Origin of the sequence: Allorhizocola rhizosphaerae (assembly GCF_003426775.1) — a bacterium.
GTDB classification, from domain to species: Bacteria; Actinomycetota; Actinomycetes; order Mycobacteriales; family Micromonosporaceae; genus Allorhizocola; species Allorhizocola rhizosphaerae.
In genome coordinates this window covers 1-40,450 of sequence record NZ_QJUG01000062.1, presented here as the reverse complement: position 1 = coordinate 40,450, position 40,450 = coordinate 1, and the positions used below count along the sequence as shown (strand labels likewise).

45 protein-coding genes are annotated in these 40,450 nt (G+C 68.4%); 27 read left to right on the top strand and 18 right to left on the bottom strand.

Features of this window, described 5'->3' with window-relative positions; genetic code table 11:
• Positions 1-169 precede the first annotated feature (169 nt).
• Positions 170-1,576, top strand: coding sequence for a hypothetical protein (locus DM816_RS45250; RefSeq protein ID WP_117210977.1), 1,407 nt, complete (start codon positions 170-172; stop codon positions 1,574-1,576).
• Here the strand turns inward: DM816_RS45250 and DM816_RS15710 are convergent.
• Entirely contained in the window at positions 1,565-2,032 is a 468-nt protein-coding gene (locus tag DM816_RS15710; protein WP_117210976.1) for a VOC family protein, read from the bottom strand. The two genes, DM816_RS45250 and DM816_RS15710, sit on opposite strands and share 12 nt — an antisense overlap.
• 23 nt (positions 2,033-2,055) lie before the next feature.
• Between DM816_RS15710 and DM816_RS15705 the strand changes: the two genes are divergently transcribed.
• Positions 2,056-2,787 (top strand): FadR/GntR family transcriptional regulator, encoded by a 732-nt coding sequence (locus DM816_RS15705; RefSeq protein WP_211588717.1) that lies wholly within the window; start codon positions 2,056-2,058, stop codon positions 2,785-2,787.
• Here DM816_RS15705 and DM816_RS15700 read toward each other — a convergent pair.
• Positions 2,771-3,955, bottom strand: coding sequence for a glycoside hydrolase family 183 protein (locus tag DM816_RS15700; RefSeq protein WP_117210975.1), 1,185 nt, complete (start codon positions 3,953-3,955; stop codon positions 2,771-2,773). The genes DM816_RS15705 and DM816_RS15700 overlap by 17 nt on opposite strands.
• A gap of 111 nt (positions 3,956-4,066) precedes the next feature.
• Between DM816_RS15700 and DM816_RS15695 the strand changes: the two genes are divergently transcribed.
• Both DM816_RS15695 and DM816_RS15690 read left to right on the top strand, forming a co-directional pair.
• Positions 4,067-4,978 (top strand): AraC family transcriptional regulator, encoded by a 912-nt coding sequence (locus DM816_RS15695; protein WP_117210974.1) that lies wholly within the window; start codon positions 4,067-4,069, stop codon positions 4,976-4,978.
• 9 nt (positions 4,979-4,987) lie between these two features.
• Positions 4,988-5,782: an alpha/beta hydrolase family protein gene (locus tag DM816_RS15690; RefSeq protein WP_117210973.1), complete on the top strand. Its 795-nt coding sequence runs from the start codon at positions 4,988-4,990 to the stop codon at positions 5,780-5,782.
• Here the strand turns inward: DM816_RS15690 and DM816_RS15685 are convergent.
• The 6 genes from DM816_RS15685 to DM816_RS15660 form a co-directional block, all read right to left on the bottom strand.
• The gene (locus DM816_RS15685) at positions 5,777-6,370 is read right to left on the bottom strand and encodes a hypothetical protein (RefSeq protein WP_117210972.1); all 594 of its coding nucleotides are present in this window, start codon (positions 6,368-6,370) and stop codon (positions 5,777-5,779) included. The two genes, DM816_RS15690 and DM816_RS15685, sit on opposite strands and share 6 nt — an antisense overlap.
• Positions 6,367-7,584 carry a cysteine peptidase family C39 domain-containing protein gene (locus DM816_RS15680; RefSeq protein WP_117210971.1) on the bottom strand — a complete coding sequence of 406 codons (1,218 nt, stop codon included), beginning with the start codon at positions 7,582-7,584 and terminating at the stop codon, positions 6,367-6,369. The genes DM816_RS15685 and DM816_RS15680 overlap by 4 nt, the downstream gene beginning before the upstream one ends.
• The gene (locus tag DM816_RS15675) at positions 7,577-7,918 is read right to left on the bottom strand and encodes a type VII secretion target (protein ID WP_117210970.1); all 342 of its coding nucleotides are present in this window, start codon (positions 7,916-7,918) and stop codon (positions 7,577-7,579) included. Before DM816_RS15675 ends, DM816_RS15680 begins: the two co-directional genes overlap by 8 nt.
• A complete protein-coding gene (locus DM816_RS15670) occupies positions 7,905-8,231 on the bottom strand; it encodes a YbaB/EbfC family nucleoid-associated protein (RefSeq protein ID WP_117210969.1) in 327 nt (108 codons plus the stop codon). Before DM816_RS15670 ends, DM816_RS15675 begins: the two co-directional genes overlap by 14 nt.
• Positions 8,232-8,334: 103 nt before the next feature.
• Complete coding sequence (locus tag DM816_RS15665; protein WP_117210968.1) at positions 8,335-9,063, bottom strand: phytanoyl-CoA dioxygenase family protein; 729 nt, start codon at positions 9,061-9,063, stop codon at positions 8,335-8,337.
• A 102-nt stretch (positions 9,064-9,165) separates the two neighbouring features.
• Positions 9,166-9,501: a TfoX/Sxy family protein gene (locus tag DM816_RS15660; RefSeq protein ID WP_117210967.1), complete on the bottom strand. Its 336-nt coding sequence runs from the start codon at positions 9,499-9,501 to the stop codon at positions 9,166-9,168.
• A 240-nt stretch (positions 9,502-9,741) separates the two neighbouring features.
• Between DM816_RS15660 and DM816_RS15655 the strand changes: the two genes are divergently transcribed.
• The 11 genes from DM816_RS15655 to DM816_RS15605 are packed head-to-tail and all read left to right on the top strand — an operon-like array spanning position 9,742 to position 21,922.
• On the top strand, positions 9,742-10,878 hold the full coding sequence (locus tag DM816_RS15655; protein WP_246001961.1) for a glycoside hydrolase family 183 protein: 1,137 nt from the start codon (positions 9,742-9,744) through the stop codon (positions 10,876-10,878).
• 2 nt (positions 10,879-10,880) lie between these two features.
• The gene (locus DM816_RS15650; protein WP_117210966.1) at positions 10,881-11,573 is read left to right on the top strand and encodes a FadR/GntR family transcriptional regulator; all 693 of its coding nucleotides are present in this window, start codon (positions 10,881-10,883) and stop codon (positions 11,571-11,573) included.
• 5 nt (positions 11,574-11,578) lie between these two features.
• Positions 11,579-12,826, top strand: a complete 1,248-nt coding sequence (locus DM816_RS15645) for an ABC transporter substrate-binding protein (RefSeq protein ID WP_246001959.1) — start codon at positions 11,579-11,581, stop codon at positions 12,824-12,826.
• Positions 12,823-13,668 carry a carbohydrate ABC transporter permease gene (locus DM816_RS15640; protein WP_117210964.1) on the top strand — a complete coding sequence of 282 codons (846 nt, stop codon included), beginning with the start codon at positions 12,823-12,825 and terminating at the stop codon, positions 13,666-13,668. The genes DM816_RS15645 and DM816_RS15640 overlap by 4 nt, the downstream gene beginning before the upstream one ends.
• The gene (locus tag DM816_RS15635; RefSeq protein WP_117210963.1) at positions 13,665-14,471 is read left to right on the top strand and encodes a carbohydrate ABC transporter permease; all 807 of its coding nucleotides are present in this window, start codon (positions 13,665-13,667) and stop codon (positions 14,469-14,471) included. Before DM816_RS15640 ends, DM816_RS15635 begins: the two co-directional genes overlap by 4 nt.
• A gap of 11 nt (positions 14,472-14,482) precedes the next feature.
• Positions 14,483-17,362, top strand: a complete 2,880-nt coding sequence (locus DM816_RS15630) for a glycoside hydrolase family 38 N-terminal domain-containing protein (RefSeq protein WP_117210962.1) — start codon at positions 14,483-14,485, stop codon at positions 17,360-17,362.
• The gene (locus DM816_RS15625) at positions 17,359-18,570 is read left to right on the top strand and encodes an enolase C-terminal domain-like protein (protein WP_117210961.1); all 1,212 of its coding nucleotides are present in this window, start codon (positions 17,359-17,361) and stop codon (positions 18,568-18,570) included. The genes DM816_RS15630 and DM816_RS15625 overlap by 4 nt, the downstream gene beginning before the upstream one ends.
• Positions 18,567-19,421 carry a DUF4432 family protein gene (locus DM816_RS15620; protein WP_211588716.1) on the top strand — a complete coding sequence of 285 codons (855 nt, stop codon included), beginning with the start codon at positions 18,567-18,569 and terminating at the stop codon, positions 19,419-19,421. The genes DM816_RS15625 and DM816_RS15620 overlap by 4 nt, the downstream gene beginning before the upstream one ends.
• Positions 19,421-20,179, top strand: coding sequence for an SDR family NAD(P)-dependent oxidoreductase (locus tag DM816_RS15615; protein ID WP_162907506.1), 759 nt, complete (start codon positions 19,421-19,423; stop codon positions 20,177-20,179). Before DM816_RS15620 ends, DM816_RS15615 begins: the two co-directional genes overlap by 1 nt.
• Positions 20,176-20,973: an SMP-30/gluconolactonase/LRE family protein gene (locus DM816_RS15610; protein WP_117210958.1), complete on the top strand. Its 798-nt coding sequence runs from the start codon at positions 20,176-20,178 to the stop codon at positions 20,971-20,973. The genes DM816_RS15615 and DM816_RS15610 overlap by 4 nt, the downstream gene beginning before the upstream one ends.
• A 7-nt stretch (positions 20,974-20,980) precedes the next feature.
• Positions 20,981-21,922 carry an acetylxylan esterase gene (locus tag DM816_RS15605; protein WP_342768710.1) on the top strand — a complete coding sequence of 314 codons (942 nt, stop codon included), beginning with the start codon at positions 20,981-20,983 and terminating at the stop codon, positions 21,920-21,922.
• On the opposite strand, the gene DM816_RS15600 is transcribed toward DM816_RS15605, so the two are convergent.
• Entirely contained in the window at positions 21,912-22,568 is a 657-nt protein-coding gene (locus DM816_RS15600) for an SRPBCC family protein (RefSeq protein ID WP_117210956.1), read from the bottom strand. The genes DM816_RS15605 and DM816_RS15600 overlap by 11 nt on opposite strands.
• A 4-nt stretch (positions 22,569-22,572) precedes the next feature.
• Positions 22,573-23,151, bottom strand: coding sequence for an ArsR/SmtB family transcription factor (locus DM816_RS15595; RefSeq protein WP_117210955.1), 579 nt, complete (start codon positions 23,149-23,151; stop codon positions 22,573-22,575).
• Positions 23,152-23,212: 61 nt separating this feature from the next.
• Between DM816_RS15595 and DM816_RS15590 the strand changes: the two genes are divergently transcribed.
• Genes DM816_RS15590 through DM816_RS15565 form a run of 6 tightly spaced genes read left to right on the top strand, consistent with a single transcriptional unit; the run spans position 23,213 to position 28,286 of the window.
• Positions 23,213-24,409 carry a mechanosensitive ion channel family protein gene (locus DM816_RS15590; protein WP_246001958.1) on the top strand — a complete coding sequence of 399 codons (1,197 nt, stop codon included), beginning with the start codon at positions 23,213-23,215 and terminating at the stop codon, positions 24,407-24,409.
• A 53-nt stretch (positions 24,410-24,462) separates the two neighbouring features.
• On the top strand, positions 24,463-24,678 hold the full coding sequence (locus DM816_RS15585; RefSeq protein ID WP_425455244.1) for an RNA polymerase sigma factor: 216 nt from the start codon (positions 24,463-24,465) through the stop codon (positions 24,676-24,678).
• Positions 24,668-26,056: an outer membrane protein assembly factor BamB family protein gene (locus DM816_RS15580; RefSeq protein ID WP_117210954.1), complete on the top strand. Its 1,389-nt coding sequence runs from the start codon at positions 24,668-24,670 to the stop codon at positions 26,054-26,056. Before DM816_RS15585 ends, DM816_RS15580 begins: the two co-directional genes overlap by 11 nt.
• Before the next feature lie 10 nt (positions 26,057-26,066).
• Positions 26,067-26,891: an NAD-dependent epimerase/dehydratase family protein gene (locus tag DM816_RS15575; protein WP_117210980.1), complete on the top strand. Its 825-nt coding sequence runs from the start codon at positions 26,067-26,069 to the stop codon at positions 26,889-26,891.
• A gap of 49 nt (positions 26,892-26,940) precedes the next feature.
• Complete coding sequence (locus tag DM816_RS15570; protein ID WP_117210953.1) at positions 26,941-27,834, top strand: LysR family transcriptional regulator; 894 nt, start codon at positions 26,941-26,943, stop codon at positions 27,832-27,834.
• A gap of 50 nt (positions 27,835-27,884) precedes the next feature.
• A complete protein-coding gene (locus DM816_RS15565; RefSeq protein WP_117210952.1) occupies positions 27,885-28,286 on the top strand; it encodes an LppU/SCO3897 family protein in 402 nt (133 codons plus the stop codon).
• A 48-nt stretch (positions 28,287-28,334) separates the two neighbouring features.
• Here the strand turns inward: DM816_RS15565 and DM816_RS15560 are convergent, their stop codons facing one another.
• The 6 genes from DM816_RS15560 to DM816_RS15535 form a co-directional block, all read right to left on the bottom strand.
• Positions 28,335-29,309, bottom strand: a complete 975-nt coding sequence (locus tag DM816_RS15560) for an S-adenosylmethionine:tRNA ribosyltransferase-isomerase (RefSeq protein WP_117210951.1) — start codon at positions 29,307-29,309, stop codon at positions 28,335-28,337.
• Positions 29,306-29,494, bottom strand: a complete 189-nt coding sequence (locus tag DM816_RS15555) for a VOC family protein (protein WP_162907505.1) — start codon at positions 29,492-29,494, stop codon at positions 29,306-29,308. The genes DM816_RS15560 and DM816_RS15555 overlap by 4 nt, the downstream gene beginning before the upstream one ends.
• Before the next feature lie 148 nt (positions 29,495-29,642).
• Positions 29,643-30,293 carry an SDR family NAD(P)-dependent oxidoreductase gene (locus tag DM816_RS15550; protein WP_117210949.1) on the bottom strand — a complete coding sequence of 217 codons (651 nt, stop codon included), beginning with the start codon at positions 30,291-30,293 and terminating at the stop codon, positions 29,643-29,645.
• 174 nt (positions 30,294-30,467) lie between these two features.
• A complete protein-coding gene (locus tag DM816_RS15545) occupies positions 30,468-31,076 on the bottom strand; it encodes a LuxR C-terminal-related transcriptional regulator (protein ID WP_117210948.1) in 609 nt (202 codons plus the stop codon).
• A complete protein-coding gene (locus DM816_RS15540) occupies positions 31,073-32,155 on the bottom strand; it encodes a GAF domain-containing sensor histidine kinase (protein ID WP_117210947.1) in 1,083 nt (360 codons plus the stop codon). The genes DM816_RS15545 and DM816_RS15540 overlap by 4 nt, the downstream gene beginning before the upstream one ends.
• A gap of 210 nt (positions 32,156-32,365) precedes the next feature.
• Entirely contained in the window at positions 32,366-32,704 is a 339-nt protein-coding gene (locus DM816_RS15535; protein WP_117210946.1) for an immunity 51 family protein, read from the bottom strand.
• A 185-nt stretch (positions 32,705-32,889) separates the two neighbouring features.
• Here DM816_RS15535 and DM816_RS15530 point away from each other — a divergent pair, with 185 nt between their 5' ends.
• From DM816_RS15530 to DM816_RS15505, 6 genes are read left to right on the top strand one after another with little or no spacing between them, the layout of a single operon-like run.
• Complete coding sequence (locus DM816_RS15530; protein ID WP_117210945.1) at positions 32,890-34,515, top strand: vWA domain-containing protein; 1,626 nt, start codon at positions 32,890-32,892, stop codon at positions 34,513-34,515.
• The gene (locus DM816_RS15525) at positions 34,512-35,114 is read left to right on the top strand and encodes a hypothetical protein (protein ID WP_117210944.1); all 603 of its coding nucleotides are present in this window, start codon (positions 34,512-34,514) and stop codon (positions 35,112-35,114) included. Before DM816_RS15530 ends, DM816_RS15525 begins: the two co-directional genes overlap by 4 nt.
• Positions 35,115-35,116: 2 nt before the next feature.
• A complete protein-coding gene (locus DM816_RS15520) occupies positions 35,117-36,247 on the top strand; it encodes a type 2 periplasmic-binding domain-containing protein (RefSeq protein ID WP_211588715.1) in 1,131 nt (376 codons plus the stop codon).
• An 8-nt stretch (positions 36,248-36,255) separates the two neighbouring features.
• On the top strand, positions 36,256-37,566 hold the full coding sequence (locus DM816_RS15515) for a toxic anion resistance protein (RefSeq protein ID WP_117210943.1): 1,311 nt from the start codon (positions 36,256-36,258) through the stop codon (positions 37,564-37,566).
• Between the two features lie 22 nt (positions 37,567-37,588).
• Complete coding sequence (locus tag DM816_RS15510; RefSeq protein ID WP_162907504.1) at positions 37,589-38,938, top strand: class I adenylate-forming enzyme family protein; 1,350 nt, start codon at positions 37,589-37,591, stop codon at positions 38,936-38,938.
• A 49-nt stretch (positions 38,939-38,987) separates the two neighbouring features.
• The gene (locus DM816_RS15505; protein WP_211588714.1) at positions 38,988-39,539 is read left to right on the top strand and encodes an RNA polymerase sigma factor; all 552 of its coding nucleotides are present in this window, start codon (positions 38,988-38,990) and stop codon (positions 39,537-39,539) included.
• Here the strand turns inward: DM816_RS15505 and DM816_RS15500 are convergent.
• Positions 39,506-40,168, bottom strand: coding sequence for a sulfotransferase family protein (locus DM816_RS15500; protein WP_117210941.1), 663 nt, complete (start codon positions 40,166-40,168; stop codon positions 39,506-39,508). The two genes, DM816_RS15505 and DM816_RS15500, sit on opposite strands and share 34 nt — an antisense overlap.
• On the bottom strand, positions 40,165-40,450 hold a 286-nt coding region (locus tag DM816_RS15495), incomplete at its 5' end, for an alpha-hydroxy-acid oxidizing protein (RefSeq protein WP_162907503.1). The genes DM816_RS15495 and DM816_RS15500, both read right to left, overlap by 4 nt.

Below are 40,450 nucleotides of genomic sequence, written 5' to 3'. Positions count from 1 at the left end.
GCGCACGAGATCGCCACGCGGCACGAGGCCGGCCGAGCCGATACCGAAGAGCTGCGCCAGGCAATTGTCCACTACCGCACACTCGTGGCCGACCTCCTAGGCGGAGACCCGGTCGCACCCCCGCCCATCCCCACCCCCAACCGCCCCAAGGAAGAACGGAGGAGCCGACATGGTTCATGACGCAGACCTTCGGCCAGGGCGCACCACTCCAGGCGTCGAGCCGGAGGACCGCCGGATCGAAGACCTGTCACCGTCCACTGAGGACGGCCAGCAGCACCAGCCTGCACTCGACGACCTCGCCGACACCACCCCCGACGAGTTCGTCACGCCCACCGAGTCCGCCGACACCACAGCGGATTCGCAAGCCCAGACCGAGGCCTCGGCCGACCCGCAAGCAGCACCCGACGATGCCACGGAAGCAGCCGATGACTCGCCGGTCGCCGACGCAACCGCCGACCCCGCGGACGACACGGCGTCTGAGACGGCCGCGACGCCCGAGGCTGCGACCACCGACACCGACCCCGGCAATGCGACGACGAGCGACAACACCACACTGACCGACACCACCACCATCACCGACTCGGATGCGCGCGCCGACGCCGACGCCGACGCGTTTGCCGCCAACGCCGAAGCCGAGCCGGAAGCCGACGTTGCCGCCGACCCGGACACAGCCGCCGCCGACGGCACGGCGGCCGATTCGGACAGCGTGACTGAGGCCGACATCCTCCCGGCGAGCGTCGAAAGCGAGCCCGCCTCAGCCGACCCGCAGCCCGATGCCGTCGCCGAACCGGGCACCGAGTCAGCCGACTCCGTGCCCGCCACGACTGATGCTGAACCCGACGCAAACTCGGCGCCAACCGACTCCGCGCCTGCCGCCGATGCTGAAGCCAATTCCGATCCCGACGCCGTTGCCGACGGCGAGGGCGCCCCAGGTGACACCGATGCCGAAGCCGAGGCGGTCGTGGATACAGAGTCTGGTGACACGGCTACCGAGGCGCTTGCCGACACCGAAGGCGCGGCCGCGCAAGCCGAGTCCGGTGAGACCAATGCCGACGCGGCGCAGTTGGATGAGGCGGTTGCCGAGGCTGACGCCGCGTCGGGCGATGTTGATCCGGATGCCGGTGGCGCCGAGGCCGAAGGTGTTGCGGGAGAAGCGGTTGCCGGTGAGGAGAGTGCTCCGGCGGCTGAGGCCGGCGACGAGTCGTTGGCCGATGCGGGCGCGGATGCCGGGCCGGGCGAGCCGGAAGCGGTAGCGGCGGGGGAGCCTGTGGTGGCTTCGGCGATGGTCGGCGGGGCGGCGACGACTGAGGCGGCTCCGCTGGCGCTGTGGGCTGCGGGCGCTGTGGACGAGTTGCGGCGGCGCTGGGACTCGGTGCAGCTGCGGTTCGTCGACGATCCGAGCGCGGTGGCGGCCGATGCCAAGGCACTGGTCGCCGAGACGATCGGGTCGTTGCAGGCCGCTCTCACGCAACGGCTGGGTGAGCTGGACGCGCTCGCGGCCGAGACAACGGACACCGAGGAACTCCGGCAGCGCGTTTCCCGGTACCGGAAAATGTTTGAATCTTTAATCTCCTGAAGGGTTGTGGCCGGCTTCGTCGGTGCCGAAGCCGGCCCGCTCCGATCGTTGCTCGACGCCTTCGAGCTCTTGGAACAGCGTGATGTGCAGGCCGGCCGGGGTGTCGAGGCGGGCGTTGAGGGAGCGCCACGGCGTCTCGGTCGGCGGGGCGACGAGAGTGGCGCCGGCGTCCACAAGCGACTGTGTGGCGGCTGACGTGTCCGAGACTTCGAAAGCGACCCGGAATTTCGGCGCTACCTGGCGGCCGACTTCGACCTGGTCGATCATTTGCTTTTGAGCGGGGTTGGCGATCTCCAGGGTGGCGCGGCCGGCGGCGAGGATGCAGACGCGGGCGTTGCCCTCGGATTCGAAGGCCAGTTCTTCGGTGAGGCCGAGGACGTCGCGGTAGAAGCGGACGGCTTCGTCGTAGTCCGAAGCTTCGACGACAAGGCGGAGCTGTACGACTTTGTTGGTCATGAGGCCAACGTTATTATGCGGCGGTGGTTCGCAGCAGCGGCAGCCCCTCGGTCATCGTCGACCCGGTGGCCCGACATAATCTCGCCGATGAGCTGACGGCTCGGATACTGCGGCATATTGAAGACGAGAAACTTGGGCCGGGGGATCGGTTGCCGTCGACGCGTGCGCTGTCGGCAAGGTTTGCCGTGGCGACACCGACGTTGCGCGAGGCCTTGCGCAGGCTGGAGGCGACCGGTGCGATCGAGATCCGGCACGGGTCGGGTTGCTATGTGCGGGGGGATCTTGCCCGGCTGATTCTGTCCAATCCCAACCAGGCGCCGCTCGCCGCGGCCACGCTCATCGATCTGCTCGCGGCGCGGGAGCTGATCGAGCCCCCGCTGGCCGAGGCCGCGACCCGCCAGGCGACCGAGGCCGAGATGGACGAGTTGGCGTTGTGTCTGGAGCGGGCCGATCGCGAGCTGGCCGAGGATGCCCGGCTGCACGTGGCCAACATGGACTTTCACCGGGCGATCGGGCGGTTCTCCGGCAACGCCATCCTCGCCCAGGTTATCGCTTCGCTTTTGGACATCTACGGGCGTGAGCAGCTGACGGTCATGCACCTGTACGACGACCGGGAGTCGGACTTGCGCGCCCACCAAGGGATTTTGGCAGCCATGCGGGCGCGCAAGCCCGTGCGGGCGAGCCAGCTGATGCGTGATCACCTGCGGGATGTGCGTGAGGTGATCAGCGCCGCGCTGGCTAGCTCACCCCGTTGAGGTCGACCGTGATGAAGCGTGGGCGATAGGACGTCACGTCGGAGTAGAGGTCGGCGAGTGTCCCGCTGTTGACGTTGTAGGAGATCGTGAGCCGGCCGGGACTGCCGGCCGTGATGAACTCGGGGTGCGAGTGGGAGTTGTAAGACCACAGCCCCGGGGAGGGTTCGGTCTCGGGCGTGTCGTAGAGGAACGTCTTCGCGACGAACGGGCCGGTCGGGCTGCACGAGAAGTACGCGACGATGTCGTCGCTGAGGTTGCCGCCGTTTTCGGAGGCAACCGTCGTGTCGTGGGTGATTAAAACCCACAGGTTTTGTGTACCGATGCGGTGCACGCTGAACTCGTTGCTGACCCCGTAGGTGGTCGTGCCGAGTGGGAGCCGGATCGCCGAACTCTCGCCGAGCACCCAGTCCAGGCCATTCCAGTAGCGCCAGGTGTTCGTCAGGCTCGTGCCGCTGACCCGTGCGACCTTCGCGTACTTGGCCAGACCCTGGTCCTCGGTGCCATAGATATAGGTGTAGCCGCCGTGCTGCTGAACCCAGGAGCCCCACTGCACGCCGCTGCCCGACGGCAGTGAGGTGACACTGGTGGCGTGGCTCAGGTTGGACACGGCGAACCGGGCCAGCTTGTTGGACACCCACGCGAAGTCGAACGGGTCGTTGGTGTCCCCGTCGCCGTTGGTGTCCTGGATGCGCCACTCGTGCAACGGCAGGTGCATTTCCGTGCCCGAGATGGTGCCCTGCCCGACCCAATACCAATGGCCGGGAGTCGGATGTGGGACGACGCCCGAGGTCGAGGCGTACGGGCCGTCGTAGTACGTGTTGGTGATCGCGAACCCGTACTCGCGCACGAACGAGTTGCGGATGAACGGCGCGGTGGTGGGCCTGCTCCCGTCCGCGTTCGTCGGCCCGAGGAACGTGTCGGAGAACAGCCACAGCCGCCCCGCATTGTTGGGCAAGGTCACCGAGTACGTGCTGTCGGCTCCCGTCCAGCCGGTCGTGGTCGAGTTGCCGTACGAGTTGAACAGGTTGTTCAGATAGCTGTTGGGCGTCACGCTGCCGAGCGTCGGGGCGTTGACACCCGCGCAGACCAGCGCGCCCTGCGCCGCCTGCGCCGGCACGATAACGGCGGCCGCGACGGTGACGGCCACGGTGAGCGTCTTCATCGACATGCGCCTCAGCGTCACCCGTATGGGGCCGTTTGTCATTGCCGGATCGCGCCAACCGGCTTGCCCAATCGGGACGGCTTTCGCTGTAGATGAACTAGTGATCTAATCAATTGCATGTCGTGGACTGCCCGGCTCAACGACGCCGTCCCCAAGCTGCTGCTCGGCGGCGTATCGGTCGACGTGTACGAGTGGGCCCAGTGGACCGACACGGTCGCCAACCCGCCGCACCGGCACACATATTTCGAGATCTGCCGGGTCGAGGGCGGGCGCGGCGAATTCGTCGTGTCCGGGCGCAGGCACGCCATCGGCGCCGGCGACTTGCTGTTCGCCCGGCCCGGGGTGCGCCACCAGATCCTCAGCCCCGACCCGCCGGGGATACAGCTTGTGTGGGTCGCCTTCGACATGACTCCCGCTGCGGCGGTTTCGCCCCTGCTGCAAGGGTTTCTGGCCGCGCAGACCCCGGTCGTGCGCGACGACGGCAGCACGGGTGCGATCTGGCGCGCGCTGCGGGCCGTCGCCGACCGGCCAACGCTACCGGGGCAGCACGCCCAGCTGGCCTCGCTCGCCCAGGCGCTGCTGCTCGGGCTCGCCCGCGCCGGGCTCGACTCGCCACCCGCAGCCGTGTCGGAGACCGACGACGACGGGCACGGGCGCGCCATCCGCAACGCGACGCGGTACATCCACGACAATCTCGACCGGCCGCTGCGCGTCGAGGAGCTGGCGCGGCATGTGCACGTGTCGCCGCGCCAGCTCACCAGGCTGTTCACTGACGGGCTGGGCACGTCCCCGGCGTCCTATGTGGAGCGGGTCCGGCTCGACCGGGCGGCGGCCCTGCTGGTGCGCACGCAGCAGCCGATCAAGCACATCGCGGCCGCGCTCGGGTACCCGGACGTCGCGTCGTTCACCCGGGCGTTCGGCCGGCGGCACGGCCAGCCGCCCGGACGCTTCCGCTCGGCCCGCGATCTGTCCAAAGTGCTCACCGCGCCCGAACTCAACCCGAACGATTCGATGACGGTCAACCCTTAGGTTGCCCGCATGATTACTGCGATAGCTTTGTCGCTCGCGCTCAGCGGTGGCGCGGTCGCTCCGGCCGCCACCGTCAACTGCGCGGGCTTCACGGTCACGGGCAACCCGCGCACGACGACCGGTGCCAACTGGACCTACCACTCGACCGATGACGGCGTTCGATACGCCCTCGAAGGCGTGCTGTTCGTGCCACCGAGCGGGACCGGGCCGTGGCCCGCGGTCGTGGTCAGCCACGGCAGGGGTGGGACGCCGCGGCACTACTCGGCCAACATCGGCCGCACCATGGTCGGCTGGGGAATGGTCGTGATCGGTACCATGTACACCCACGCGCCCGACGCCGAGGACCTGGGCAACGCGCCCGACGGGCCCGACGGGGCATCCACCGCCAACGTGCAGCGGGCGCACAAGACCCGCGAGCTGCTGGCGTGCGTGCCCGCGGCGGACACCCGCCGCGTCGCGGCGCACGGGCACAGCATGGGCGCGTTCGTCACCGGCCAGGTGCTCGGCACGCACCCGTCGGACTTTCGCGCCGCCTCGCACACGGCCGGCGGCGTCAGCGACGGGCCCTACGCCACGAAGCCCGCGGCCGCCGAGCAGATCGTCACTCCATACCAGCTGCACCACGGCGACGCCGACACGGTCGTGCGGCTCGCACTCGACCAGACGCTCGACGGCATCCTGACCGCCAACGGCACGCCACACCAGCTGCACGTGTACGCGGGATACGACCACCAGCGCATCACCACCGACCCGACGATGCTCGCGCGGGTCCGCGCCTGGTATCAGACCCACGGAGTCCTATAGCCCGGGTGGCTTGCGCTCCTTGTCATCACCGAGCGCCATCTCCCGCTGCCGGGCCTCGTAAAAGGCGTGCACAGCATCCAGCACAGCCTTGTACGAGGCCCGGTCAAAAAGCGTGTCCCGGTCCCACTCGTTGGTATCCCACATGAATCCGGGTTCGCCGCCCACCGTTATGGGTTGCTGGACGAACGGGTATTCGCGGGTCTGCCCGTCCGGATGGGACACGACCGCGACACAACACGAGTCGTCATCGGTGGCCCTGACCTCGATCAGCCGCCACACGCTTCCTGGCTGTGGCTGACGATTGTCGGAGTCGCCGAGGGCGATCTTGTGTTGACAGGCCTTATAAAAGGCCTTCACGGCATCCATGACCGCCTTGAACGAGCCCCGGTCATACAGTGTGTGCTCGTCCCAGTCGGTGGCATCCCATCCAAAGGCCGGTCGCCCACCGATCGTTGTGGCGTCCCGTCTGAATAGGTATTCGCGGCACTGTCCCTCCGGCGCGGACACAACCGCGGCAAAGCACGCCTCGTCTCCCGTGGACGCGATGCTGCCCAGGCGCCACCTTATGGGTCTGCTCTCCTCGGTCATTCCTGGTACACCGCATTCCCGTTCCAGTAGCGCCGGAAATCGTCAAGATCCATCTTATAGGTCGTGCCGCCATCCGCAGGATCACGAATCATGAGCCGGCCGCCCGCGTCGAAGCCGTCGACCAGCACCATGTGCCCTAGGCGGCCGTTGCCGTCGTATAGCTCGGCCCCCCAAGGGGCAGATTGGTTCAACATCTCGATCTCGTCGTCATCGCAATTGCGATAACGCCACGGAGGGCCGAGCGCGCGAGCGAGCGGAGGAGCCGATGAGGGACTACCCAGTTCTTCGATCAGCTCCCGTTGGGGACGGCCGGACAGCATCTCGCCGACGGCTGAGACGCACGACATGTCGTCGATCTGAGCAACCACGCCGCCTTGGCGCTCGTCGATGGTCGGCCACTTGCCACCTGCGCCCATTCTGCGCCGGCGCAGCAGGCGGTCGATGGTGGTGAGCGCCTCGTCGAGGGTGGTCAGGGCGGGGGTGAGGTTGCGCAGGCTCACGACCAACCCCCGCAGCAGGCGGGCGATCCGGGCGGCCCACTTGACCACCAGCGCACTGACCTGCGCCTCGACGTATGGTGTGGCGAGCCCGAACGATCCGACCGACTCCAGGGTCCACAGTGGAATCCGCGCGATGAGCACCGACACGAGCTCACCGATCGCATCCCGCACGAGCGTGCGCACCAGCGCCACGAGCGACCCGGTCATCGCGACTATCACGGCCACGCCGTCGGCGGCCCGGCCCAGCGCGGCCAGCATGTCGCCGGTCTCGCCCGCCTGAGCCCGATAGGCATCGTGGGCCGGACCCGCCCAGTCGGGCAGCTGTTGGCGTACCGCCCTGATATAGAGGTCACCGGTGTCGGCCAGCTCGACCGACACGTTGCGCCACGTCTGCGCGTTGGCGTCGACCTGATCCGGGTCGCCGGTGATCCAGTCCAGCGCGTCGGACAGCGGCCGCACGTGCTCGACCGCGAACCCGAACCCGGCCGCGACGAGCGCACCGAACGGGTCGATCACCCACACCGCAGCCTCTGCCGCCGTGCCCGCGCCGCCCAGCCCGATGTCGATCCACGAGCCGCTGCGCACGCCATCGACGGTCATGTCGATGGTTTCGGCGATGCCCACGCCCGAGTACCACGTGGTCGTGTCCACGCGTGTGGCCAGAAGCTGGTTGCCCGGCTGGCTTCCGGTCTGCAGTCCGCCCGGCTCAGTCACGCCGTGCCGCCGTTTCGATGCGCCCGGCCGCGGCGCCGTCCACCGCCACGTATGCCGCCGCGGTCGTGCGCAGGCTGGCCGCCGACTGGTCGAGCGCCTCCGACGCGATCCGGGTCACGGACACGACCCGCTCCTGCAACGGCGAGAGCAACGAAGGCAGGAACGCGCACATCTGGCCATATGCCGCCGCGTCCAGCGAGACGTGCGTGCCCGCGTGCGCGGCCTGCGTCACCCGCTCGGACAGCCGGTCAACGGTCCGGGCATGCTGCTCGATCTGTTCCGGGACCGCGGCGACCTCGCCCCGCACGCCCGGCAGGCGTTCACTGTCCGGCATGGTCGAACCCCGCCTCGGCCATCAGGTCGCGCACATGCGCGGTCATCGCGTCGCGGGCCGCGGCCGCCGCCACGAGAACGGCCTTGGCGATCCGCGCCGCAGGCCAGTCCCGCACCCGCTGGTGCAGCGTCAGGTCGACGAGATGGCCCGCGTGGTCGACGGTCGCGACGACCAGGCCGCCCGCGACCGAGCCCGTGAACCTCGTGGTCTGCAGCTGCTTCGCGACATCGGCCGCGCGGCGGGCGCGCGCCTCCAACGTGGACTGCCAGTCCACGATCCGCTGCTCGATCGCGTCGAGGTTGTCGCCGAACAATGACCCCCACCGCCCTCCACACCCGGCCGGTCGTGTGGAGTAGCATAATCGATGAAGTGGTCAAAGACAAACACATTTACATGAAAGAATTGGGTGGTACGGTTCAGTTCTCCACCGGATTGCCCGCCACATTCGTTCCGCGCGCGTGCCAGAGCAGATGGCCTTCATTGCGCGGATGCGACGGGTCGAACCGCAGCTCCTGCGAGAAGTAGCGGATGGTGTAGCCCGCCCGCCGCCGCGGACTGCGGTTGGCCGTCGCGCCGTGAATGATGCGCGCGTCGTGCAGCGAGTATTCGCCCTCGGCCAGCTCGAAATCCACCGCCTTCGACTCATCCACGCCGCCGGACACCACCCGGTCGAAGCTGAACTCGTCGGGATCGGCGAACTCGTACTCGCCCACCTCGGCCAGGTGACTCCCGGGTAGCACGCGCATGCAGCCGTTGTCGCGGTCCACCTTGTCCAGCGCGAGCCACACGGTCACGATCCGGTCCATGCGGTCGAACCGGCCGTCCCAGAAGTAGGAGTCCTCGTGCCACGGCGTGGCCCGGCCGGTGAACGGCTCCTTCGACAGGAACGCGCTCGCGAACAGCCCGATGTCCGGCCCGATCAGCGGCTCGACCGCGTCCAGCAGCTCGTCGGCCAGCAGGAACTCCAGCAGCCGCGGATCGCGCGTGTGCGGCATGTCCAGCTCACCCGAGTCGCCCCGCGCCCCACCGGCCTGCGCCTGCGCCAGATGCTCCTCGAAGATCCCCTTCAGCCGCCCGAACTTGGCGTCATCGAACGCCTTGCGGCCCGGAAGCAGATAACCGTCGGTCAAATACTTTTCCCTCATGCCGTCCAGCCTGCTGCCATGCCGCCTTCTCGTCTTTGGGCGTCCCGGTCACCGCTTTGTCATTTCCGGCCGGCACCCCACGGGAGGGAAGGCCGGCGCGGGCTATTTGGGCGGCAGGGTGCGGGCGAAGGACACGCCGCGGGTCACCCAGCGGCGCAGGTCGGCCTGTTTGGCGCAGGCGGACGGCTCGACCGTGATCCAGCCGCGCATTGCCTTGCCCCGCATCATCATCTCGTCGGTGCCCTTCTCCGCCAGGGCGGCCTCGCGCTGCGCCTCGCCGACCCGCACCAGCAGCCCGCCGCCCTTGCCGCGCACCGCAACGGCCATGTTGCCGTTGATGAGCATCGCCAGCCCGCCGAACATGCGCTGCTCGGTCAGGCCCTTCTCCTTGCCGGCAAGCTCGCGCACCCGGTTTGCCAGCTCCTCGTCGTAAGCCATGCACGCATATTCTCACCACCCACCGACATTCTTCGGCAACTGATCACGCCGCGGTAACACCTCGGAAACAACCCCTAGACAGGTATGTGACCAACTGATCTAATCAGTTGGTCACTTTCCGGCACGGCGTGGTGGGAGGAACGAGACTTGCGGGCATTCCAACGGGTCTTGGCAAAACGGGGTTTGGTTACTTCGGGCAAAGGCACTGCCAATACTGCGCGGAAGCTGTTGTCCGCCTTGGTGATTGTGGTGTGCGGCGGTGCGCTCGCGGGCGTGGCGCCGGCATCGGCCAACGAGAGCGATCGGCGCGCGATCGGGAAGTTCAAGCCGGCTGCCGCGGGAGCGGCCCCGCTGCAAACAACGAGCGGTGCGGCGGAGTGTGGGCCGACGCCCGTGCTCAAGTCGGCGACCGTCGAGCCGGGACTGACGGGAGCGTTCGCGAACTACGCCAACACCGGTGGCGCGTGGACGGGGGGCGACAGCACCTACTCGGTGAAGCTGCCGGGCGGCCGTGTGCTGTGGCTGTTTTCCGACACGTTCCTCGGCGAGGTCAACCCCGACGGGACGAGACCCACCGGCTCACCGATCGTCAACAACACGTTCGTCGAGCAGTGGGGAAGTCGCTTCAGGACGATTCACGGTGGCACGCCTGCCGACCCGGCGGCCGTCATGCCCCCGCCCGCCGAAAGCGCTTGGTACTGGCTGGGTGCGGGCCACTACGGCGCGGGCACGCTGCAGATCGTGTTCCAGCGCTACGACCGGTTCGGGCCGGGGCAGTGGGACTGGGGCTTCACCGGCTCGGTGCTCGCCCGTTTCAGCCCGTGGACCTATCGGCTCATCGACGTCACGCCGCTGCCTTCGGCGGCCAAGGTCGCGTGGGGCAGCTGGATCCGGGAGGCCGGGCCACACACCTATATCTATGGCGTCGAGGACCTGGGGCTGGCCAAGTACATGCACGTCGCCCGCGTCGCGGGCAAGGACCTCAAAGGCCCGTGGGAGTTCTACACCGGCACCGGCTGGTCCGCCGATCAGCACGCCTCCACCCGCGTCCAGGCGAACGTGGCCAATGAGTACAGCGTGACGCGGTACAAGAACAAATGGATGCTTGTCACCCAGGACACCAGCTTCCCGTTCTCCACCGAAGTGGTCGCCTATTTCTCTTGTACCCCAACGGGTCCGTGGACCGGCCGCACCACGCTGTTCCACACCCCCGAGACGGGCGGCAACATCTTCACCTACAACGCGCACGAGCACCCCGAGCTACGCCGCGACGGCGCGCTCATCGTCACCTACAACGTGAACAGCTTCGCCTGGGAGGACCACTTCTCCGACGCGAGTATCTATCGCCCGCGCTTCATGGAAGTCAGGTTCGAATAGCCATGCTGATCCGCCACAGCCTGTCCGACGCGCTCACCGAGCGGTTGCTGGCGCTCATCCGCACCGAGGGGCTCAAGCCCGGCGACCGGCTGCCGTCGTCGCGCACGCTCGCGGCCCGCTTCGCGGTGGCGACCCCGACCGTGCGGGAGGCGTTGCGCAGGCTGCAGGCGACCGGCGCGGTCGAGTTCAAGCACGGGTCGGGTGTCTACATCAGCCAGTCGCTCGACCGCGTCGTGATGGCCAACCCGCACATGCCCACCCTTGCCACGGAACAGCTTTCGCAACTGCTGGAGGCACGGCTTCTCGTCGAGCCATACCTGGCAGCGCACGCGGCCCGGCGCAACGACGTGAACGAGCGCAAGCGCCTGCGCAGCGCGCTACGCAAGGCGGAACGAAACATCGGCAACGACGACGAGACTCTGCACGAAGCCAACATGGAGTTTCACCGGGCGGTGGCCGCCGCGAGCGGCAACACCGTCCTGCACGAGGTCATCGACTCACTGCTGTCCGTGCATGCGGGCGAGCAGCGCGAGATCCAGCGGATCTTCGACGACCGGGTGCGCGATCACGAAGAGCACAGGGCCGTCCTCGCGGCGATCGAGGCGGGCGACCCGGACCGGGCGAGCGAGTTGATGCGCCGCCATCTGGAGGACGTCCGAGATGTCGTTACCACCAAACAGATTGACGAAAGGTGAATGCGGTGCGCGTCCTCACTGCAGTGTGCGCCGCTGTCGTGCTGGCCTTGGCCGGCTGCGGCAGCGGAGGCGAAACCGGTACCGAAAAGAAAACGCATTTAAAACTTTACAACGATAAGGGTGCCTGGGCCCAATACTTCAAGTCGGTCGGCGAGTTGTCGCAAAAGGAGATCGGCCTGTCGATGGAGCCGGTCGGCTACACCGACGAGCCGACCTACGAGGCGTTCATCAAGGCGTCGTTCCGCACCAACGTCAAGCCCGACCTGTTCACCTGGACGACCGGCCAGCGCATGGCCGAGATCGTCAAGGAGGGGCACATCGCCGATACGACGGACCTGTGGAACGAGGCCATCAAGAACGGCGACCTGACCGAGAACCTCAAGCCCTATTACACCATTGACGGCAAGCAATACTGCGTGCCACTGAATATCGCCTACTGGGTGATGTTCTACAACAAGAAGGTGTTCGACGCCAACGGGTTGAGGCCGCCCACGTCGTGGGCCGAGTTCATGGCTGCCGCGGACACACTGAAGTCCAAGGGAATCACCCCGTTCTACCACACCTCGGTGCTGTTCTCTTTCGTATGGTTCCAGCAGCTGCTGGTGGGCAGCGACCCGGACCTCTATCAGCGACTGTCCGAGGGCAAGGCCAAATACACCGACCCGGGCGTGGTGAAGGTCATGGAGCTGTGGAAGTCCATGATTGACAAGGGTTACTTCACCGATCCGGGTGACAAGACCGAGCCCGCGGCCGGGCTCAAGTCGGGCAAGGTGGCCATGGGCAACTGGGGCACGTGGTTCAACACCAGCCTCACCCAGGCCGGGATGAAGCCGGGCGAGGACTACGGTATGTTCTTCATCCCCAACGAGAACCCCAAGGGTGGCAAGACGAGCCTGCTGTTCGAGAGCGGTCCACTGTGCAGTTTGGACAAGGCACCGGACCGCGAGGCGAGCATGAAGTACCTCAAGTGGTGGGTCGGCCCGGTCGCGCAGGACAAGTGGGCCAACTCGCGCGGCGACGTGTCGGGCAACCCGAAGGTGGCCATCCCCGATCCGGGTCTGCAGGCGGTCACCAAACAGGCGGGCTCCAACGATTACGCGCTCTACAACCGCTACTTCGAGGCCACGCCGGCGCCGATCCTGACGGCCGCGCTCGATGCGTTCGGCGCGTTCGTCGTCAAGCCGGCTGACTATCGCAAGCAGCTGGAGACCATCCAGAAGGCCGCCGACGACTACTGGAGCAAGAAGAAATGACTGGCACACGAAGGTGGGCGGGCGTGTCGTTCCTGTCGCCGTCGCTACTCCTGGTGGCGGTGGTGCTCTACGCGCCGTTCCTGTGGACGGTGTACCTGAGTTTCACCGATTACGACGGTTTGCGCTCGCCCACCTTCGTGGGCTTCGACAACTACATACGGTTCCTGGAGGATCCGGCGCTGGCCACGTCGGTGCGCAACACTCTGATGTGGGCGGTGGGCATCACGGTGCTGCCGGTCGCGTTTGGACTGTTGATCGCGGTGCTGTCATACGGGCTCAAGGGAGGCACGTTCTACCGGCTGCCGTTCCTGCTGCCTTACGCGCTGTCGGGGGCGGGGCTCGCGGTGATCTGGGGCTTCATCCTCCAAAGTGGCGGCGCGGCCAACGACATCCTGGGCACCGACATCTCGCTGCTGCAGGAGGCCCCGTGGAACACCCTCTCACTGATCGTGGCGATGACCTGGCAGCAGGCGGGCGTCAACGCGCTGCTGTTCCTGGTCGGGCTGCAGTCCATCCCGAAGGAGGTGGCCGAGGCGGCAAAGCTTGACGGCGCGGGCAGCTGGGGCATGTTCCGGAAGATAACCTGGCCGCTGCTCGCTCCACTGACCACGGTCGTGGTCGGACTGTCGCTTGTGGCCAGCCTCAAGACGTTTGACATCGTGTGGATCAGCACGCAGGGCGGTCCGGGGCGATCGTCGGAAACCCTGGCGGTCACCATGTATCGCGACGCGTTCGTGGCGGCCGAGTTCGGCTACGGCGCGGCGGTCGCGTTCTCGCTCACCATCGTGACCGGCCTGGTCTCGTTCATCTACATGCGGAGGCAGGTGAGGGCGGTCTCATGATTCGTCGACTGGTACTCATTGTGCTCGGGCTGATCTGGCTGGCCCCCACCTATCTGTTGCTCGCCAACGCCGCGCGCGGGCTGGACGACTACGACCCCGAACGCATCTGGGACCTGCCGGGCTCGTTCGAGCTGTTGGCCAACATGGCCGACGCGTGGGCGCGGGTCGAGCTCGGGCCGAGCATCGGCGCCACCTTCCTCTACGCGGTGGTCGCCCCGGCGGCCGCGGTCGTGATCGGCGCGATGGCGGGGTTCGGCATCAGTGTGCTTCGCGTCAAGGGCGGGTTCGGCTGGTTCATGCTGATCTTCGGGGGTACCATCTTCCCCACGCAGATGCTGCTGATCCCGCTGTTCTTCGGGTTCAGCTCGACCCAGCTGTATGACACCCGCCTCGGGCTGCTCGTCATCTACACCGCGATCAGCGTCCCGTTCGCGGCGTTCGTGATGCGCAACTTCTTCACCGGCGTGGCGCACTCGCTGTTCGAGGCCGCGCGCATGGACGGGGCCAACCTGTGGCGCGTGTTCTGGCGCATCTACCTGCCGCTGGCCCTGCCCGCGCTCGGCGCGGTGTTCATCCTTGAGTTCACGTTCATCTGGAACGACCTGCTGTTCGGGCTGACGCTGTCGCAGAGCCCGGAGGTGCGGCCCATCATGACGGCCGTGTCGTCGCTCAACTCGGCCTACGCGGGCACGCGCATGCCCGTCATCCTGGCGGCCGGCATCCTCGTGTCGCTGCCGACGGTCGCGCTTTTCCTTTTCACGCAACGCATTTTCGCCCGCGGCCTGGCGCTCGGGCAGTTCTAGGAGTTTGTGACATGACCACCCGGTTGTTGCGGGCCAGCCTCGGTTCACCGACCTACGACGACATGCGGGCCACGCTGCGCCCGACGTTCCTGCCGCCGCTGCGCACCGACCGTGGCGTCGAGGTGCACGCCCAGGTGCTGCCGCTGTTTCGCGACGGCAAGCAGGCGGTGCGGGTCAACGGCATGGACCACTGGGTGCCCGAGGTTTCCGCGCCGACGCGGGTGACCCTCACGCTCGATGAGGGCAACCTCGAAATCGAGGTGACGCCGCAGCGGAAGTGGACCGTGTACGTGGTGCATCACTCGCATTTGGACATCGGCTACACGGATCGTCAGGGGGTCGTGCTCCGCAATCACCTGGAATACCTGGACTCCGCGCTGGAGCTGGCCACCGCGACCGACGACTGGCCCGATGACGCGCGCTTCCGGTGGAACGTGGAGTCGGCCCTGCCCGTGCGGACGTGGCTGGGGGCTCGCGCCTCATCGGTCGTCGACCGCTTCGTGCAGCTGGCCAAGCAGGGGCGGATCGAGGTCACGGCCATGCCGTACCAGCTGCACACCGAGGCGTGCTCGGTGGAGGAACTGCACCGGCTGCTGCGATTCACCGACGACCTGCGCACGGAGTATGGCATTCCCATCACGAGTGCCATGCACACCGACGTGCCGGGTGCGGTGGCCGGGTTCGTCGATGCGCTTGCCTCCGGCGGCGTGAAATATCTGTCCGCCGCGCACAACTGGGCCGGGCGGTCGGTGCCGTTCCTGCACGGCGGGCTGGAGCTGGGGCGCCCGTTCTGGTGGCGGTCGCCATCGGGCAACCGGGTGATGGTGTGGTTCACGGACACGCCGCACGGCATGGCCTACATGGAGGGCAACGTCGTCGGGCTCAACGAGAGTTTCGCGCTCACGCAGGAGCTCCTGCCCGGTTATCTCGACGCGCTCGCGAACCGGCCGGTGCCGTACCAGAAAGAAGCCTTTGGATGGTCGGGGCTGGACAGCGTGGACCGGCCCGGATATCCGCACGACATTTTGCACCTGCGTGTGCAGGGCGGGCACGCCGACAACGCGACCCCGTCGATCGTGCCGCCGAGCGTGGTGCGGGAGTGGAACGCGACCTACGACTGGCCCAAGCTGAAGATGGCGACGAACACGGCGTTCTTCGAGGATGCCGTGGCACGGATTGGAGACCGGATCCCGGAGCACGAGGGTGACTGGACCGACTGGTGGGCAGACGGGCTCGGGTCGGGTGCGCGGCCGCTGGGCTACGCGCGGCGGGCGCAGCACGCCATCCGGCACGCCGAGACCCTGCACACGCTGGCCGACAGCCACCTCGACGCCGACGCGGTGTATGACAAGCTCGGGTTGTTCGACGAGCACACGTGGGGCGCGGCCAACCCGTGGCATGACCACGAGGACGGGTTTGACTCGGGCGGGCTGCAGTGGGCGCGCAAGTCCGAGTTGGCCTATTCGGCGTTCGATGACGCGGAGGATCTGCGGCACGCGGGCGCTCGGCGGCTCGGTGCGCGCTTCGCCCCGGGCAACGGGGCGCTGGCTTCGTACCTCGTCTTCAATCCGGGTCTGTCCAGAAGCGACACTGTGTCGGCCTTTCTGCCGTCGAGCACCGTTGCGCTCGGCAGGGGACTGTCGCTCGTGGACTCTCGGACCGGCCGGGTGATCCCGCACCACGAGGAGATCGAGGACTGGGCGACCCGGCCGCACGGGCGCCGGATCACGTTCACGGTCGCCGACGTGCCCAGCGTAGGCGCGGTCCGCGTCGACGTGGTGCGTGGCGACGGGCCGACGGCGCCTGGCGAGCTCGCCACGGAGCTGGAAAACGAGTTCTACCGGGTCGAGTTCGATCTGAAGTCCGGCGTCATCGCGTCCATTTTCGACAAGCGCACCGGCCGCGAACTGGTCAATGTGGACGCGTACGCGGGCATGAACCAGTATGTCTACGACCGCTACTCCACGACCGGCCACGTGAACCATCTGTCCGGCCACATCGAGGCGAGCGGCACGCACCACCTGTCCCTCCTGTCTGGACGGTCGCTCGGCCGGCGCGCCTCCATTGTGCGCGCAACCCGGACGGCCGCCGGGCAGACGCTTGAGGTGCAGCTCGACGGCGACGGCGTGGACTGGCTGCGCACCACCATCTTCCTGCCCACCGACGTGCCGCGCGTCGACATCACCAACCGCATCCTCAAGCAGGGCGCGCCGGTCAAGGAGAGCGTGTTCTTCGCCTTCCCGTTCGCCGCGGGCGCGCCCACCGCGTGGGAGCTGACCGGTGGCGTCGGCGGCCCGAATGCCCCGATCGTGCCGGGCGCCGCGAGCCACATGACCCCGATCCGGCACTGGGTGTCCTTTGCGGACGGTGCCGGTTGGGCCACGCTGGAAGCGCCACTCGTCATGTTCGGCGAGCTCTACCTGCCCTACTCGCCGTTCCCGCCCACGGTCAAACCGTCGCCCGCCGAGCCCGGCACGGTCTACTCGTGGGCGCTGAACAACATCTGGGACACCAACTTCCCGGCGCAGCAGCAGGGCGAGACCACGTTCCGCTACGCGATCGCCGAGGACGGGCCGACGGCAGCGGCCGGTCTCACCGACCCGTTCCTGGCGATCCCGCTGACCGGGCGCGACCGCACACCCGAGGAGCTTTACTTTGCTCAAGTAAACGACCCCCGGGTGGAGATCTCGTCGATCGGGCGGTCCCGGCGCGGACACGACCTGGTCGTGTATCTGCGCTGTACCGAGCCGGTCACCACACAGGTCCGCCTGCCGTATCCGGTGCGCGCGGCGTATCTCGGCACGAGCCTCGAACGCGACCTGCAACCCGTGGACCTCGATGCCGTGCCGGTCCCCGGAACCGGCCTGACAGCACTGGTGGTCGACCTGTGAAGATCGTCGATATCCGGGCCACGACGGTGACCGTGCCGCTGGAGGCGCCGCTGCGCCACTCCAACGGCGCGCACTGGGGGAGGTTCGTGCGCACGATCGTCGAGGTCGAGACCGACAACGGGCTGATCGGCCTCGGCGAGCTCGGCGGGGGCGGTGAGAGCGCCGAGGCGGCCGTGCGCGGGCTGTTGCCCTATCTTCGCGGCCACGACCCGTTCCAGCTCGAAGCCATGCGCTTCGCCATCACCAACCCGACCGCGAGCCTGTACAACAACCGCACCCAGCTGCATGCCGCGCTCGAGTTCGCCTGCCTCGACATCATCGGCCAGCACCTCGGCGTGCCCGTCCATGACCTGCTCGGTGGCAGGCTGCGCGACGCGGTCCCGTTCGCTTCCTATCTTTTCTTCCGGTACCCCAACGAGTCCACCGGCCACGGCGAGGTCCGCACACCCGACCAACTCGCGGCGCACGCGCTCGAGCTCAAGGCACAGCACGGCTTCACCGTGCACAAGCTCAAGGGCGGGGTCTTCCCGCCCGCCTACGAGCTTGACTGTTATCGGGCTCTCGCCGAAGCCATGCCAGGCGATCGGCTGCGCTACGACCCGAATGCGGCGCTGTCGGTCGGCGAGGCCCGCCACTTCGCGCAAGCCATCACGAGCCTGCCCAACGACTACCTCGAAGACCCGACCTGGGGGCTCAACGGTCTGCGGCAGCTGCGTGACATCGGCATCCCGCTCGCGACCAACACCGTGGTCGTCAACTTCGAACAGTTGGCGACGAACGTGCGCGACCCGGCCGTGGACGTGGTCCTGCTGGACACGACCTTCTGGGGCGGCATCCGGCCGTGCGTGAAGGCGGCCGCGGTGTGCGAGACGTTCCAGGTGGGCGTGGCCGTGCACTCGTCGGGTGAGCTGGGCATCCAGCTGGCCACGATGCTGCACCTGGGCGCGGTGCTGCCCAACCTGTCCTACGCGGCGGACGCGCACTATCACCATCTCACCGATGACGTGATCGCCGGGGGCAAGCTGTCCTACGTGGACGGTGCGATCGCCGTGCCCGAAGGGCCGGGCCTCGGGGTCACACTCGACCGCGATCGGCTTGCCCGCTACTCGGAGCTGTACAAGGAACTCGGAAGCTACCCCTACGACCGCGATCCCGGCAGGCCCGGCTGGTACCCGCTGATCCCGAACGACAGATGGGCGCAGCCATGAGGACGCACGTGCTTGAAAACGAGCGCCTGCGCGTGGAACTCCTGCCCGACAAGGGGACCGACGTGGTCTCGTTCTACGACAAGCGGCGCGAGCTCGACCTGGCCTGGCGGGCCCCCGGCACACCCCGGCGCGACGGCACGTTTCTTGACACCTATCCGGGTGGCTGGCAGGAGGTCCTGCCCAACGGGGGCGTGCCGTCGGTCTATCGTGGCGCCGCGTTCGACCAGCACGGCTCGGTCGCGACCATCCCGTGGGAGTCGCTGGGTGACAGCACCTTCACCGTTGCCACACCGCGTTACCCGTTGCGTGTCACGAAGAAGCTGCGCCTCGACGGAGGTTCGCTGCACATCACGGAGACGCTGACCAACGACGCGCCCGTGCAGGTCGAGGCTATGTGGGGCCATCACCTCACGTTCGGCCGTCCGTTCCTGCGCGTCGGTTGCCGGGTGCGGCTCCCGGAAGGCGTGACCGTCATCCCGCACGCTGAAGCCATCGACCCGCGTGGGCGAAGGCGCACCACGGATCTGTCGGCCGTCCCGGCACCCGGCGATCCCAGCGACATCTGCTATGTCAAAGGCGCCAGTTGGTACGAGGTCGTCGACCAGACGGGCAGCGGCATGCGCGTCGAGTGGGACGCGCAGACGATGCCGTACCTGTGGGTGTGGCAGGAATGCGGCGCGACCATCGACTACCCGTGGTGGGGCATGGCCCACGTGCTCGGGCTGGAGCCGTTCTCGAGCTACCCGACCAACGGGCTGCCGGAGGCCGTGGCCAACGGGTCGGCCTTGCGCATCGGCCCGGGTGAGACGAAGACCTTCTGGCTGACCGCTTCGCTCGTTGAGGAGGGGTGATGGAGTTCGAAGGCAAGGTCGCGGTCGTCACGGGCGGCTCGCTCGGCATCGGCGCGGCCGTGGTGGAACACCTGGCGCGCAACGGCGCGGCGGTTGTCTACTGTGGACACGAGACCACGATGCAGGCGGACAACGTCCTAGGGGTCGTCGCCGACGTGCGCTCCGAGGCCGACATGCACGGGTTGGTCGAGCGCGCGGTGTCCGAGTTCGGCGGGGTCGACATCCTCGTCACCAGCGCGGGCATCCAGCGCTACGGCACGGTCGTGGACACGCCGCGCGAGCTGTGGGACGAGGTGCTCGCGGTCAACCTCACGGGCGTCTACACCGCTTGCCAGGCGGCGATTCCCGCTTTGAAAAAGCGCGGCGGCGGCTCGATCGTGGCCGTGTCGTCCGTGCAGGCTTTCGCCACGCAGCAGCGGGTCGCGGCCTACACGGCCAGCAAGGCGGGCATCAACGCGCTGGTGAAGTCCATCGCGGTCGACTTCGCGGGCGACGGCATCCGCGCCAACGCGGTCTGCCCCGGCTCGGTGGACACGCCCATGCTGCGGTGGGCCGCCGACCTGTTCAAAGGCGAGTCCACTGTGGACGAGACGGTGGCCAAGTGGGGGAGGACCCATCCACTGGGCCGGGTCGCCACGCCGGCCGAGGTGGCCGAGGTGGTCGCGTTTCTGGCCGGCGACCGGGCCTCGTTCGTGACCGGCGCTGAATATCGGGTCGACGGCGGCCTGCTCGCGGTGAATCCGGCGGCGCTGCCATGAGCGGAGCGCCATTGAAAGTCTTCTACGACGGGTTCCTGGGCAACCCGCGCCTGGACCACCCCGAGGGCGTGTCCGTGCATCCGCGCGACGGAAGTGTGTGGTGTGGCGGCGAGCAGGGTCAGCTCTATCGCATCGCGCCTGACGGCTCGTCCGCCGAGATCGTCGCTGACACGGACGGGTTCCTGCTCGGCGTGACCGTATCGCCGTCGGGCGACTGCGTCTACGCCGCCGACATCGCCCACCGCGCGGTCTTCCGCTACGACATCGCGGCGGGTGCGCTTTCCACCTTCGCCGAGGGTTTCCGCAACCCGAACTCGATCGCGTGCTCGGGCGAGTGGGTCTACATTTCGGACAGTTATCCGCCCGGTGTGCCGGGACCGTCGGTGTATCGCTTTGACACCAACGGCAACGGGGGCGTGTTCGTCGCGGAACCGAGCTCCTTCGCCAACGGGCTCGCGCTGCACGGCGAGTGGCTTTACATCGCCGAATCGTTCCTGCCCGGCGTGAGCCGGGTGCACCTGTCCACGTTGGAGCGTGAGCTCGTGGTGCGCCTGCCGGGCACGGTGCCCGACGGGCTCGCGTTCGGGCCCGACGGGCTGCTCTACATCGCCTGCTACGAACCGAGCCAGATCCTGCGGGTGGGTGCGGGCGGCGCGGTGGAGGTCGTCGCGCACGACCCGACCGCGCACGACCTGTGCCATCCCACCAACATCGCCTTCGCCGGAACCACGATCATCGCCGCGAACCTCGGGCGATGGCACCTCACATTGGTACCCACAAATGGCATTGTTTGATTTTCCCTTGACGGAACTTGAGGTGTACCGCCCGGAGCGCGACGAGCCGGACGACTTCGACGCGTTCTGGGCCGAAACGCTCAGCGGCACACCCGAAAAGCCCGTCTTCGAGCCCTACGACAGCGGCTTGTCCACTGTGGACGTCTGGGACGTGACGTTCCCGGGCTTCGGAGGCGATCCGATCCGGGGCTGGCTGATCCGTCCGCGCAATGTGGACGATCCACTGCCCGGCGTCGTGACCTACATCGGCTATGCGGGCGGTCGCGGCCTGCCGCACGACTGGCTGGTGCCGAGCGCCGCCGGATATGCCAACCTGGTGATGGACAATCGGGGCCAGGGAGCGATGTGGGTGCCGGGCGACACTCCCGACGCCTCGGCCGGTCCGCTCGACCCGCAATATCCCGGCTTCATGACGCGCGGAGTGCGCGACCCGTCGACCTACTACTACCGGCGCCTGATCACGGACGCGGTGAGGGCGGTGGATGCGTTGCGCGCGGCTCCGGGCGTGGACCCGTCGCGGATCGCCGTCTCGGGCGGGAGTCAGGGCGGCGGGCTCGCGCTGGCCGCCGCCGGGCTCAGCCCGCACGTCAAGGCCGCGCTGATCGATGTGCCGTTCCTGTGCCACTGGCGGCGGGCCATCGACATCGCGACCGACGGCCCGTACCCGGAGCTGGTGTCCTATTGTGCGATCCAGCGCCACGACACGGCGAAGGTGCTGCACACGCTGTCCTATGTGGACGGCGTGAACTTCGCGGCACGGGCGTCGGCGACCGCACTGTTTTCGGTTGGGCTCATGGACCCGGTCTGCCCACCGTCCACCGTGTACGCCGCGTACAACCACTACGCCGGGCCGAAGCGCATGAACGTGTGGCACTACAACGGGCACGAGGGCGGGCAGACCCACCAGATCGCCGATCAACTTCGCTTCCTGGCGTCGGCTATGGCGTGAACTCCGGGTCTTTCACCAGCGCGGCCCACCGGTCGCGCAGCTCGGCGTGCCCGTTGTCATCGCCGTCCGGCCCGTAGGCGGTGACCTGCAGGCTGATCGGGCCCTCGGCGTCATCGTCCAAAGGCGACTCGGCCATCAGCCCGACGAGCCGGCCATCGGGCGTGGCGAACATGAGCTGGTAACGGCTGCGATGCCAGACCTCGTGCCCGCCAATGGACCGGGCCAGATCGGTGGCCACGGAGGGCTTCGCCTTGCCGCCGAGGCGGAGGGTGTGGCGGCCGGAGCCGCTGTGCGCCACCATGAACCGCAGCTGCTCGAAGAACGTGCGCCAGCCCTCCTCGATGGCATCGAAGATGTCCTCCCAGTCCGCCTCGTCCAGCGAGCCGGGCAGCACGGCGCGCACCACCGTCCGGTGTGGACCGTCGGCCTCCAGCTGGAGCTCCTGGCCGAGGGCGAGGGTGATGCGGTCGGGCGGCAGGTGCTTGGCGTGGTCGACGAAGATGTACCGGATCTCGCCCTCCAGCCCCTCGTCATCCCAGCCGAACCACTCACGGATGACGCTCGGTGTGGTCAGCGCACGCCACACCACCTCACGCGGCGCGTCGATCGTGGTCTCCACACGGAACGGCTTCAGCTTCGCTTCCATCGCGTCACTCGCTTTCGCTTGGCATGGTCGGGTGCCCGCCGGCGACAATCCGGTAGCGGCGCCGCGCGGCAGGCGAGTCGAACTCGGCGGCCAGTTCGGCTAGCGCCTCACCCAGCCGGGTGGCGAACCGCTCGATGTCGGCGGGGCGCTCGAACCCCACGTCGGCCTCGAGCGTGAAGGTGATCAGCCGTTTGTTGGCGGCCCCGGCCCGCTCGCGCATCGCGGCCACGTCGCGCAGCATGCGCGCGGACACGGCGAGCAGGGCGTCGGCGGCGAACCGGTCCTGGGTCTCGGCCGCCAGGTCGCCGACCACGGCCGGGGCCACGACCACCGTGCGGGCGGTCGCGCGCATGAGCCGCTCGGTGCGGCCGCGGCGCTGGCGCAGCTCGACCACCTCGACCAGGCCCGCCTTCTCCAGCTCGCGCAGGTGGTAGTTGACCCGCTGGCGGGTCTCGCCGAGCTCGGCGGCCAGCGTGGTGGCCGAGCCGGGCTCGTGCAAACCGGCCAGGATGCGCCGGCGCAGTTGGCCGAGCGCGCCGCGCAGGCGGTCGTGCTCGCTGACGACATCGATCCCGGCTGGCATGTCAACAGCGTGCCACTTGAAAAATGAATTTGTCAAATGGCGTTTAATCAAGGTCGCGTAGGTGAAAACAAAGGCCGTGGATCCGGTACCCAAGACCCTGCTCGCCGTCGTGGGCGCGGCCCTGCTGGCAGTCGTCGCGGTGGAGCTCGTCCACCGCACGCTGGTGCGCCTCGGCCGCCGATACATGCTGCTGGCCGAGCTCACCTCGCACGCGCACCGCGCGTTTCAGGTGTTCTGCGTGCTGCTCGCGGCCCGTACCGCGCTGCAGGTCTCGCCCGCCAGATTCGACGTCCGCCACGGCGTGCTGCACGTGATGGGCATCGCGGTCATTGTGGCGGGCGCCTGGCTGCTGGCCACCGCGCTGCTCGCGCTCGAAGACGTGGCCGAGGCCCGGTTCCGCATCGACGTGCCCGACAACCGGGAGGCCAGGCGGATCCGCACGCAGATCGAGATGCTGCGCCGGGTCACCATCGCGGCGGTCGTGATCGTCGCACTTGGACTGATCCTGATGACCTTCCCCCAGGTCAGGGCCATCGGGACGAGCCTGCTCGCGTCGGCGGGCATCATCGGCATCGTCACCGCGCTGGCGGCGCAGAGCGTACTGGGCAACGTCATCGCCGGACTGCAGCTGGCCTTCAGCGACGCGATCCGCATCGACGATGTGGTGGTGGTGGAAAACGAGTGGGCGCGGATCGAGGAGATCACGCTCACCCACGTCGTGCTGCACATCTGGGACGACCGGCGCCTGATCCTGCCCACGTCGTACTTCACCTCGAGGCCGTACCAGAACTGGACCCGCACTCGATCCGAGCTCCTCGGCACGGTCGAGCTGGACGTCGACTGGGACACGCCCGTGCCGGAGCTGCGCGACGAGCTGCGGCGGTTCGTCGAGGCCAACGACCTGTGGGACGGGCGGGTGTGCGTGCTACAGGTGACCGACGCGATCCAGGGCCGCATCCGGCTGCGGGGGCTGGTCAGCGCGGGCGACGCGCCGTCACTGTGGGACCTGCGCTGCATCGTGCGTGAGCACATGGTCGCGTGGGTGCGTGAAAACCGTCCCAACGCGATGCCCCGCACGCGGCTCGAAATCGGCTCGCGGACCCGTTCGCGGCCCACCCAGATGCCCGAAGACAGCGAGGGCGCAAGGGTTTTCAGCGGCAGCGAGGACGGCGAGGCCCGAGGCGAGGCCTTCCACGGCCCCGAACGCCCGCTGCACGAGACGATCCTGTCCGAACAGGCCCGCCTTGACGAACCCTGACATCGCCACGAGCATCGCCCGCGGACCGGTGCAACTTTCCCGAGGGTCATCCCGTGTACCCGATTGTGACCGTCCCTGACTTCGAGTCCTTCTACGAGGGCACCTCACGCCGGCTGCTCAGATACGCGTACGGCCTGACCGGCGATCTGGCGGAGGCGCAGGACCTGACCCAGGAGGCCTATGCGCGCGCCTGGCGGGGGCGGGCCAATCTCGCCGCCGCTCTCGGCTACGCGGCGATGTCGGGAAGGGGTGGCGGCAATGTCGGCTGAACTGGACCGCCTCTACGAACGGCTCGCCGAGCGGGCCGACGCCGTGCCGCTTGCGGGCCTCGGCGACATCCGCGCCCGCGCCCGGCACCGTCGCAACAGGACGATCGTCACCGCGGCGATCGCGGTGGTGGCGGTGGTGGCCGCGATCATGCCGTGGCTTGCCCGGTCGACGCCCCCGCCGGTCATCCAGCCGGACGTGCCGCCGCCCATCACGTTCACGCCGTTCGACCCGGACGCCAAGCCGGTCGTGGCGTTCGACAAGCCCGCGGAGTTGGGCATTGCCTTGGCCAGCGACACCCACGCGTATGTGATGTGGCTCGACGAGGACAACTCCGAGCACGTCGCCGTGATCGACCTGGCCACCCGGCGGCCGGTGTTCGCACCGGTCAACGTCGGCAGGTTCGGCGACACCAACGGCATGCAGGTCGCCCGCGACGCCATCGTCCTGCTCGCCGAGCAGGGCTTCGGCGAGACGGGCGGGCCGGTCAGGCCGGACACCATCATCGCGCTCGACCCGGGCACGGGCCGGGAGCTGTGGCGGCTGCCGTACAGCTACAACGACACCGATCGCGTGCTCTTCCCGGATCTGCTCGTCCTCACGTGGATCTCCGACGGCCGGACCGAGGCGATCGACCTCAAGACCGGTGCCGTGCGCTGGACGTTCGACGAGCCGGCCGTGAAGGGCGGGACCACCGCGATCCGCGCGCCGCAGGAGTCCGAGGTGGTGTCCGCATCGGACGATCGCCGGGTGGTCGTGCACACCCGCTCCGGGCGGCTGAAGGTGCTCGACGTGGACTCCGGACGGGTACTGTCCGAACGCGACGGACCGGCGACCGGGCCGACCGGATACGGGTTCGTGCTCGACGGCAAGCTCTACGCCGCCAGCGAGAAGGAGGTGCGGGAGATAGACGTGTTCGGCACGGCGCCGCTACGGCTCATCCACACCACCGCGAAGGCCACCCGTGCCATCACCCCCTGTGCGACCCGCCTCATCTGTGTCGTGGCCGATGACCGCGTGGCGGCGGTCGATCCCGTGAGCGCGAAAGTGGTGTGGGAACACACCGTGTTCGAGTTCAGGTGGAGTCCCGTCCCCTACGGGCCCAACCTGCTCGTGCTGGGCTCCCAGGGCCCGGTGATCCTCGGCCCGGCGGGTCAGGCGCTGGCCGAGCCGAAACTGCAGGGCACGCTGGCGACGTGGATCGACGGCGGCAACCTCCTGCTGTGGAGCGCAGACAGCGGCGTCAGCGGGTTGTCCCTGGCCACGGGTGCGGTCACCAAACTTGGCGAGAACGCACTCGTCGCGGGTCTCCTGGCGGTTGCCGGCAACATGGTCATCATGCCCACACCCGAAGGGATCTTCGTGCATCGATTCGCTTAGTGTGGTGCCCGTGAGGATCCTGCTCGCGGGCGCCACCGGGGCGATCGGCCGCCCGCTCACCACGGCCCTGACCAACGCCGGCCACGAGGTGCTCACGCTGTCCCGCACAGCGGGCGACATCAGGGCGGACGCGCTCGACCGCGAGGCGCTGCTGCGCGCCCTGCGGGGCCGGACCGCCGATGCCGTCATCCACCAGCTCACCGCGCTGAAGCAGGCACGCCGCACGGTCGACGCCAACGACCCGAGCACCGTGCTGCGGATCAAGGGCACCGCCAACCTGATCGAGGCGGCGCAATTGCTTGGCGCGCAACGGTTCCTGGTCCAGTCGCTGGTGCTCGGCTACGGCTACCTGGATCACGGCGACCGCCCGCTCACCGAGACCGACCCGTTCGGCGTCAAGACGGGCGGCCCCGCCGACCCGGTGGTGGACGGGCTGGTGTCGGCCGAGCGGCAGGCCTTCGCCGTGGACGGGATCGCGTTGCGCTATGGCGTGTTCTTCGGCCCGGGCACGTGGTTTTCGCGCGGCCGGTTTCCCGTGCCGCTCAGGGGCGGCGTCGTGCCGTGGGTGCATGTGCGGGACGCGGCCGCCGCGACCGTCCTGGCCCTCGAACGCGGCGCGGCCCGCGAGGCGTACAACATCTGCATGGAAAATCCGGCGACCTGGCGGGAGATGGCCGGGAGGCATGGGCTGCCGCTTCCTGGTCGGCTGCTCCGCGCGGCAGTGCCCTACCTGGGCGCCGCTATGATCGACACGTCGATGCGGGTGTCGAATGCCAAGGCGCGTAACGAGTTGGGCTGGGAGCCGGTCGCCGGCGCGTCATCCCCACCGCGGTGAACTGTCAGAACGAGTCAAAGATTCTGCGGGCACCTTTAGGCTGGACTACATGCTCGACCTGCGCCGGCTGCAGATCCTGCGGGCCGTGGTGACCAGCGGGTCGGTGACCGCAGCCGCGACAAACCTCGGCTACACCCCGTCGGCGATCAGCCAGCAGATCGCCGCGCTCGAAAAGCAGGCGGGCGTGCCCCTGCTGGAGCGCGTCGGCAGGGGAGTGCGGCCGACCCCGGCCGGGCGGGTGCTCACCGATCACGCCGCGGTCATCGCGCGGCACGTCGCCGACGCCGAGACCGCCCTGGCCGACCTGCGGGCCGGGCGCACGGGCCGGCTCGTGGTGCGTTACTTCGCCACGGCCGGTGCGGCGCTGGTGCCGCCCGCGCTGGCCCGCTTCCACCACTCCCACCCGGGAGTGCAGGTTGACCTGCGGGTCAGCCATCCCGAGGACCCGCTGCCCGAGGTCGAGCAGGGCCGCGCCGACCTGGCCATTGTGGTGCGCCCGCGCACCGAGCCGCCCGCCGGCACCCGCCTGATCCACCTGCTCGACGACCCGTACCTGGCCGTGCTTGCCAAGCGGCACCGGCTGGCCAACACCGCCCGTGCGATCGACCTGGCCGACCTCGCCGACGAGCCGTGGGTGGACAACGAGTGGCCGGCCGGGCCGTCCCGGGCGATCATGCTGGAGGCGTGTGCGGCGGCCGGGTTCAGCCCGAGGTTCGTGGTGGAAAGCGAAGATTACGCCACCGCGCAGGGGTTTGTGGCCGCCGGGCTCGGGGTGAGCCTCATCCCGCGCACCGGGTTGGGCAGCCGGCACCCTGGGGTTGTGGCGCGCAGGGTGCGCCGACCGGAGCCGACCCGATCGATCTATGCGGCCGTGCGGGAGACATCTCTGGCCCAGTCCGCCTTGCGCGACCTGATCGACGCGCTCGCCCACGCCTCCGACTAGCGAGCGCGGGAGCCTGAAACCCGGCCGGCCTCCCGTGCGTGTTGTGTGTCGTGGGTGAGAAAAGGGGAGGCGCGGTCGTACTGCAGATCGCGCTGGTGTGCCTGGTGCTGGCGATGGTCGGCGGCATCGTGGCACTGGTGTGGCAGTTCGTCAGCGGCATACCGACGTCCGATGTGCGGGCGCAGGTCGGTGACTGCCTGGTCGGTGCGGACGACGGCCGGTTCCGGATCGTGGACTGCGCGGACGCGACGGCCGCGTTCACGGTGGTCGGGCGGGTCGACGGGCGGGCGCAGGCGGAGGCGGCCGAGGCGTGCAAGGCGCTGGCCTCGCCGCCGCCTTCACAGCCGCCTTCGCCATCGACTTCACGGGCGCCCGAGCGGGCCTATTGGGAGGGGCGGCCGGGGGAGCCCGGGGTCGTGCTTTGCCTGCGGACCAAGCACTTGCCACAGTAGGCGTGTGGTTTTGGTGGGAGGCAGGCGGCTGTTCGAGGCGCACATCCGCTATCGGGCCCGGCGCAGCAGCAGGTTGAGATCGCCGAACTCGTGAAAGAGGTAGCGCCCAGCTATGGCCTCGCGGTAGCACGCCTCCAGCAGGGCCGGGCCGGCGATTGCTTCCAGCATCAGCAGGTGTGAGGCCCGGGGCTCGTGGAAGCCGGTGAGCAGGCCGTCCACTGTGGACACGCCGCGTTCGGGCGTGACGATGAGGTCGGTCCAGCCTTCGCGCGGCACGACCGTGCCGTCCGGTGCGGTGGCCGATTCGAGCGCGCGGACCACGGTCGTGCCGACCGCGATGACCCGCCCTGCGGCGTGGTTCACCAGGTGGGCCGTTGCCGCCGGCACGGAAAACCGCTCAGGATAGGGCTTCTCGTGCGCCTCGGGCGAGGCAACCCCGGTGTGCAGGGTGATGGGCACGATGACGATGCCCCGGCTGACGAGCCGCGTCACGAGCTCGTGGGTGAACGGCCGCCCGGCGCTGGGCATCTCGGCCGACCCGTCCACGGTCGCGAACACCGTCTGATACGACTCGATCGGCCACTCACGCTCCACATAGGAGTATCTGATGGGCCGTCCGTGGTCGCGCAGGTATTGCGGAACCGACCCGGCACCGTCGAATGAGGCGATCCACAGCCGGTCCGTGTAGCGCGATTCGAGGGTGACCCGCGCGCCGCCCTTGAGCTCCAGCGCGCGCAGATCGGTGGCCGGGCGCGGCTCCACGAGCCAGCGGCCGTCGTCGAGTTCGGTGGACACGTGCAGCGCCAGTTCGTGCCCGATGACATCGACCGCTGCGGGTAGCGTGCCGGAGTTGTTGACCACCAGCACGTCGCCGGGTTCGAGCAGGTCGGGTAGGTCAGTGAACCGTTGGTGCGCCATGGATTGTGGCGGGTGTGCGACGAGCATCCGTACCTCGTCGCGGCGCAAACCGCGTGCCTCGGGCGGTTCGTGCGCCTCCAGCTCCGGGGGAAGGGTGAAATTCATGCCGCAGTCGCCTCACTCCACACCAGCAGGGGATGACCGTCGGGGTCGGTCGTGACAAAGCCGTAGTGCCCACGTGGGAAAACCGTTGGTATCGCCCGCAACTTTGCGGCCAGCCTGTCCACATCGGACCAGCTGGGCAGCTCGATGGCCGTCTGCGGCGGCGGCAAGGCCGTGCCCGGAGACACGATCTCGATGCGTCCGCTCTCACCGACGCCGAAGACGCCCCCCGTTCGCCGTCGCGCTCCCACCCGTCGATGCGCGGCAGGCCCAGTACACCCTCGTAAAACGCCGCGGCAGCCGCGAAGTCGGCCACCTCAAGCGGCGCCCACATTCTTAAACCCATTTGCTCAGGGGGTACCGTCCGGAAGCCGGCCGTTCGGCGAGCATGCGCAGCAACGCGGGCGCCACGGACTCGGGAAGCGGGCGGTCGGAGATATCCTCGCCCGGATAGGCGTCCTGGTGCATCGTGGTGCGCAGGTCGCCCGGGTCGAGCTGCCACACGCTGATGGAGCCCTCCTCCTCGACGCCGAGCACGGCGCCCAGGCGCTCCAATGCCGACTTCGACGCGCCGTAGCCGCCCCACCCGCGATACGGCTCCACCGCCGCATCGGAGGTCACGTTGATGACGATCCCGCCGGACGCGCGCAGCTTCGGCAGGGCCAGCTGCGTGAGGGCCAGCGGTGCGACGACATTGGTCTCGAACAGCCCGCGCAGCGCGTCCGCGTCGAGCGCCGAAACGAGCGGGAGAGGCGACGGCCCAAGCGCGCCCGCGTTGTTGACCAACAGATCGATCGAGTCCAGCGATCCGGTCAGCCGCTGCCGGTGCGCCGGATCCGTAACGTCCCCAACGACTTTGACCTGAGCGGGCGAGTCCGCCAGCGAGCCGCGCGCGTCGGTCGCGACGGTCCACCCCGCGTCGACCAGCACGCGGGTCAGGGCGAGCCCCAGCCCGCGAGACCCGCCGGTGATAATGGCATTTGGCATAGCTCAAAGCTATGCACCGCACCGCGTCCTGAAATCGGGCCGCAGACGCCCATGGTCTAGGTCTTTGGACCTAAGCCCAGCTTGCGCTCCGATCGGCTCGGTGCCCGCGGAACCATCACCCGGTTCAACACCGCGGACAGCGGCGCATCGTCTCAGGCCGACGCTCGGACCGCCCTACAGGTTGTGCCGCACCGCATAGAGCGCGGCCTGGGTGCGATCCTCGACATTGAGCTTCATCAGGATACTGGAAACATGGGTCTTGACCGTCTTTTCGGCCAGCCGCAAGGATTTCGCAATCTCCTTATTGGACCGCCCGTGGGCGATCTCGGCGAGCACGTCGCGTTCGCGCGGGGTGAGGTTGCCCAGGCGGTCCGGGCCGGCGTCGCCGGTCATCAACGCGCTGGCCAGGTCGGGTGGCAGCAACACGTGGCCGGCGTGGACCGAGCGGATGGCGTTGGCCAGGGCCGCCGGATCGATGTCTTTGTATACTAGCCCGGCCGCTCCGGCCCGGATCGCGGGCATCACCTCGGATCGCGCGCTGAAGCTGGTGACGATGAGCACCTTGAATCCGGCCAGCCCGCGCACGGTCGAGACGGCGTCGAGGCCGGGCATCTTCAGGTCGAGCAGCACCACGTCGGGCTTGGTCTCGGCCGCCGCCTGAAGGCATGCCGCGCCGTCGGCGACATCGGCCACGACCTCCATGTCATCGTGCAATTCCAGGAACGTGCGCAGCCCGCGCCTGACCATCTCGTGGTCGTCCGCGATGAGCACCCGGATTTTCATAGAACCATTCTTATCCTGGTACCGCCGCCAGGCCGCGATGACACGGTGAGACTCCCACCCGCCCGGCGGGCGCGTTCGCGCATGGACGCCAGGCCCAGCCCGCGCGCGCCGGCCGGGTCGAAGCCCACGCCGTCGTCGCGCACCTCAACCCCCTGCGCGGTGAGCGTGACCCAGATGTTGGCCGCATCGGCGTGCCGCAGAGCATTGTGCAGGGCCTCCTCGACCACACGCAGCGCCGCCTCCTCGGCCGAGGGTGACAGTCGTGGTTGGACGGTCACCGCGAAGTGCAGCTTGGTCGTGGTGTGGACGCGGCCCAGCAGGTTGACCCGCCGGCGCAGGGTCTCGACCAGCCCCGCGTCGGCCAGCTCGCGCGGGCGCAGCTCCGCGACCACCTCGCCCAGCTCCTCGGCCGCCTGCGCGGCGAGCGTGCCGACCTCTTCAAGCCGCGCGGCGGCCCGCTGCGGATCGGTCTGCACGAGCGCAGCGGCCGCTGAGGCGGTGAGCCGGAGGCTGAACAGCTTCTGCGCCACGGCGTCGTGCAGTTCGCGAGCCACCCGATGGCGTTCCTCCAGCAGCGTGAGCTCGCGGCTGCGCTCGTACAGCCGGGCGTTGGTCAGCGCGATGGCCGCGTGCGCGGCAAGCACTCCCAGCGTCCCCTCATCAGCCTCCGTAAATTTCCCGGAGCGCCGGTTCGCCAGATAGATCGCGCCCAGGATGTCGTCGCCATCCATAATCGGCATGCCGAGGAAGTCGGCCAACACGGGATGCGCCGCCGGCCACCAGCCGAACCGCGGATCCTCGCGCACGTCGTCGATGCGCTGCGGTTTGGCCTCGCGCAGCATGACACCCAGCAGGCCGTGCTGGCGCGGCAGCGGCCCGATCGCGTCCCACTGCTCGTCGGTGATGCCGTCGACCACGAACTCGGCGAACCCGCCCTGATCATCCGGAACGCCGAGCGCCGCATACTCCGCGTCGAGCAGGTCCCGCGCGACCGTGACGATGGTCTGCAGCACCTCCTTGACCGACAGCTGCCGGCTCACGGCAAGCACGGCCCTGCTCAGGCGCCCAAACGGATCCACACCCCCACGTTATCCCCGCCCCTCGCGTTGCCGGTTGATCATGAACTTGAGTCGATGTTTGACGATGTGTCGCGCCCTGAAGTTCATGGTCGACAACGACGGGATTGACCATGAAGTTGGCGTCAACACACCGCCGAGCATTGACTTAAGTTTATGATCAACGCGAGAAGGGGGTGCGTGGGGTGATCGCGGCGGGGTGGATGTCGCGAGCTAGTCGTCGAACTCGAAGCCGTTCGCCTCGGCGGTCTCGATCAGCTCACGCATGCGGTCCGGGCTTGCCGCCACCGCGCTCATCAACGTGCCCAGTCGCTGCAGTGCCTCGCGGTCGGTGCCGTAGGCGCAGAACATGCTGCCTTCGGGGTCGTAGCCGAACCGGCCTTGCAGCTCGGGCGCCTCGTTGCGGACGACAAGCTGCGCCACGCCCTCCCAGAAGTAGCCGTTGGCCTCGTGGCCGAGCTCCTCGATGAGCCCATCTACCTGTGTCGTCCCAGCGTTGAGCAGAAGCGAGTACTTACCCGGGCTGGTTTCGATCAGCTTGAGCGGATGCACCCGCGCAGTCTTCCAGCCACCCGGCCACCTCGGCAACCTGACTCAAGGATGAATCAGTCCGGGGTGGACGGTGCGGATGCCGGTCGGTACACCGGGCGCGAACGCGCCGGGGTGGTGCGCGTCGTGTGGTGGTCACGAATCGTTTACCGGAAGTTTGCTGGTAATGCTCTGATACCAAGGGGGACATGCGATTCAGTGGGCTGGTGGCGGCGGCCGTGGTGGTGGGGTTGCTTGCGGGCTGCACGGACGATCCGCCGAAGCCGGGCTATGACCCGGACCCCAAGGCGCTGAGCATCGTTGCGGGCTCGGAACAGCAGGCCGTGCTGGACCAGGTCGTCAAGCCGTGGTGCGAGGCGCGGAAGTACGCCTGCCACTTCACGCTCAAGGGCTCGGTGGACCAGGCCCGCCTGCTCGCCTCGGGCAGCAAGGACTTTGACGCCTATTGGTTTGCCAGCTCGGTGTTCTCCCAGATCGGGGACCGCAGCAGCGCGCTGCAGGACGTCAAGCCGATGTTCCTGACGCCGATCGTGTACGCGGGCTGGCGCTCGGAGATGCAGAAACTGGGCTTTGTCGGGCGGTCTGACGTGCAGATCGCCGACATTCTCGCCGCCGTCGAATCGGGGAAGACGACTGTGTGGGCGACCAATCCCACACAGTCCAACTCGGGCGCGACCGTCCTGTTTGGATTCATGAATCACTTCGCGGGCAACGGGCCGGGGCAGGCGCTGACCCAGCAGCAGCTGGACTCGCCGGCGGTGCGCGACGGGATCACCCGCTTCGTGCAGGCCATGGATTCGACGCCGCCCTCGACCGGTACCCTCATGAACGATTGCGTATCCAAAATGGACGTCTGCCGGACGGTCTTCACCTATGAGGACCTCGTCATCGAGAAGAATCAGGAGCTGGTGCGGCAGGGCAGGGAACCGCTCCACGCCGTCTATCCGAAGGGTTCGCTGGCGATAAGCGACGCGCCGCTCGGCTTCCTGCCGCGCGGCGGTGACACCGACGCCGCGAAACGCAAGCTGTTCAACGAGCTGCAGGGCTTCCTGCTCAACGACCCGGACGCCAAGACCAGACTGTTGCAGCTCGGCCGGCGCCCGGCCGCGAGCATCGGGCTGACACTGGACAATCCCGACCTCACCGTGTTCAACCCCGACTGGGGTATCCAGGCGAACCTGCGCGAGCAGGGGATCCAGTATCCGGCGGCGAGCGTGATCCAGTCCGCATTGGACCGTTACCAGACCGCCTATCGCAAGCCGGTGGACATCTTCTACTGCCTCGACGGCAGCGGGTCGATGGGCGAGAACAACGGCTGGGACGGCATCAAGGATGCCGCGCGCCAGGTGTTCGACCAGGATCAGGCGGCGCTGAACTTCCTGCGGACGCATCCGGAGGACCGCACCACGGTGGCGATTTTCAACAGCGGACTCACCGCGGGAAGCCCATGGACCGTCGACGGTGCCGACGCCGCCCAACTGCATGGGCTCACCGAGAAAATCGTGAATTACCGGCCCGGCGGCGGCACCAACATGTATGCCTGCCTGAGCCAGGCGGTCCCGGCCCTCGCTCAGGCGAAACGGCCCGGCCGCAAGGGACTCGTCGTGCTGATGACCGATGGCAGGTCCGACACCTCCGGTCGCGAGAGTGCCTTGAAAGCCATTGACAATTTGGGGGTACCGGTCATAGCCATCGCCTTCGGCCGGGACGCCGACCCCGGCCAGCTGCGCGAGGCGGCCGCCGCCACCGATGGCACGTTCGTCCAGCACGACGACCTCGTGATGGCCCTGCGCCAGGCCGCGGGGTACAAGTGAGACACCGCCTGGCGACCCCCGTCTCGCTGCTGGCCGCCGTGGGCGTGTTCGCGGGCGGCTACGCGCTGACCGGCAGCCTGCTCTGGTCGCCGGTGCTCGCTGCCGCCGCCGCGATCGGCGTCTATCTGATGCTCGACGACCGCACGCCCACCCAGGTCCGCGACGACGACTACGACGCCGACGCCGCCCGCAAGGTGGACGAGGCCCTCGCCGTGGTCGCCGACATTCGCAAGCGGCTGCGTGACGTTTCCTCCGCACGCGCCCGCCACGACCTGCAGCAGGCGTGCGCGGCCGTGCCCGAACTGCTCGACCGGGTCCGGGCCACGTCGCCCAGCAGCCTGTTCTCCAGCGCGAGCCAACTGTCGGCCCACCTGACCAGCCTGTCCGGCGTGCTCGCACAGTACCTGGACATCCAGCGCAAGCCGGCCTTCTACCCCGACGCGGCCCGGCTGCTGGAGGGCGGCGAGCAGGCGTTCGCCCGGTTCAGCGAGTTCGCCCTGGACAGCGTGCGCCTGGTCAACTCCGGCGAGCTGGCACAGTACCAGGCCAATCTGCAGACCGTGGCACCACCGAAGATTCCGCAACTGGGTAGGGAGTGACCGTGAGACTGCCGAGTCCGAGATTCCTGATGGGACTGGTGCTCGTGCTCGCCGTGAGCGTCGGCACGGTGTACGCCGTCAAGCGGCTGCGCGGCGACGGAGCGCCCGCCGCCGCGCAGCCGGTGTCCGTCGCCTGCCTGATCGGGTCGGAGAAGGCCGAGCTGATGGCCGACCCGGAGGTGACGCGGATCCTGCGCGAGCGGTACGGCGTGACTGTCCGGGCCGACCTGATGGGCTCCTACGACCAGGTGCAGCTGGCCGCCGAGGAACTTTCGAAGCGCGACGTCGACTGCCTGTGGCCGTCGAGCGCGAGCGCGCAGAGCGTGTACGAGCACCTGCACCGCGACAAGCTCTCCGGCTATCGCGCGGAGACCGTGCTCCAGTCGCCCGAGGTGTTGTATGCGGGGCCACAGGGGACCGACGCCCTCATCCGCGCGGGCATCGTCGAGAAGCGCTCGGACCGGTACTTCGTGGTCAACATGAAATCCCTCCTGCTCGACCACATCCTGTCGCGCAAGACATGGGAGTCACTGGGCACGAAGGGTTTCGGCGGGCCGATCCGGATCGCGAGCACCGATCCGGCCCGGTCGGGCAGCGGCTTCACGCTCACCCAGCTCGAACTGAACATCGTCGCGACGCATGATGTGTTCCAGACGCCGAATCTGGAGCAGGCGCGGGCCGCGTTGCCCACGATCCGGGCCATCTACGAGGCGCAGGGGTTGCAGGCGTCCAGTTCGGACTTCGGCTTCCGGCAGTGGCTCACGCAAGGCGCGGAGCTGCAGAACCCGCTCTACGCCGGCTACGAGAGCCAGATCATTCAGCTGGTCACGCAGGCGGGCGCGGCCCCGCTCAAGGAGGTGCGCGTGCTGTATCCCGATCCGACCATCTACAACGACCACCCGGTGCTGGCACTCAACGCCGACGCCGCGCGGTTCCTCGACGCCATGAAGGACCGCGAGATCCAGACCATCGCGTGGCGCCGCTACGGCTTCCGGTCCAGTGTCCACCTTGGACTCAACGACCTCGCCGAGTTCAAGGATCTCGCGCTGGCCGACCGCATCCGCACCACCACACCGCCCAACGCCGAGGTGACCCTCGCGCTGCTGGACTGCGTCAAGCACAACAAGTGTTAGGGGACAACGTGTCTGAACTCCAGATCGACTTCGGCGGCATCGTGGGCGCGCCCGCGCAGGCGCCCACCGGCTCGGCCGACGCCGCGCTGTCGGCGGTGACCACGCCCGGCGAGCTGGTGTGCGCCGATCTGCTCACGCCCGCGCAGCGGGAGCAGGCCCGAGCGCTGGCCGGGCAGGTGTACCCGCAGATGCTGGCCAACACCGAGACCCTCGCCCAGTTCGGCTCCGGTGCCATCGAACAGGTCAACGCGCAGGTGCAGCGGATCTTCCGCGAGGTCGGGCCGGTGAAGATCCCGGAGCTCACCGCGATCATGCATCAGATCAACGACCGGATGCGCGACTTCCGGCGCAGGTACGACCCGTCCGACCCGAAGGTTCGCGAGGCGTTCGACAAGTTCATGGACGCCGTCAAGGGCCTGTTCCGCAGGGGCCGCGACCTGGTCGAGATGCTGTTCGAGGAGGCGCGCTCGGTCGAGAAGCAGCTCGACCGCATCGCGGGCACACTGGTCGAAAAGCTGCAGCAGCTCAAGCGCAACGTCGTGCTGTGCGACGAGCTCTACAGGGCCAATGAGGCCGCGATCAGCCAACTGGCCGGCGTCATCGCGGTGATGGAACTCGTGCGCGACCTGGCGGTCGCCGACGCACGCGGGATCACCATCGATCCGTCCGATGTGGACCGGCGGGACAAGGAGGAGCGGCTGTCCCGGCTCACCGAGTTCATTCAGGCCATCGAGGTACGGATCAACGAGTTCCAGCAGCGGCTGTTCGTCGCCTGGTCCACCTCGCCGCAGGTGCGCAACATCCGGCTGCTGCACTACGGGCTCGGCCAGCGGCTGGCGCTCCTGGTCAACCTCACCATCCCGACCATGAAGCTGACCATCGCGCAGTGGGGGCTGCTGCTGCAGGCCAACCAGGCCGCGCACATGCAGCAGGCGGTCGCCGACGGCGCCAACGAGGTGTTGACCGCGTATGCCAACGCGTCCAAGACCGCGGTGCCGCAGGTCGCCAAGCTCATCCAGACCCCGACCATCCGGCCGCAGACCATCCTGGAGGTCGCCGCGTCCATCGACGCGCAGGCCCGGGGGATCGAGGAGGCGGTGCGCTTCGGGCAGCAGGCACGGGCCGAGGTCGTGTCGGCCATCGTCACCGCGCAGGAGTCGATGTCGGCCAGCTCGCAGCGGCTGAGCAAGAGCGTGGTCGAGCTCGTGACCAAGGCGCGCCGGCCGATCGAGCTGCCTGCCGGCCCAGACCTGCCGCCCTCGGTGATCGAAAACGCGGGACGGCTCGGGCTGAATCCGTCCCGCATGGAAAGCCCGTAATAAAGGTGTGTTCCCTGAGCCCGTGCTAAGTGCGCTACGGTCCGCGCCGGACACGCCCGCCGTCGAGTCCAACGGGCGGGTGGTCACGCGTGGCGAGCTGCTGGGGATGGCGCGCCGGATCGCGGGCGGGTTCGCGAAGATGGGCCTCGGGCGGGGGGTCGGGGTGGGGTTGCGCCTGCCGCTCACGCCCGAGGCCTACGCGGCGCACCTGGCCGCTCATGTGCTCGGGGCGACGGTCGCGGCGTTCCGGCCGGCGTGGGGTCCCGCGCAGCTGGAGTCGGCCCGCGCTCACGTGGACGTGGTCGTCGACGACCTGACCGACCTGCTTGCGGCCGAGCCGCTGGACGTGACGCCGCGTGCGCACCCGGACGATGTCGCCCGCCTGCTTTTCACCAGCGGCACCACGGGCCGGCCGAAGGCGTGCGCGCACAAATACAGGGCCATCGGGCTGGCCTATGAGAAGGACCGATGGCCTGCGCCGCTCGCCAGAATGATGAGAGATTTCAGCCGGTACCTCGTCATCGCGCACATTTCTGGCCCGCCTATGTTCACCTACCTCGGCCGGACTCTCGTGGCGGGCGGGACGGCCGTGCTGATCGGCGACGGCATGGGCGTGCCGGAGGCGATCGCGCGGACCGGATGCACAGCGGTGGTCATGCGCCCGCCGCTCCTCGCCGCGACGCTGGACTCCACTGTGGACCTGGGCGGGCTGCGCGCAGTGGTGCTCGGCGGCTCGCCCGCGAGCCCGGCGCTGCTCGAAGCCGCGACGGCACGTCTGGGACCGATCGTGTGGCAGGTGTACGGCCAAAGTGAGGCCGGCGCCATCTCGATGCTCACACCCGACGACATCGCTGCGGGCCATGCGGCGTCGGTGGGCCGGCCAGTGTCCGACGTGGAGCTCGACATCCGCGAGGGTGAGATCTGGGTGCGCAGCCCGCACATGATGTCGGGCTATCTCGACGAAACCGAAGACGTGTTGCGCGACGGCTGGCTGAACACGCGCGACCGCGGGCATGTCGACGCCGACGGCAGGCTTCATCTCACCGGCCGCTCCCGCGACGTCATCATGGTCAACGCCGAGGTGTGCTATGCGGGAGCGATCGAGCGAGTGCTCGCGCTGCATCCCGATGTGGCGCAGGCGTTCGCGGTCGGCGTGCCCGATCGGCGCACGGGCGAGGCGATTCACGCGTTCGTCGTCCCGGCCGGGGATCGCCGGCCACCCCCGGACGAGTTGACCGCTTTGACCAGACTGCACCTGAGCGTCAACAGTGTCCCGAGCACATTCACCGTCATTCACGACATTCCGTTGACCGCGACCGGAAAGCCCGACAAACCAGCTCTCTTCCGGGCGGCCTCGCCTGAAGAAATCTAGACCTGCGGGCCGGTTGAACCACAATTGATTTGCATCCGTGTAAGCGAATGTGAAGGTCACTAGATCGGAGCTCGATGACGACGCGCTCATGCGCGCCATCGCGCTCGGCGACTCGGGGGCATTGGTGGCATTCATCCACCGGTTCCAGTCCAGGGTTCACGGTTTGGCACTGCGCATCGTGGGCGATCCGGGGCTGGCCGAGGAGGTGACACAGGACGCGTTCCTGCGCGTCTGGCGGCGGGCGTCCACATACGACTCGCGGCGCGGCCGGGTGGCGAGCTGGCTGCTGACCATCACGCACCACCTGGCGATCGACGCGATTCGCCTGCGGCGTGATCTGCCGGTCGACCCCGCTGCCTTCTTGACTCTGCCCATCGAGGCGGCCGAATACAGGTACCAGATAGATAAATCTCTTCAAAAGCAACTGCAGGCGCTGCCCGCCGATCAGGCCAGGCCGATCGTCCTCGTGGCGTTCTTCGGCCTGACCGCAAAGGAAATCGCCGACCGGGAGGGTATCCCGCTCGGCACCGCCAAGACGCGGCTGCGCCGCGGGCTGGCCCGGATGCGTCAATCGCTGCGCGATTCGGCCACCCTGGCCTGAACCCGCGCCCAGAACTTCGCCGGATCGTTGAGGTGCGGGTAGGGCTCGTCCGGCTCCGGCACCTCAAGGAACTCGCACAGCGGCTTCCACCCGGCGCCGGGCGACATGACCAGCAGCCGGTCCGACGGCGCCTCGTTGAAGACGGCCGCGTTGTGCCGCTCGTAGGCGTCGATGGCGAAGGCGCGGTCGGCGAACCTTCCCTCGAAGAAGCCGTGCCAGATCATCTGGCGGTGGAAAGAGGTGAAGACGTCCAGGCCGGGCACGATGCGCCGGGCCTGTTCGACGGCCTGCTCGCCGTCGCTGCCGAACATGCGGTAGATGGTTTTGCTCACGCTCTCATACCAGGCGTCCGGGTCGCGCACCGTCAGGATCAGCTTGGCCTGAGGAAAGGCGGCGGCAAGCGGTCGCCAGAACGCGGCTCCCGGCCAGTCCACAGTGGACCGGTAGCCGTGGAAGAGCCTTGCCCAGTCGACCGGTTCCCCCCGCGCGGCGGACTGCCAGATGGGCAGCCGGTCGGGGTGGTCCAGGACGTGCCGGCCGTGGAAGCACGGCCCGAAACCCAACCGTTCCAAGGCGGCCTTGAGCGACAGCGTGCCGGTGCGACCGACCCCGACTCCGATTACCTTCATGGTTCCACCTGGTCTCTGGTCAGCTGGCCGGGCGCCTCGACGCCCAGCAGGGTCAGCGCGTTGAGCAGTTCGCGGCGCAGCATTTCGAGCACGGACACGACGCCGTCCTCGCCCGCCGCGGCCAGGCCCCACAGCGCGGGCCGGCCGATCGCGACCGCCTGCGCGCCAAGCGCGAGCGCCTTGGCGACATCGGTGCCGCGGCGCACGCCGCCGTCCATCAGCACGGGGATTTTCCCGCCAACCGCCTCGACGATGTGCGGCAGGCGGTCCACTGTGGCCGGT

Excerpts from the sequence above, each read along its gene's own strand:
- DM816_RS15710 (WP_117210976.1), bottom strand. The coding sequence starts at position 2,032 with ATGACCAACAAAGTCGTACAGCTCCGCCTTGTCGTCGAAGCTTCGGAC.
- DM816_RS15500 (WP_117210941.1), bottom strand. The coding sequence starts at position 40,168 with ATGAAGGTAATCGGAGTCGGGGTCGGTCGCACCGGCACGCTGTCGCTC.
- DM816_RS45250 (WP_117210977.1), top strand. The coding sequence starts at position 170 with ATGGTTCATGACGCAGACCTTCGGCCAGGGCGCACCACTCCAGGCGTC.
- DM816_RS15685 (WP_117210972.1), bottom strand. The coding sequence starts at position 6,370 with ATGACCGAGGAGAGCAGACCCATAAGGTGGCGCCTGGGCAGCATCGCG.
- DM816_RS15700 (WP_117210975.1), bottom strand. The coding sequence starts at position 3,955 with ATGTCGATGAAGACGCTCACCGTGGCCGTCACCGTCGCGGCCGCCGTT.
- DM816_RS15560 (WP_117210951.1), bottom strand. The coding sequence starts at position 29,309 with ATGAATTTCACCCTTCCCCCGGAGCTGGAGGCGCACGAACCGCCCGAG.
- DM816_RS15615 (WP_162907506.1), top strand. The coding sequence starts at position 19,421 with ATGGAGTTCGAAGGCAAGGTCGCGGTCGTCACGGGCGGCTCGCTCGGC.
- DM816_RS15595 (WP_117210955.1), bottom strand. The coding sequence starts at position 23,151 with ATGCCAGCCGGGATCGATGTCGTCAGCGAGCACGACCGCCTGCGCGGC.
- DM816_RS15690 (WP_117210973.1), top strand. The coding sequence starts at position 4,988 with ATGATTACTGCGATAGCTTTGTCGCTCGCGCTCAGCGGTGGCGCGGTC.
- DM816_RS15610 (WP_117210958.1), top strand. The coding sequence starts at position 20,176 with ATGAGCGGAGCGCCATTGAAAGTCTTCTACGACGGGTTCCTGGGCAAC.
- DM816_RS15660 (WP_117210967.1), bottom strand. The coding sequence starts at position 9,501 with ATGGCTTACGACGAGGAGCTGGCAAACCGGGTGCGCGAGCTTGCCGGC.
- DM816_RS15665 (WP_117210968.1), bottom strand. The coding sequence starts at position 9,063 with ATGAGGGAAAAGTATTTGACCGACGGTTATCTGCTTCCGGGCCGCAAG.
- DM816_RS15635 (WP_117210963.1), top strand. The coding sequence starts at position 13,665 with ATGATTCGTCGACTGGTACTCATTGTGCTCGGGCTGATCTGGCTGGCC.
- DM816_RS15650 (WP_117210966.1), top strand. The coding sequence starts at position 10,881 with ATGCTGATCCGCCACAGCCTGTCCGACGCGCTCACCGAGCGGTTGCTG.
- DM816_RS15640 (WP_117210964.1), top strand. The coding sequence starts at position 12,823 with ATGACTGGCACACGAAGGTGGGCGGGCGTGTCGTTCCTGTCGCCGTCG.
- DM816_RS15580 (WP_117210954.1), top strand. The coding sequence starts at position 24,668 with ATGTCGGCTGAACTGGACCGCCTCTACGAACGGCTCGCCGAGCGGGCC.
- DM816_RS15695 (WP_117210974.1), top strand. The coding sequence starts at position 4,067 with ATGTCGTGGACTGCCCGGCTCAACGACGCCGTCCCCAAGCTGCTGCTC.
- DM816_RS15545 (WP_117210948.1), bottom strand. The coding sequence starts at position 31,076 with ATGAAAATCCGGGTGCTCATCGCGGACGACCACGAGATGGTCAGGCGC.
- DM816_RS15620 (WP_211588716.1), top strand. The coding sequence starts at position 18,567 with ATGAGGACGCACGTGCTTGAAAACGAGCGCCTGCGCGTGGAACTCCTG.
- DM816_RS15630 (WP_117210962.1), top strand. The coding sequence starts at position 14,483 with ATGACCACCCGGTTGTTGCGGGCCAGCCTCGGTTCACCGACCTACGAC.
- DM816_RS15550 (WP_117210949.1), bottom strand. The coding sequence starts at position 30,293 with ATGCCAAATGCCATTATCACCGGCGGGTCTCGCGGGCTGGGGCTCGCC.
- DM816_RS15600 (WP_117210956.1), bottom strand. The coding sequence starts at position 22,568 with ATGGAAGCGAAGCTGAAGCCGTTCCGTGTGGAGACCACGATCGACGCG.
- DM816_RS15530 (WP_117210945.1), top strand. The coding sequence starts at position 32,890 with ATGCGATTCAGTGGGCTGGTGGCGGCGGCCGTGGTGGTGGGGTTGCTT.
- DM816_RS15570 (WP_117210953.1), top strand. The coding sequence starts at position 26,941 with ATGCTCGACCTGCGCCGGCTGCAGATCCTGCGGGCCGTGGTGACCAGC.
- DM816_RS15675 (WP_117210970.1), bottom strand. The coding sequence starts at position 7,918 with ATGCCGGACAGTGAACGCCTGCCGGGCGTGCGGGGCGAGGTCGCCGCG.